51 protein-coding genes and 5 pseudogenes (1 of these 56 running past the window's edge) are annotated in these 56057 nt (G+C 69.5%); 27 read left to right on the top strand and 29 right to left on the bottom strand.

Annotation, left to right across the window (positions count from 1 at the left end):
• Positions 1-329: 329 nt before the first annotated feature.
• Both ACZ69M_RS32900 and ACZ69M_RS32905 read right to left on the bottom strand, forming a co-directional pair.
• A pseudogene (locus ACZ69M_RS32900) lies at positions 330-569 on the bottom strand (IS701 family transposase); the annotation flags it as partial.
• A gap of 31 nt (positions 570-600) precedes the next feature.
• Positions 601-1271, bottom strand: a pseudogene (locus ACZ69M_RS32905) (transposase); the annotation flags it as partial.
• Between the two features lie 71 nt (positions 1272-1342).
• Here ACZ69M_RS32905 and ACZ69M_RS32910 point away from each other — a divergent pair.
• Entirely contained in the window at positions 1343-1726 is a 384-nt protein-coding gene (locus ACZ69M_RS32910) for a hypothetical protein (protein WP_470055578.1), read from the top strand.
• A 97-nt stretch (positions 1727-1823) separates the two neighbouring features.
• Here the strand turns inward: ACZ69M_RS32910 and ACZ69M_RS32915 are convergent, their stop codons facing one another.
• Both ACZ69M_RS32915 and ACZ69M_RS32920 read right to left on the bottom strand, forming a co-directional pair.
• Entirely contained in the window at positions 1824-2594 is a 771-nt protein-coding gene (locus ACZ69M_RS32915; protein ID WP_470055580.1) for a transposase family protein, read from the bottom strand.
• Positions 2595-2857: 263 nt separating this feature from the next.
• Positions 2858-3073: a hypothetical protein gene (locus ACZ69M_RS32920; protein WP_470055582.1), complete on the bottom strand. Its 216-nt coding sequence runs from the start codon at positions 3071-3073 to the stop codon at positions 2858-2860.
• 363 nt (positions 3074-3436) lie between these two features.
• Here ACZ69M_RS32920 and cutA point away from each other — a divergent pair, with 363 nt between their 5' ends.
• Positions 3437-3751, top strand: coding sequence for a divalent-cation tolerance protein CutA (gene cutA, locus ACZ69M_RS32925; RefSeq protein WP_470055584.1), 315 nt, complete (start codon positions 3437-3439; stop codon positions 3749-3751).
• Here cutA and ACZ69M_RS32930 read toward each other — a convergent pair.
• From ACZ69M_RS32930 to ACZ69M_RS32950, 5 genes are all read right to left on the bottom strand, one after another.
• Positions 3748-4002 carry a hypothetical protein gene (locus tag ACZ69M_RS32930; protein WP_470055586.1) on the bottom strand — a complete coding sequence of 85 codons (255 nt, stop codon included), beginning with the start codon at positions 4000-4002 and terminating at the stop codon, positions 3748-3750. The genes cutA and ACZ69M_RS32930 overlap by 4 nt on opposite strands.
• A gap of 534 nt (positions 4003-4536) precedes the next feature.
• Positions 4537-4683, bottom strand: coding sequence for a hypothetical protein (locus tag ACZ69M_RS32935; protein WP_470055588.1), 147 nt, complete (start codon positions 4681-4683; stop codon positions 4537-4539).
• 243 nt (positions 4684-4926) lie between these two features.
• Entirely contained in the window at positions 4927-5787 is an 861-nt protein-coding gene (locus ACZ69M_RS32940) for a 3-hydroxybutyryl-CoA dehydrogenase (protein ID WP_470055590.1), read from the bottom strand.
• Positions 5788-5798: 11 nt separating this feature from the next.
• Entirely contained in the window at positions 5799-9029 is a 3231-nt protein-coding gene (gene icmF, locus ACZ69M_RS32945) for a fused isobutyryl-CoA mutase/GTPase IcmF (protein WP_470055592.1), read from the bottom strand.
• 104 nt (positions 9030-9133) lie between these two features.
• A complete protein-coding gene (locus tag ACZ69M_RS32950; RefSeq protein ID WP_470055594.1) occupies positions 9134-9769 on the bottom strand; it encodes a TetR/AcrR family transcriptional regulator in 636 nt (211 codons plus the stop codon).
• Between the two features lie 165 nt (positions 9770-9934).
• On the opposite strand from ACZ69M_RS32950, the gene ACZ69M_RS32955 reads away from it, so the two are divergent.
• The 5 genes from ACZ69M_RS32955 (at position 9935) to ACZ69M_RS32975 (ending at position 15850) form a co-directional block, all read left to right on the top strand.
• On the top strand, positions 9935-11527 hold the full coding sequence (locus ACZ69M_RS32955) for an MFS transporter (protein ID WP_470055595.1): 1593 nt from the start codon (positions 9935-9937) through the stop codon (positions 11525-11527).
• A gap of 347 nt (positions 11528-11874) precedes the next feature.
• A complete protein-coding gene (locus ACZ69M_RS32960; RefSeq protein ID WP_470055597.1) occupies positions 11875-12060 on the top strand; it encodes a hypothetical protein in 186 nt (61 codons plus the stop codon).
• An 86-nt stretch (positions 12061-12146) separates the two neighbouring features.
• Positions 12147-12716, top strand: a complete 570-nt coding sequence (locus ACZ69M_RS32965; protein ID WP_470055599.1) for a MarR family winged helix-turn-helix transcriptional regulator — start codon at positions 12147-12149, stop codon at positions 12714-12716.
• Positions 12717-13108: 392 nt separating this feature from the next.
• On the top strand, positions 13109-14614 hold the full coding sequence (locus tag ACZ69M_RS32970) for a streptophobe family protein (protein ID WP_470055601.1): 1506 nt from the start codon (positions 13109-13111) through the stop codon (positions 14612-14614).
• Between the two features lie 225 nt (positions 14615-14839).
• Positions 14840-15850, top strand: a complete 1011-nt coding sequence (locus ACZ69M_RS32975) for an SDR family NAD(P)-dependent oxidoreductase (protein WP_470055603.1) — start codon at positions 14840-14842, stop codon at positions 15848-15850.
• 54 nt (positions 15851-15904) lie between these two features.
• Here the strand turns inward: ACZ69M_RS32975 and ACZ69M_RS32980 are convergent, their stop codons facing one another.
• Positions 15905-17074, bottom strand: coding sequence for a thiolase family protein (locus ACZ69M_RS32980; RefSeq protein ID WP_470055605.1), 1170 nt, complete (start codon positions 17072-17074; stop codon positions 15905-15907).
• Positions 17075-17277: 203 nt separating this feature from the next.
• Between ACZ69M_RS32980 and ACZ69M_RS32985 the strand changes: the two genes are divergently transcribed.
• Entirely contained in the window at positions 17278-18105 is an 828-nt protein-coding gene (locus ACZ69M_RS32985; protein ID WP_470055607.1) for an IclR family transcriptional regulator, read from the top strand.
• Positions 18106-18200: 95 nt separating this feature from the next.
• Here the strand turns inward: ACZ69M_RS32985 and ACZ69M_RS32990 are convergent, their stop codons facing one another.
• Positions 18201-19838 carry a CocE/NonD family hydrolase gene (locus tag ACZ69M_RS32990; RefSeq protein ID WP_470055609.1) on the bottom strand — a complete coding sequence of 546 codons (1638 nt, stop codon included), beginning with the start codon at positions 19836-19838 and terminating at the stop codon, positions 18201-18203.
• Positions 19835-20434, bottom strand: coding sequence for a TetR/AcrR family transcriptional regulator (locus ACZ69M_RS32995; RefSeq protein ID WP_470055611.1), 600 nt, complete (start codon positions 20432-20434; stop codon positions 19835-19837). The genes ACZ69M_RS32990 and ACZ69M_RS32995 overlap by 4 nt, the downstream gene beginning before the upstream one ends.
• Positions 20435-20515: 81 nt before the next feature.
• Here ACZ69M_RS32995 and ACZ69M_RS33000 point away from each other — a divergent pair, with 81 nt between their 5' ends.
• On the top strand, positions 20516-22054 hold the full coding sequence (locus ACZ69M_RS33000; RefSeq protein ID WP_470055613.1) for a carboxylesterase/lipase family protein: 1539 nt from the start codon (positions 20516-20518) through the stop codon (positions 22052-22054).
• A gap of 35 nt (positions 22055-22089) precedes the next feature.
• On the opposite strand, the gene ACZ69M_RS33005 is transcribed toward ACZ69M_RS33000, so the two are convergent.
• The 3 genes and pseudogenes from ACZ69M_RS33005 to ACZ69M_RS33015 all read right to left on the bottom strand — a co-directional run bounded on the left by ACZ69M_RS33005 (position 22090) and on the right by ACZ69M_RS33015 (position 24138).
• Positions 22090-22332, bottom strand: a complete 243-nt coding sequence (locus tag ACZ69M_RS33005) for a hypothetical protein (RefSeq protein WP_470055615.1) — start codon at positions 22330-22332, stop codon at positions 22090-22092.
• Positions 22329-22799 (bottom strand): annotated as a pseudogene (locus tag ACZ69M_RS33010) (SDR family NAD(P)-dependent oxidoreductase); the annotation flags it as partial. The pseudogene ACZ69M_RS33010 and the gene ACZ69M_RS33005, both read right to left, overlap by 4 nt.
• 88 nt (positions 22800-22887) lie before the next feature.
• Positions 22888-24138 carry a cytochrome P450 gene (locus ACZ69M_RS33015; protein WP_470055617.1) on the bottom strand — a complete coding sequence of 417 codons (1251 nt, stop codon included), beginning with the start codon at positions 24136-24138 and terminating at the stop codon, positions 22888-22890.
• A gap of 796 nt (positions 24139-24934) precedes the next feature.
• Between ACZ69M_RS33015 and ACZ69M_RS33020 the strand changes: the two genes are divergently transcribed.
• The 5 genes and pseudogenes from ACZ69M_RS33020 (at position 24935) to ACZ69M_RS33040 (ending at position 28818) form a co-directional block, all read left to right on the top strand.
• Positions 24935-25564 (top strand): TetR/AcrR family transcriptional regulator, encoded by a 630-nt coding sequence (locus ACZ69M_RS33020; RefSeq protein WP_470055619.1) that lies wholly within the window; start codon positions 24935-24937, stop codon positions 25562-25564.
• Positions 25565-25808: 244 nt separating this feature from the next.
• Positions 25809-26201 (top strand): hypothetical protein, encoded by a 393-nt coding sequence (locus tag ACZ69M_RS33025; RefSeq protein WP_470055621.1) that lies wholly within the window; start codon positions 25809-25811, stop codon positions 26199-26201.
• Between the two features lie 66 nt (positions 26202-26267).
• Positions 26268-26864: pseudogene (locus ACZ69M_RS33030) on the top strand (carboxylesterase family protein); the annotation flags it as partial.
• Between the two features lie 82 nt (positions 26865-26946).
• Positions 26947-27717, top strand: coding sequence for a carboxylesterase family protein (locus ACZ69M_RS33035; RefSeq protein ID WP_470055623.1), 771 nt, complete (start codon positions 26947-26949; stop codon positions 27715-27717).
• A 66-nt stretch (positions 27718-27783) separates the two neighbouring features.
• Positions 27784-28818, top strand: a complete 1035-nt coding sequence (locus ACZ69M_RS33040; protein ID WP_470055625.1) for an extracellular catalytic domain type 1 short-chain-length polyhydroxyalkanoate depolymerase — start codon at positions 27784-27786, stop codon at positions 28816-28818.
• On the opposite strand, the gene ACZ69M_RS33045 is transcribed toward ACZ69M_RS33040, so the two are convergent.
• From ACZ69M_RS33045 to ACZ69M_RS33060, 4 genes and pseudogenes are all read right to left on the bottom strand, one after another.
• Complete coding sequence (locus ACZ69M_RS33045; protein ID WP_470055627.1) at positions 28788-29714, bottom strand: alpha/beta hydrolase; 927 nt, start codon at positions 29712-29714, stop codon at positions 28788-28790. The genes ACZ69M_RS33040 and ACZ69M_RS33045 overlap by 31 nt on opposite strands.
• 356 nt (positions 29715-30070) lie before the next feature.
• Entirely contained in the window at positions 30071-31834 is a 1764-nt protein-coding gene (locus tag ACZ69M_RS33050) for a sulfatase (RefSeq protein WP_470055629.1), read from the bottom strand.
• A complete protein-coding gene (locus tag ACZ69M_RS33055; RefSeq protein WP_470056188.1) occupies positions 31831-32832 on the bottom strand; it encodes a formylglycine-generating enzyme family protein in 1002 nt (333 codons plus the stop codon). The genes ACZ69M_RS33050 and ACZ69M_RS33055 overlap by 4 nt, the downstream gene beginning before the upstream one ends.
• A gap of 357 nt (positions 32833-33189) precedes the next feature.
• A pseudogene (locus ACZ69M_RS33060) lies at positions 33190-33333 on the bottom strand (transposase); the annotation flags it as partial.
• A 178-nt stretch (positions 33334-33511) separates the two neighbouring features.
• Between ACZ69M_RS33060 and ACZ69M_RS33065 the strand changes: the two are divergent.
• Positions 33512-33640, top strand: coding sequence for a hypothetical protein (locus tag ACZ69M_RS33065; RefSeq protein WP_470055631.1), 129 nt, complete (start codon positions 33512-33514; stop codon positions 33638-33640).
• A gap of 229 nt (positions 33641-33869) precedes the next feature.
• On the opposite strand, the gene ACZ69M_RS33070 is transcribed toward ACZ69M_RS33065, so the two are convergent.
• The 5 genes from ACZ69M_RS33070 to ACZ69M_RS33090 all read right to left on the bottom strand — a co-directional run bounded on the left by ACZ69M_RS33070 (position 33870) and on the right by ACZ69M_RS33090 (position 40907).
• Positions 33870-35609, bottom strand: a complete 1740-nt coding sequence (locus tag ACZ69M_RS33070) for a 3-ketosteroid-delta-1-dehydrogenase (protein WP_470055633.1) — start codon at positions 35607-35609, stop codon at positions 33870-33872.
• A 155-nt stretch (positions 35610-35764) separates the two neighbouring features.
• On the bottom strand, positions 35765-36775 hold the full coding sequence (locus tag ACZ69M_RS33075; RefSeq protein ID WP_470055635.1) for an alpha/beta hydrolase: 1011 nt from the start codon (positions 36773-36775) through the stop codon (positions 35765-35767).
• A gap of 95 nt (positions 36776-36870) precedes the next feature.
• Positions 36871-38457 (bottom strand): flavin-containing monooxygenase, encoded by a 1587-nt coding sequence (locus tag ACZ69M_RS33080; RefSeq protein WP_470055637.1) that lies wholly within the window; start codon positions 38455-38457, stop codon positions 36871-36873.
• A gap of 29 nt (positions 38458-38486) precedes the next feature.
• Entirely contained in the window at positions 38487-39455 is a 969-nt protein-coding gene (locus ACZ69M_RS33085; RefSeq protein WP_470055639.1) for an SDR family NAD(P)-dependent oxidoreductase, read from the bottom strand.
• A 513-nt stretch (positions 39456-39968) separates the two neighbouring features.
• Positions 39969-40907, bottom strand: coding sequence for a phytanoyl-CoA dioxygenase family protein (locus tag ACZ69M_RS33090; RefSeq protein WP_470055641.1), 939 nt, complete (start codon positions 40905-40907; stop codon positions 39969-39971).
• A gap of 309 nt (positions 40908-41216) precedes the next feature.
• On the opposite strand from ACZ69M_RS33090, the gene ACZ69M_RS33095 reads away from it, so the two are divergent.
• Positions 41217-42032 (top strand): SDR family NAD(P)-dependent oxidoreductase, encoded by an 816-nt coding sequence (locus ACZ69M_RS33095; protein WP_470055643.1) that lies wholly within the window; start codon positions 41217-41219, stop codon positions 42030-42032.
• A 395-nt stretch (positions 42033-42427) separates the two neighbouring features.
• On the opposite strand, the gene ACZ69M_RS33100 is transcribed toward ACZ69M_RS33095, so the two are convergent.
• The 4 genes from ACZ69M_RS33100 to ACZ69M_RS33115 all read right to left on the bottom strand — a co-directional run bounded on the left by ACZ69M_RS33100 (position 42428) and on the right by ACZ69M_RS33115 (position 45952).
• Positions 42428-43648, bottom strand: a complete 1221-nt coding sequence (locus ACZ69M_RS33100; RefSeq protein WP_470055645.1) for a cytochrome P450 — start codon at positions 43646-43648, stop codon at positions 42428-42430.
• 89 nt (positions 43649-43737) lie between these two features.
• Positions 43738-44157 (bottom strand): limonene-1,2-epoxide hydrolase family protein, encoded by a 420-nt coding sequence (locus ACZ69M_RS33105; RefSeq protein WP_470055647.1) that lies wholly within the window; start codon positions 44155-44157, stop codon positions 43738-43740.
• A 169-nt stretch (positions 44158-44326) separates the two neighbouring features.
• Positions 44327-45109 carry an SDR family NAD(P)-dependent oxidoreductase gene (locus tag ACZ69M_RS33110; RefSeq protein ID WP_470055649.1) on the bottom strand — a complete coding sequence of 261 codons (783 nt, stop codon included), beginning with the start codon at positions 45107-45109 and terminating at the stop codon, positions 44327-44329.
• 261 nt (positions 45110-45370) lie between these two features.
• Positions 45371-45952, bottom strand: coding sequence for a hypothetical protein (locus tag ACZ69M_RS33115; protein ID WP_470055651.1), 582 nt, complete (start codon positions 45950-45952; stop codon positions 45371-45373).
• 293 nt (positions 45953-46245) lie between these two features.
• Here ACZ69M_RS33115 and ACZ69M_RS33120 point away from each other — a divergent pair, with 293 nt between their 5' ends.
• Together ACZ69M_RS33120 and ACZ69M_RS33125 are read left to right on the top strand one after the other, a co-directional pair.
• Positions 46246-46752, top strand: coding sequence for a nuclear transport factor 2 family protein (locus ACZ69M_RS33120; protein ID WP_470055653.1), 507 nt, complete (start codon positions 46246-46248; stop codon positions 46750-46752).
• Between the two features lie 109 nt (positions 46753-46861).
• Positions 46862-47842 carry an NAD-dependent epimerase/dehydratase family protein gene (locus tag ACZ69M_RS33125; RefSeq protein ID WP_470055655.1) on the top strand — a complete coding sequence of 327 codons (981 nt, stop codon included), beginning with the start codon at positions 46862-46864 and terminating at the stop codon, positions 47840-47842.
• Positions 47843-47961: 119 nt separating this feature from the next.
• On the opposite strand, the gene ACZ69M_RS33130 is transcribed toward ACZ69M_RS33125, so the two are convergent.
• Positions 47962-49434 carry an aldehyde dehydrogenase family protein gene (locus tag ACZ69M_RS33130; protein WP_470055657.1) on the bottom strand — a complete coding sequence of 491 codons (1473 nt, stop codon included), beginning with the start codon at positions 49432-49434 and terminating at the stop codon, positions 47962-47964.
• Between the two features lie 311 nt (positions 49435-49745).
• Between ACZ69M_RS33130 and ACZ69M_RS33135 the strand changes: the two genes are divergently transcribed.
• From ACZ69M_RS33135 to ACZ69M_RS33175, 9 genes are all read left to right on the top strand, one after another.
• Entirely contained in the window at positions 49746-50594 is an 849-nt protein-coding gene (locus ACZ69M_RS33135; RefSeq protein ID WP_470056190.1) for a 3-carboxyethylcatechol 2,3-dioxygenase, read from the top strand.
• 67 nt (positions 50595-50661) lie between these two features.
• Positions 50662-51453 carry an enoyl-CoA hydratase/isomerase family protein gene (locus ACZ69M_RS33140; RefSeq protein WP_470055659.1) on the top strand — a complete coding sequence of 264 codons (792 nt, stop codon included), beginning with the start codon at positions 50662-50664 and terminating at the stop codon, positions 51451-51453.
• The gene (locus tag ACZ69M_RS33145; protein WP_470055661.1) at positions 51450-52595 is read left to right on the top strand and encodes an acetyl-CoA acetyltransferase; all 1146 of its coding nucleotides are present in this window, start codon (positions 51450-51452) and stop codon (positions 52593-52595) included. The genes ACZ69M_RS33140 and ACZ69M_RS33145 overlap by 4 nt, the downstream gene beginning before the upstream one ends.
• A 40-nt stretch (positions 52596-52635) precedes the next feature.
• Positions 52636-53556 (top strand): SDR family NAD(P)-dependent oxidoreductase, encoded by a 921-nt coding sequence (locus ACZ69M_RS33150; RefSeq protein WP_470055663.1) that lies wholly within the window; start codon positions 52636-52638, stop codon positions 53554-53556.
• Entirely contained in the window at positions 53553-53999 is a 447-nt protein-coding gene (locus ACZ69M_RS33155; RefSeq protein ID WP_470055665.1) for a Zn-ribbon domain-containing OB-fold protein, read from the top strand. Before ACZ69M_RS33150 ends, ACZ69M_RS33155 begins: the two co-directional genes overlap by 4 nt.
• Entirely contained in the window at positions 53996-54418 is a 423-nt protein-coding gene (locus ACZ69M_RS33160; protein WP_470055666.1) for an FAS1-like dehydratase domain-containing protein, read from the top strand. Before ACZ69M_RS33155 ends, ACZ69M_RS33160 begins: the two co-directional genes overlap by 4 nt.
• Complete coding sequence (locus ACZ69M_RS33165) at positions 54415-54882, top strand: MaoC/PaaZ C-terminal domain-containing protein (RefSeq protein ID WP_470055668.1); 468 nt, start codon at positions 54415-54417, stop codon at positions 54880-54882. The genes ACZ69M_RS33160 and ACZ69M_RS33165 overlap by 4 nt, the downstream gene beginning before the upstream one ends.
• Positions 54879-55748, top strand: a complete 870-nt coding sequence (locus tag ACZ69M_RS33170) for an alpha/beta fold hydrolase (protein ID WP_470055669.1) — start codon at positions 54879-54881, stop codon at positions 55746-55748. The genes ACZ69M_RS33165 and ACZ69M_RS33170 overlap by 4 nt, the downstream gene beginning before the upstream one ends.
• Positions 55738-56057 carry the start of a 2-keto-4-pentenoate hydratase gene (locus tag ACZ69M_RS33175; protein WP_470055671.1) on the top strand. It continues 484 nt past the right edge of the window, so only the first 320 of its 804 coding nucleotides appear in the window; it begins with the start codon at positions 55738-55740; the stop codon falls past the right edge of the window. Before ACZ69M_RS33170 ends, ACZ69M_RS33175 begins: the two co-directional genes overlap by 11 nt.

The raw sequence follows: 56057 nt of genomic DNA on the forward strand, positions 1-56057 counted from the left end.
GTCCGGCAAGACCGCCCCTGACGTACCATCAGCCAACTACACTCCGGACAACATCTCTGACCAGGCCAGATAGCGAACCGCTGCTGGAGTACTAGTACTCCAACAGCACTTTGACGTTTTCCCTGTTCAGGGGCGGTTTGGGTGAGTGTAGAGGGCTGTTGGGCGGCTCGTGTTCTCTTTCCCGGGCCGTCCCTCGACCGTGTGCAGCCGCCGCTGATAGTGGCAGCGGCGGGCGACGGCTTGGCGTCGTCTGCGCCAGTGCGACCATCTCAGCGCGCGCGTGCTGATGAGGCGCTGGTGAGCCCGTGCGGTGGGTGAGTTGACAGTTGTCAGGAGCCGCCGAATTTCTGCCACGGTGAGGGGCGCAAGGCAGGAACCGTTTCTGCTGCCCCTTTTGCCGCGGCGTCGGCGGCCATGACGGCCAGGAAGGCGTGCGCCAGTATGGCCAGGGTGATGTGCCGCATCCAGCCGGTACAGCGGCGGACTTCGTACTGGTCGAGGCCGCACTCGTTCTTCGCGGCCTGGAAGGATTCCTCGATGGCCCAACGCATCCCCGCGACACGGACCAGGTGCTCGACCGTGGTGCCCAGCGGCGCGTAGGCGAGTACGAACGAAGACGTGCTCGACGCGGGCCCGAACCTGCTTGTGAAACTTGTTGTGGTCCTCTTTCCAGGCCGGGAGCTCGGTCTGGCCGCGCTCGCGATGGTGCGGGATGACGAGTCCGGTGCCCTGGTAGCCACCGTCGGCGACAGTGAGGGTCTTGCCGACGGCGGCCTTGGCGCCGGATTCCGCCCATGCCTTGCAGTCGTTGCGGTTCCCGGCGAGCGGCCGGCCGGCCACGACGACCAGGCGGGTGTCGGCGTCGATGACGACCTGGTGGTTGGTGGAGTACCAGTAGTTCTTCGACCGCTCGGCGATGGTGTGGTCGCGGGTGGGGACCAGGGTGCCGTCCACCATGAGCACGGCGTCCTTTGCGAAGCGCTTGCGGGGCTGGAGCGCGAGCCTCGGCCCGAGGTGGTTGATGACGCGGTCCGCCGCCGACTTCGACACCCCGAACAGCGGCGCGAGCCGGCGCATGGTCAAGTTCGTGCGCCAGTACGCAGTGACCAGCAGTGCCCGGTCCTCCAGTGGAAGGCTCCACGGCCGGCCCTTGCGGATCGCGTCCGCGCCCTGCGGTGCGGCACCGTCACCAGCTTCCCGAAGGCGCGCGGGCTCAGCCCGGTGAACGGGGCTGTCCAGGATGGTTCTGACGCCGTGATCACACCAGTCACACCGAGATCATCCCGGTTGCCGAGGCTGCCCTGTGTCTTCGATCCTGTGTGCTCGGCAAGCAGGAGGACACATGGGACTGGTTCTTTTCCCGGGCGACGGAGACAACAGCAGTCGGGATGTCTCCTGGTCCTACAGCGGCTTCGCCGCGTTTCGGCGGTGTCTGGCCGAGGCCGAGGGGTTCGTCCTCTCCGAGATGTCGGGCTTCGGCGGCGAGCGCCCGTGGAGCGAGGTGTCCACCGTTCTGGAGCCACTCCTCGATCATCCGGACGTCGGCGGTGAGGACCTCTCGCCTGCCGATTGCGCGGTGATCCTGCCCCGGTTGGAGGCGATCACCGATCAGTGGGCCCTGGCGGGCGGCGGCCAACTCCTCCAGCAGCACATCGCGGACGCCCGCCGGCTGGCCGGCGTCCTGCGACTCTGCATCGAGAAGGAGGTCCCGCTGGCCTTTCTCTGAAGACCGCCCACCACGGATCCCACTTACGGGACAGCCCTTAAAGCGTGTTGCAGAAGGCCGTGATTTTGCAGGTCAGAGCCCAACCACGGCTGTCTGATCACGCGGTCAGGGCGAGGTTGTGCATGTGGGCGACAGCTTGGACGGCGTGGTGGAGGCCGTCGCCGTGCTGTCGGCAGTCTCGGAGGATCTTGTAGTTCTTCAGTCGGCCGATCGCATGCTCGACCCGCGCACGGACCCGGCGATGCTCGGCGTTGTCGGCTTCCTCGCCAGCCAAGAGGGGCCGGCCGGGCCGTTTGCGGTGCGGGACGACCAGGCCGGTGTTGATGTAGGCGCCGTCGCCGAGCACGGTGACGCCTTGGCAGTGCTGCGGCAGGCCGGAGTCGCGCCACACGTGGGCGTCGGCCTTGTTGCCCGGGGCCGGGCGGGCGGTGGCCACGACCAAGCGGGTGTCGGCGTCGATGATGACCTGCACGTTTGCGGAGAACCGGTAGTTACGGCTTGAGGCACCGACCTTGCGGTCACGGACCGGGACCAGCGTGCCGTCCACGATCCACAGCCGGTCCGCGGCATCGACGGGACGGGACGCCGGCTCGAGCGCAAGGAGGGGCCGCAACCGCTGAATGACCCTGCACACTGTCGCCGACGACACACCGAACAGTGGCGCGAGCTGCCGCATGGTCAGGTTCGTCCGGTAGTAGACAGCCACCACCAGCACCCGGTCGGCAAGTGGCAGACACCACGGGCGCCCGATTCGCGGCCCGTCGCCGCCCCGCTCCCGCACGACCTTCAGCAACCCCTCGAACTGCTTCATCCGCAGTCCCGTGAACGTCTCTACCCACAACGGATCAGCCCTCAACACCCCACGCATACACAGAAAATGCCCTGATCACAGCCTTCTGCAACACGCTTTAGCCGCACGCCCCGCCATGCCACCCCGAATTCCCTCGCCGCCCATTCAGGTGAAGTGCAGAGAAGTCACGCCACGTGCGAGCGCTACGGGGCCGGGGCGAATCCGCCGTGCCGGGACTGCTTCCCGAAGGTCGCAGCGACGTGGGGTCCCGGCGTGCGGCAGAGGGCTACAGCGTCTGAAGTGAGTCGTACCAACGGCCACTCGCCCGGACGGCGGGCAGGTCAGCGGTTGTAGTTGCAGTCCCAATAGCCCTCGTGCCAGCGGTGGTACCTGTCGTACCAGCCGCTGTGCCACGAGCAGCTCGTGGGAACCGAGGCGGTCGTCGGGGTGGAGGCGGCTGCTGCGGCCGTGCCCGCCACTCCGATGGCGGTGCCGCCGGCCAACAGGAAGCCGGCCACGACGCAGGCGAAGGCACGCTTGGCGCGATGTGCTCGCATGGCTCTGCTCTTTCTTCCACGTTCTCGCGCTGTCCCAGCACGAGGGGGATGGCCGCGGCCTCACGCCCAAGCATGGGGTCCGGCGATGGCTGGATGGTGCCGCTCGAAGACCGATGCGGCGCTGTCGTCGAGGTCGCCGCGTGAAAGCGAGGGACGCACGTCTCCCGGTTGCAGGCCCACCGTTGCGGGAGCGCGTCGCGGGACGTGTCCTGAATCGCGACCTCACCTGTTTCGAGGGTAGTGGCCTATCCGCTGACAGGCACCTCGAGCCCGCAGCGCCTATTTCTACGTCCGCAGGCCGATCATCACGCGGTGGACCGAGGCTGAACCTGCCCTGGCCAGGCTCTCCGCATCAGTGGGTATGTGCAGGTCTCGACCGCCACGGCGGCCCGTCAGGACGCCGTCGAACCCGTGAAGGGGGCTGTCCAAGGACGGCTTGCTGCCGGGTCGCAGATCATCGGCCCCGTGGGCTCCGTGTTCTGGCACCTCGGCGAGTTCGGCGAGGGCGAGGAGTGGCGACTCCTGTTGACGACCACCTCCGAGCAGTACCCGTGGTGGGAGAAGTACATTCTGGAGAACCATCCGTGGGACAACCCGGAGGTGATCGCGACTCAGATCGTGAGCGGGGCGGCGCAGTGCCTTCAGTGGATTGAGGGCTCTGTAGACCCGAAGGCCTAAGACGCTGCTTTCTCCAGGACGCCGCGAACGGCGGCCACGCTGCGGTGCTGGCTGAGTTGTGGCAGCACTGGGGCGATCCGCTGCCGAGGGCGCACGGAGGCGACACCGGTGGACAGATCAAGCGTCCGGCCGGTCGCCGCTGCTTCCTCGACCTCGCCGGCCGAGAGGTAGGCGTCGGCCAGCCACGACAGATACAAGGCCTTGTACCGGGCGTGCGTGTCGTCGAAGCGGGACAGCGCGGACTCCAGCACGGAGACGGCCCGCAGGGGACGGCCCAGCAGCGGCCGGGCATGATGTCCCGCTCGTTCGCATCTACCCAGGCTGCCCAGTCCGGTTGGGGCTCGCCGGGGTCCCGCTTGTTCAGGGCACTTCGTGCTTCGTCCAGTGCGCGCTCCGCTGCTGTCGGCTGATCGGCGAGGGCGCAGGCCTCCGCCATCCGCTCGTGGAGCAGCGCCCGCACACCCGACGGTGTGCTGGGGGTGATTGCCGCGCAGGAGCGCGCGGCGATCACGAAGGCTTCAATCGGGTCTGCCGTCTGGTGGGCGAGGAACGCAAAGTTGTTGCCCAGGAGATCGCTGTCGCCGGCCTCTCTGGCGATGGTCCTGCTCTCCTCGTACAGACTTTTGGCTCCTGTCAGGCGGCCCCCATCGACGGCGGCCCAGCCGGCTTGCTGGGCCTGCTCGGTCACCAGGAACATCAGGCGTTGGTGTGAGCTTTCGGTGAGACTCGTCGTACGAAGGAGACTCTTCGCGGACTGGTGCTCGCTGAGGTAGACCCGGAAGGTGTCACCGCCAGCGCAGACGGGCCGTCCGTTCGCTGAGCCGGCTGTCGTAGTCGTTGGTGATGCGCTTGGGCGCCGGGAGGGCTTGGAGGCCGGGCAGGGTGGCAGCGAGGCCCCCTGTGACGGCTTGGAGGACTGTACGGCGACGCAAGCTGGCAGTCCGTTCTCTGTGCTGGGCACTGGAACAGGAAGGCCGTCCGTCTCCCACGGGCGCGGGGCCAAGCCGACCATGTGTCCTGGGACGCGGAGGGCATCCGCGATCTGCACGATCTTGTCGAACGACATGATCCAGCCCCGGCCCTTCGCCGGCGTTCCCACTCGCTCCGGCTTGATGTCGCACTCGGCGGCGATCTGGGGGTAGCTGATCCCAGCTCTGGTACGCGCGAGTCGAAACTCAGGCGTCGTAGGTGTAGAAGCCGCGTCCGCTCTTGCGGCCGAGGTGGCCGGCGGCGACCATGCGGCGCAGCAGGGTGGGCGGGGCGTACAGCGGTTCCTTGAACTCCTCGTACATGGACTCTGCGACCGCCTGGGCGGTGTCGAGGCCGATGAGGTCGAGCAGGCGCAGGGGGCCCATGGGGTGGGCGCAGCCGAGTTCCATGCCGCGGTCGATGTCGTCGGGCCGGGCGCCGCCCGACTCCACCATCCGTACCGCGCTGAGCAGGTAGGGCACGAGGAGCGCGTTGACCACGAAGCCGGAGCGGTCGGGCGCCTGGATGGCCTGTTTGCCCAGCTGAAGCGTGAAGTCGCGGGTGCGCTGCACGGTCTCCGGGCTGCTGGTGAGGGCGGGGATGAGTTCGACCAACTGCTGCACGGGCACGGGGTTGAAGAAATGCATGCCGATGACCTGGCCGGGCCGCTCGGTGACGACGGCCAGGTCGACGATGGGGATCGAGGAGGTGTTGGTGGCCAGGATCGCCGCGGGGTCTTCGACCGTCTTGTCCAGGGCGCGCAGGACGTCGGTCTTGATGTCGCGGTTCTCGGCGACGGCCTCGACGACGAACTGACGGTCGGCCAGGTCACCGAGGTCGTGGGTGAAGGAGAGCCGGGCGAGGGCCTGGTCCCGCTGTTCCTCGGTGAGCTTGCCGCGCTTGACGCCTCGGTCGAGGGAGGCGGTGACCCGGCGACGGCCGGACTCGGCCGCATCGGGGGTGGCTTCGGCGACGCGGACGTCGATGCCGGTGCGGGCTGCGACTTCGGCGATGCCGGAGCCCATGAGGCCGCAGCCGACGACGCCGAGACGGGTGACGGAATCCATGGGAAGACCTTTCAGACGTTGCGGCGGTACTGGCCGCCGACCTCGAAGAAAGCGTCGGTGATTTGTTGCAGGGAGCAGACGCGGGCGGCGTCCATGAGGACGGTGAAGACGTTGTCGCCGCCCGCCGCCGCGTCCTTGAGGGCGGTCAGGGCGGCGTGGGCCGGCTCCTGGTGGCGGCCCTGGAAGTCCTGTACACGCACCAGCTGGGAGTGCTTCTCCTCTTCGGTGGCGCGGGCCAGCTCGATGGTGCCGGGCTCGGTGGTGTCGGCGTGGGGGTTGCGGAAGGTGTTGACGCCGATGATGGGCAGGGTGCCGTCGTGCTTGCGCTGCTCGTAGAGCATCGACTCGTCCTGGATGCGGCCGCGCTGGTAGCCGGTCTCCATGGCGCCGAGCACACCGCCGCGCTCGCTGATCCGCTCGAACTCCTGGAGTACCGCTTCTTCGACCAGGTCGGTGAGTTCGTCGATGATGAACGAGCCCTGGAGGGGGTTCTCGTTCATGGCCAGGCCCCATTCCCGGTTGATGATCAGCTGGATGGCCAGGGCGCGGCGGACGGATTCCTCGGTGGGGGTGGTGACCGCTTCGTCGTAGGCGTTCGTGTGCAGGCTGTTGCAGTTGTCGTAGATGGCGATGAGCGCCTGGAGCGTGGTGCGGATGTCGTTGAAGTCCATCTCCTGGGCGTGCAGGGAGCGGCCGGAGGTCTGGACGTGGTACTTCAGCTTCTGGGACCGCTCGCCTGCGCCGTACTTCTCCTTCATCGCGACGGCCCAGATCCGGCGGGCGACCCGGCCCAGCACCGAGTACTCGGGGTCCATGCCGTTGGAGAAGAAGAAGGACAGGTTGGGTGCGAAGTCGTCGATGTGCATGCCCCGGGCGAGGTAGGCCTCGACGTAGGTGAAGCCGTTGGCGAGGGTGAAGGCGAGCTGGCTGATGGGGTTCGCGCCGGCTTCGGCGATGTGGTAACCGGAGATGGACACCGAGTAGAAGTTGCGGACCCTGTGCGCGATGAACCATTCCTGGATGTCGGCCATCATCCGCAGACTGAACTCGGTGGAGAACAGGCAGGTGTTCTGCCCCTGGTCCTCCTTGAGGATGTCGGCCTGCACCGTGCCGCGCACGTTCGCCAGCGCGTGCGCTCGCAGTTCGGCAGCCTCCTCGGGCGAGGGGTCGCGGCCCTCGGCGGCCCGGAACCTCTCGATCTGCTGATCCACGGCGGTGTTGAGGAAGAACGCCAGGATGGTCGGCGCGGGTCCGTTGATCGTCATGGAGACCGAAGTCGTCGGCGCGACCAGGTCGAAGCCCTCGTAGAGCGCCTTCATGTCCTCCAGCGTGGCCACCGAGACACCGGAGGTGCCGACCTTGCCGTAGATGTCGGGACGTACGTCCGGGTCTCGGCCGTAGAGGGTGACGGAGTCGAAGGCGGTGGACAGCCGCGTGGCCGGCTGCCCCTCGGACAGCAGCTTGAAGCGCCGGTTGGTGCGGAACGGGTCGCCCTCGCCGGCGAACATCCGGGCCGGGTCCTCGCCGTCGCGTTTGAAGGGGAACACCCCGGCGGCGAAGGGGAAGTAGCCGGGCAGGTTCTCCCGACGCCAGAACCGCACCAGTTCCCCGTGGTCGGTGAACCGGGGCAGTGCGACGCGGGGGATCTTGTTGCCCGAGAGGGACTCGCGGTTCAGCTTGGTGCGGATCTCCTTGTCCCGGACCTTCACTACCTGCTCGTCGCCGGAGTAGGAGGCGATGACGGCGGGCCAGTTCTCGATCTGCTGGGTGATCTCGTACGGCAGCTGTCGGCGGGCGGCCTCGAGCAGTGACCGTACGTTCTCGGCGTCGGAACCGGCCTCGACGAGCTCCCCCTCGACGGCCTCCAGACGCTGCACCCGTCGTGCCGCTTCGGCCAGCTGGCCGGTGGCGGCGTGGTAGGAGCGGAGGGTGTCGGTGATCTCGGCGAGATAGCGCACCCGGTCCGCGGGAACCACCTGCCGGATGCCGGAGGAGTGCCGTACGCCGACCGGAGCCAGAGTGCCCTCCGACAGCACCAGCCCCTTCTCGGCCAGGACGGTCTTCAGGTGCTGGTGGAGCGCGGTGACGCCGTCGTCGTTGAAAGTGGCCGCGGAGGTGCCGTACACCGGCATGTCCTCGGGCCGCTTGCCGAACGCCTCGCGGTTGCGCACCAGTTGGCGGCCGACGTCGCGCAGCGCGTCCTTGGCGCCGCGCCGCTCGAACTTGTTGATCGCCACGACATCGGCGAAGTCGAGCATGTCGATCTTCTCTAGCTGCGAGGCGGCACCGAACTCCGGCGTCATCACGTACAGGGAGGTGTCGACGAACGGCACGATCGCCGCGTCGCCCTGGCCGATGCCCGGTGTCTCCACGACCACCAGGTCGAATCCAGCGGCCTTCACGACGTCGATCACGTCCGACAGGTGCTCGGGCAGCTCACGGCTGCCGCGAGTGGCCAGGGACCGGAAGAACACCCGGTTCCCGTCCAGAGAGTTCATACGGATCCGGTCGCCGAGCAGCGCGCCGCCACCGCGGCGACGGGTCGGGTCGACCGCGATCACCGCGATCCGCAGCTTGTCCTGCTGGTCGACACGGAACCGGCGCACCAACTCGTCGGTGAGCGACGACTTCCCGGAACCGCCGGTGCCGGTGATGCCCAGCACCGGCACCACCCGTCCCGTAGCCGCGGCACGCACCTGCTCCAAAAACTCCGGGGGCAGCTTGCCCAGTTCGGCGCCGGTGATGGCGCGGGCGATCGCGAACCGATCGCCCGCCAACACGGCGGCGACATCGGACGGCTTGCCGTCCCACAGGTCGAAGTCGCAGTCCCGCACCACCGAGTTGACCATCCCGGCCAGGCCCATCCGCTGCCCGTCCTGCGGGGAGAAGATCGTCACCCCGCTCGCGCGCAGCCGGGCGATCTCCTCGGGCACGATGACGCCGCCTCCACCGCCCACCACATGGACGTGCTCGGCTCCCTGCGCGCGCAGCGACTGGACCAGGTACTCGAAGTACTCGACATGCCCGCCCTGATAGGAGGAGACCGCGACGCCGTGCGCGTCCTCCTCCAGCGCCGCCTCCACGACCTCCCGCACCGAGCGGTTGTGCCCGAGATGGATCACCTCGGCGCCCTGCGACTGGAAGATCCGCCGCATGATGTTGATCGAGGCATCATGCCCGTCGAAGAGCGCCGAAGCGGTGACCAGACGGACAGGATGCACAGGTCGGTGCAGATCGCTCACGGCGGGCCTTCCCCGGACAGGTATGGGCTCTGACGAGAGTAATAGTAGGACGTCCTAGTAAATGGCAGAAGGTGATCTCTGTGTGACCAGAAGCACAGAGGGTGTCAGGTGGCCCGGCCGTCGTTCTCCAATGCGGGGGCGAGGAGGTGGCAGAGGCAGTCGGCCAGCAGGTGAAGGGGGTCGGCGGTGTCCAGCGGCCAACCCACGGCGATCCAGGCGGAGAAGAACGACTCGGTCTGGAGTACGGCCATCAGTGCCCGTTGGCGAGCCTCCGCGGGGTCGACGCCCCGCCAGCGCGTGGGATGCCCGACCAGCAGGCCGACGTAACGCTGGTGTGCCTCGACGTACTGTGCCCGGCCGTCGCCGACGCTGCGCAGGGCGGCCGGAGACGCCACGTTGGCGACGCGGCGGATGGGTGCCATCTCCCGCCAGTGCGCCTCGGCGCCGTCGAGCCACTTCCGAATGTCGGCGTGGGACCAGCGGTCGAGCGCGGCCAGTTCCGCATACGCCTCTTCCATCAGGCCGTACACACGCTCCACCAGGGCGTCCACGATCTCCGCCTTGCCGGGGAAGTGGGCGTAGACCGTGGCCCGCGTCACCCCGGCCGCCTGGGCGATGTCCTCCATGCGCGCATCCAGGAAGGACTTCGCGGCGAACACCGTGACAGCGGCGTCGAGCAGTCGGCGATGGGTGAGGTTCTTCTGCTCTTCGCGCAGGTTCTTGCGGGGCGTGGGCTCCATCCGCCCAGTCTCTCCTGCCGTCCTCGCGTTCCGAGCGCGGGGCGCGCGCCGGCCGGCGGTCTTCCGTGCCGCTGGGTGGCGCGTGCACTGACTATACGGCGTGTATGGTGAAGTGATTTCGCTATACGTCGTGTATAGCGAAGATTCCGGCTTGGAGCCTGCTTGATGAGCACCGCAGCGAATGCCGCGAGTCCTGCGGACACACCTCTCACATCCCGCCGGCAGGTGCTGAAGGCGCTCAGCGGCCTGCTGCTCGCCCTGTTCGTCTCGACCCTCAGCAGCACGGTGGTGTCGAGCGCCCTGCCCAGGATCATCGGAGCGGTACACGGGTCCCAGACGCAGTACACCTGGGTGGTCACCGCGACCCTCCTCACCACGACGGCCACGACTCCGATCTGGGGCAAGCTGGCCGACCTCTTCAGCAAGAAGACCCTGGTCCAGGCCGCGATCGTCTTCTACGTGCTCGGTGCCCTGGCCTCGGGGGTGAGCCAGACCGGCGGCCAGCTGATCGCGGCGCGCGCCCTGCAGGGCATAGGTGTCGGTGGTGTCCAGGCCCTGGTCCAGATCGTGCTCGCGGCCATGATCCCGCCCCGCGAGCGGGGTCGTTACAGCGGCTATCTGAGCAGCGTCACGGCGACGTCCACGATCGGCGGCCCGCTGCTCGGAGGTGTCGTCGTCGACACCTCGTGGCTGGGCTGGCGATGGTGCTTCTTCATCGGGATTCCGGTCGCCGTCGTCTCGTTCCTGCTGCTCCAGCGGACGCTGAACCTGCCCGTCGTACGCCGTGTCAACGTGAAGATCGACTACGCGGGTGCCACGCTGATCGCGGCGGGTGTCAGTGTGCTGCTCGTGTGGGTGTCGTTCGTCGACAACTCGTTTGCCTGGGCTTCCTGGCAGACCGTCGTCCTGGTGTCCGTCGGCCTGGCTCTGCTCGCCGTCGCCATGTGGGTGGAGACGCGGGCCGCCGAGCCCGTCGTGCCTCTCGCCATCGTCAGGCAGCGCACGACCGGACTGGTGATTCTCGCCAGCCTTTCCGTCGGCACGGCCTTGTTCGGCGTCACGGTCTTCCTCAGCCAGTACTTCCAGCTCAGCCGGGGGTACAGCCCGACCGGGGCGGGGCTGCTGACGATCCCGATGATGGCCGGCATCCTGATCGCCTCCACGATCGCCGGCCGCCTGATTACCCGCACCGGGAAGATCAAACCGTTCATCGTCACCGGCACCGCGCTTCTCGCGATCGGGCTCGCCGGCCTCAGCACCATCGACTACCAGACGCCCATGGTCCTGCTGAGCGTCTCGATGCTGTCTGTCGGCATGGGCGTCGGGCTGACGATGCAGAACCTCGTGCTCACCGTGCAGAACACCGTGCCGCTGAAGGACGTCGGCGCGGCCAGCTCCACGGTGTCCTTCTTCCGTTCCCTCGGGGGCACGATCGGCGTCTCGGTCCTCGGTGCCGTGCTGGCCCGGCACGTCCAGAGCCAGGTCTCGCAAGGTCTGGCCGCCGCCGGGGTGTCCGGCGGCGGCACCGCGGACACCGCTGCGCGGTCGTCCGTCGTACGGGAGATCACCCGCATCGCCTACGGTGACGCCACGGGCCGCGTCTTCCTGATCTCGGCCGGCGCGGCCCTTCTCGCCCTTGTCGCCACCGTCCTGCTGAAGCCGGTCAACCTGCGCAGCAGCCTTGACCTGCCGGCGGCCGAACCCGACCGGGGTGAGCGGACGTCGTCGGACGAGGAGGCGGCGAAGACGGGCGGATAGCACAATACGTTGACGTCAAGTAATCGGTATTCCTATAGTCGGCCCGTCTGGAGCTGAGCAAACGGGTCCGGCGCCGGGCGAGACGACCCCCGGCGTGTCGACTCCGTCACCGGCGCCGAACATGAAGGGCCTCGGTGACCGGACTCGGGGCGCTCGCAGTCCGATCGCCGACGGCGTCGTGAAGTTCACAGGGCGCGGAGGTGCGGAGCGCGGTGGCGGCCCGGCAGGCGGTTTTCCCTGATCGTCGACGACGGTGTGGCGCGTCTCGACATGATGAAGACCGCCGTGGAGGAAGGCACGCGATCTTCTTTCTGCGGGCGAACCCGGTGAGTTGGACGACCGCGGCGATGTTCGAAGCCGTTCGTGCGTGCGGCGACTGGGACGGTGTCGGCGTGGTCGTCGCCGCCGAGGGGCGGCCGGAGACCTTGCCGGTGCTGATCGCCGACTTCCCGGCATTGCGCGTGGTGTCGCCTCGTACCCACCCGTGCGCGGTTGTCGCGGCCCTCATCGACGTCAGGTGGAGCAGCACGTGATCGTCGTGAAGGGGGTCGGGGATCTTGCACGTGGACGCTAGGATGACGAAGTATTCAAGGCGTGAACGTCGGAGGGAAGAGACTCGATGGCTGGCGTCGGCAACCACGGCACCCGGACCGGCGCTCGTGGCTCGGACGCTGTCAGCGCGGGCCGCTCGGCCACAAGTGTGCGGCTCGCCGACTCGCTCGGCCAGACGTACGACCTCGACTCGGCCGGCACGGAGCGGCTGCTGGTCGCGGGGCTGATCCTGCGGGTGCGTGATCTGCTCCTGCGTGAACTCGACGGCGTCCTGAGCGAACTCGGCACCTCGCACGCCAAGTACCAGGTGCTGTCGATCGTCTGCTCGGAGCCCGAGGGCGTCCAGCTGTCCGAGATCGCGGCACGGGCCTCGGTCCACTCGACCACGATGACCGCCACGATCGACCGCCTTGTGCGGGGCGGCCTGATCGAACGGCGTGCGGACCCGGGCGACCGGCGCCGCATCCTCGCCGTCGCCACACGCGAAGGGCACAACCTGTACCGACGGGCCCACGCCGAACTCGCGGCGCTCGAGTATGGGTTGTCGGACGTCGATTCCGACACCGTCAAGACCCTTCTCGAGGGCCTGGACAATGTCGCCTTCGTCTTCGAGCGCGGAGCCGGCGACCCCGAATAGCGGACGAGGAACCGACGGGGACGGCGTGGGAACACCGCGGCGCCGTCCGCCCAAGTGCGGGCGTACACCTGGTCGTTGAACCCGGTCGACGGAGTCGGCCGCCGCCGACGGCTGTGTCAGCGCGCACTCCGGGGCTCCGCCGGCTCACCGATGGGCGCGCCCCCGCCGACTCGACTCGGCGCCGAGGGCAGTCCCGCCTATCGGGACGGTGTAGAGGCCATGTACTGGAGAAGGTGCACCCTGCTGACCAAATAAAGGTCACCCGACTATTGGCCGGCGTACTTGTCGCCGACCCCGTTCGCACGTCCAGTTGCTCCCTGCAGGGCAAGCGGCCGCGGCAGCGGTCCCGCTTCCCCGATCTCGTCCCCGAGTGAAAACGGAGCGTCACCCTCATGTCCGCATCCCCGTCCTCCGTCTCCCCGCCCCCTCCCCGCCCCTTGCGCAACGCCCTGGAAGGCGCCCTGGCCGCTCTGTGCGCGGTCGTCGCCATGGCGGCGCTCGCCGTCGTCGGCCTGGCCGTCTTCGAGCCGGCCTCGACCGACTCGCTCTGGGCCCTGACCATGGGAGTGATCGCCATGGCCGTCGGCGGCTCGGCCACCGTCGGCCCCGACACCATGTCCATGCCGGCTGCGTCATCGACCGGCACCGCCCAGCCCGCCGGCAGCGCGGCGAACCTGACGATGAGCGGTACGGCCCATGTGTTCCCGCTCGCGATAACGCTCTTCGGCGCGGTGGTTCTCTGGCTGGCGTTCTCCTGGGGACTGCGGCGACGGCCCTTCCAGGCGCGTGACTTGGCGGCGCGCGCGGTCGGCGCGGTCGGCGCCTCCGTACTCGCTCTGTGGGGCGCCGCGGCCCTCGCGCACGGCATGTTCACCATGCCCACGATTGGTGGAAAGGGCGGCGCCAGTCTCGGCGGTCCCCTCGGCGACCTCGTCGAGAAGCTCTTCGGCTCTGCCGCCCTCGCCGCCGCTGCCGGCTCGGCCGCGCAGCCGCCGATGTCGTACCAGGTGGGGATCGGCGCGACGGTGATCGGCGCGCTGGTGTGGGCGGTCCTCGTGCTCGTGGTCGGTCTGCTGATCAGCCGCCGGCTGCCCGCCGGGTTCTCCGCGCGTGGGCTGCGGGCCGCGTGGGCGCCGAGCCTTTCGGCCCTCGTACGGACGCTGCTCGTCGTGGCGGCGGTGCTGACGCTTGTCGGTGCGCTGTCCGCCGGTGACCGCAAGACGGCGGGCGGCGCGCTGCTGACGGCACCGTTCGCTCAGGCGTCGTTCCTGAGCGTGGGCCTGGGCTCCACCTGGACGTCGGCGATGCACATGGTGCAGAGCCCGGCCGCTGCGGCGGCCGCCGCCGGTCAGGCAGGCCAGACGGCCGCCGGTCAGGCGGGCCGGCAGGCAGCCGTCCCGCCGGCCGATCACACGCAGCGCCTGGGCGATCTGACGTCCGCCGGCATGCCGGTGTGGCTCATGTCCATCGTGCTGACCGGTCTGGTTCTGCTGGCCTGCGCGTATGCGGCCGCCCGTGCGACGGACCCCGCGAACGCGCGTCCACTGCACCCCTACAAGGGCCCGATGGGCCGGCACCTCGGCCTCGCCGAGCGCTTCGGCATCGTCACGGCGCTCGTCCTGGGCGGGGCTGCCGCGCTCGCCGAGCCCTCCCTCGACACCCATGTGACCATGGCCGGCCACCTCGTCAGCGGGACCGATATGGGCCTCGACGGCGGTGTGCTGTGGACGTTCGTCGCCGGCCTGCTGGCCGGTGCGGTCGCCGGGTTCGCCGGAAGCCTGCTGCGTGGGGAGCGGGCGAGTTCCCCCGGCTTCCGTTTCCTCCCGCGCAAGGAACCGATGGCCACCACGACCGGTTCGGGCGCGGTCGTTCGCACCACCGTGGAGCCTGGGGCCTGACGAGGCCCAGGCAGACATCGGGCGACCGGTGGTGACCGTTCCCGCCGGGGCTGAGTCCCCGGCGGGAACGTACACACGTGGCGCGCCGATCTTGCACAGAGTCGTGAAAAGGTTCTGTGACAGATAGTCGGCCAACCTTGTACTCGCCTCTGGCGCCAGATACTTTGACGCCGTCACAACCTCATCACGCGGCGGCCAGGAGGCGTTCGGACGGAAGTTCGAACTGTGACATCCCATCAACTACATGGAACGGTCACCGGGGGCGCCAGTGGCATCGGACACGCGCTGGCCCATGCCTATGGGCGGCGTGGAGCGGCGGTGCTGATCGCCGACCGCAACGAGCCTGCCCTGCGGACGGCGCTCGCCGGCCTGACCGACGCCGGCATCGAGGCCCACACGCACCTGGTCGACCTCCGCGACCCGGACGCCGTCGACGCGCTGGCGGAGCGGGCCGTGTCCATCGAGCCGATCGGCTCCTTGTGCCTCAACGCGGGAGTGTCCGGCGGCGGGCGCGTGTGGGAGATACCCCGCGAGTCCTACGACTTCAGCCTGGACGTCAACCTGCGGACCCCGCTCAACTCGGTGAGATCACTGGTGCCGGTGCTCATCGAGCAGAACCGCCCCGTCGATGTGGTGCTGACCACCTCCCTCGCCGGGTTGATCTCCCTTCCCGCCAGCGGTCCTTACTCGGTCAGCAAGGCGGCCGCGCTGGCCCTGGCGAGGGTCCTCCGCGTCGAACTGGCCCAGGCCCTGCTCGACAAGCAGGTGCTGACCGAACTGATCGCGGTGCTGTCGGCGGCCGTGGACAGAGGCGATCACGTGCAGATCGTCTCGTGCTACGCGGAGGATTCGTACGACGACCACGGCGGCTTCAAGGGAACCGGCCGCGAGTTCGCCGACTTCATCTGCGCCCCGGGGAGGTTCCCGCCGGGGCTGTCGATGCACCGTCTGCTCGGCCAGTCGGTCTTCGAACTCCAGGGGGACGAGGCCTACGGAGAGACCGCCTTCGTCGTCCATTCGGGCTTCGAGGGGACCACCGAGCCCGCGTTCGGCCGGTACAGCGACTGCTTCCGGCGCTTCGACTCGGGCTGGAAGTTCGCCTACCGCCGGGTCGTACCGGACCACACCTTCGCAGCCGACGACATCACGCGCTACTGGCGCGGCAGCCGCGACCGTCACGATCCACGCTACGACCGGCTCCGCAAGCCGCCGGGCGAAGGCCGTCCGGAGGCCTGAGGAGCCGTCGGACCGGTTCCCGCCCGCAGCGGGGCACCCCGACCGTGCCGTGGATCAGAGCAGTTCGACGATGGTGGCGTTCGCCGTCCCGCCGCCCTCGCACATGGTCTGGAGGCCGTAACGGATGCCCTTGTCCCTCATGTGGTGCAGCATCCGGGTCATGAGGATCGTGCCGGAGGCGCCGAGCGGGTGGCCGACGGCGATCGCGCCGCCGAGCGGGTTGAGGACCTCGTCGCTGGCGCCGAGCTCGGCCTGCCAGGCCAGCGGGACTGGGGCGAAGGCCTCGTTGACCTCGAAGACCCCGATGTCCGAGATCGCCAGGCCGGACTTCTTCAGCACTTTCTGGGTGGCGGGGATCGGGGCGGTCAGCATCATCAGGGGATCGGCGCCGGCGACGGCACCGGAGTGGTAGCGGGCGATGGGGGTGAGCCCGAGTTCCTTCGCCCGCTCCGGGGTGGTGATCAGCACGGCCGAGGCGCCGTCGGAGATCTGGGAGGCGTTGCCCGCGTGGATCATCCCGTCCGCCTGGAAGGAGGGCTTGAGCGTGGCCAGCTTCTCCACGGTCGAGCCCCGGCGGACGCCCTCGTCCGCGGTGAAGTCGGGCTTGCCGGGCACGACCGCGAGCTGGCCGTCGAAGGCGCCGGCGTCGATCGCGACGGCCGCGAGTTCATGCGAGCGCACGGCGTACTCGTCGAGCTGCCGCCGGGTCAGGCCCCACCTGCCGGCGATCAGTTCCGCCCCGATGCCCTGGTCGAAGTCCTGGTTCGGGAACCGGCCGCTGGTCAGCTCGGTGCGGTAGCGGTCGCGGACCAGCGGGCCGTACGGCCGGCCGAGTTCCTGGGCGGAGCCGTAGGGAACCCTGGTCATCGTCTCCACGCCGCCGGCCACGACGAGGTCGTACTGCCCGGCCATGACCATCCCGGCGGCGAAGTCGAACGCCGACTGGCTTGACCCGCACGCCCGGTTGATCGTCACGCCCGGCACGGATTCGGGCCAGCCCGCCGCGAGCACCGCGTACCGGCCGATCTGGGCCCCGCCCTGTTCGCCGACCTGGCTGACGCAGCCCCAGAGGACGTCGTCGACCAGCTCGGGATCGATGCCGGTGCGCTGCTGCAACGCCCGCAGCGCGTACCCGGACAGGTCGGCGGCATGGACATCGGCGAGCGTGCCGTTGCGCTTGCCGATGGGGGTGCGGACGGCCTCCACGATGACGGCTTCGGGCATGGGTCAACTCCGTGTGAGGACCATGACTATTTTATGGATGACAGACAGTAGCTATACAGATAGTTGGCTGTCAATGTATTTTTTATCTGGTAATCGAATACAATATTTTTTATTACAAGGTGCTTGGTCAGTGTCCGGCGGCGCGAGTACCTTGAGGCCGCCGAACCAGCATTGATGTCGGTTTGAGCAGAGAGGCACCGACGATGACGTCTGCCCTTCGCCTGAACTCGCGGTCCTCGGAGTTCGGCGGCTGTGTGCTGCCCCCGTCGATGATGGAGCGCGTGACGCTGATCATCGACCTCTTCGAGCGTCCGCAGACCCATCTGACGCTCGACGAGATCGTCCGCCGGACGCGGCTGCCGCGTTCGACCACGCACCGGATCCTCGACCAACTGGTCAGGCTGAACTGGCTGGGGCATGCGGCGGCGGGATACATGCTGGGCGCGCGGGCGCTCGGCCTCGGCGGCCGGGAGATCGACCACAGCGCCCTTCGCGCGGCGGCGGCACCGCATCTTCTGAGGCTGGCCCTGCACAGCAAAATGGTCGTGCACCTCGCCGTACTGGACGGACCAGAGATCTACTGCCTCGACAAGGTGGGGGGATGGGCGGCGCAGGACATCCCTTCCCGGGTCGGCGGGCGGGAGCTCGCGCACTGCACCAGCCTCGGCAAGGCGATGCTGGCCTGGCTGAGCCCCGAGGAGATCGACGCGCGGTACGGGCAGGTGCTGGAGCGGCGCACGCGGCACAGCATCGGCCGAGTCGGCCTGCTGCACCGCGAACTGGCCGCCGTCCGCCAGCGCAACGGGCTGGCGTTCAATCGTGACGAGTGCTTCGTCGGGCTCGGCTGCGTGGGTCTCGCCCTGCGCGGCCCTGACGGACCGGTCGCCGCGGTCTCGGTGGTGGGGGCCGCCCGTTCCCCGCTGGAACGGGCGGCCCCGCTGGTCGTCAGCGCCGTGCGGGCGGTGAGCGAGGAGCTCTTCGCTCCTGTGCGCCCCTACCCGGGCGCGTTCCCGGAGCCCGGGCCCCTCTGAGCGGGGAACGCGAACGGCGTCGAGCGGGCCGTGGCTCCGGCGATCGTGGCCGCGCCCGCGCCCGCCGTTCGGCGCGGCGCGCGACGGCCGTCGGGTCACGTGCCCCGGGCCCCGGGAACCTGGCGCACCGGCAGCACGATGGCCGAGGGATGGTCCGGGTCATGGAACACCTGCTGTTCGGCGCCGCGCAGGCCGGTCGCCGTGGCGCGCGGTTCGCCGGTGCCGGGGTTGCGGTTGTAGCGCGGGAAGGCGCCGCTGGAGATCTGGACCCGGATACGGTGGCCGGCTTTGAACCGGTAGGCGGTCGGCCACAGCTGGACGCTCGCCCTGGTGGTCCGGTCGGCGTCCGTGAGACTCGTGAGGCCGTCGCAGACGTTGGTCGAGCGGCCCTCGGCGTCGACGTCGCACAGCCGCACGAAGACATCGGCGTACGGCAGGCTGGAGCGGAAGAAGATCTCCGCGCTGACGTCGCCGATCACTTCTACGTCCTCGTCCAGCAGAGCAGTCGTGTAGGTCAGGACGTCCCGACGGGCCTCTAGATCCTTGTTGTCGACGCGGCCGTTCTTGACGCCGAAGGCCATGCGGACGCCACCGACGGCCGGGGTGGGGTCGGCGGGGTCGTAGCGGTACCGGTCCGGGGGTGCCGCCTCGGGGGCCGTGGGGGAGAGGGTGCCGCGCGGCTGGAGGTGGAAGCGGCGGGGCTCGTACCCGGGCGGCGGCCAGGAGGAGAAGTCGCGCCACTTCTCCTCGCCCATGACGAACAGCCGTACCGGCGCGCGTTCGGCCGGTTGCTCGCCCCGGGCCAGCGCGAGGCCGAAGCCGACGGCCTCGGCGAAGGCCACCCCTCCCACCCCCAGGGAGGTGTGAGCCCAAGGACCGACGGTGAGCCGGGCCGTCCGACCGGCCTCCTGCAGTACGCGGAAGTCGCGGAGCTGGCCGGGCAGGAAGATGTCGTGCCAGCCCGCGACCGAGCTCACCGGCACCTCGACGTCGGCGACACGGTCGCGGTGGTCGAGGGCCTTCCAGAACGGCGCCTCGGAGTCGTGATCGAGGATGTTCTGGATGTAGTCGTCGCGATGACCGATCGCGGCCAGGTCGGCCTGGTTCAACGGCAGTGTGTGCAGCGCCCGCTGGACCTTCTTCGCGCCGAGTATCGCGCGCGGCATCGCGAACGGACGCTCCTGTCCGGCGACCTGGACGGCCCAGCCGAACGGCGTCTCCAGGGAGAAGGCGTCCGCGCGCAGGAAGTCCAGGGTGAGGGCCGATTCCGTGACCACCGGGATCATGGCCTTGACCTGGGGCGGCAGCGAGTCGGCGATAGCCCACTGCACGAAGCCCAGATAGCTGGCGCCCCACAGGATCATCGACTCGCCGAACCAGGGCTGCTTGAGCACCCATTCGACGGTGTCGAGACCGTCCTCACGCTCGCGGCGCAGCGGGTCGAAGGGGCCGTCCGAGCCGAAGGTGCCGCGGGTGCTCTGGATGAGCACCTGGAAGCCACGCTCCGCCAGCGGGCGGGCCATCGGTCCCGCGGTCGCGCCCGCCCGGCCGTAGGGCACGCGGATCAGGGCGGTCGGCAGGCCGGTGCCGCCCGACTTCGGCGCCCAGCGGTCGGCGAGCAGCACGGCACCGTCGCGCATCGGGACGCGCAGGTCGTGTGTGATGCTCAGGTCTCTGGTGAGAGGCGGGCCGAGGCGCAGCATGCGCTGGACGAGGTGGCTGCTGAGGTTCATCGAGGGTGGCCTCCGGATGCGGGAGTGGGGGCGGAGTGGCGGACGGTGAACGCCGTCGCGAGGTGCAGCAGGCGGTCAGCCAGCTCCTCGGCGTCGAGGGGGTCGGCCGCGTCGATCAGCCAGTCGTTGACGATGGCGCCGGTCCCGCCGCTGATCATCACTTTGAGGTCCTCGGTCGTCGTCTCGTCGAGGTCGCCGAACACCTCCCGCAGCCCCGCGGGAGTGATGAGTGAGCCGAACAGCCTGTTCAGAGCCCGGGTCATGGGGAAGGCGCAGGAGCCGGTGAGCATGGCCCGGTAGAAGGGCCGGTGCCCGGCGAAGTGCCGGGCCATCGCCAGCAGACGCCGGTGATGTGCTACGTCGTCGTTGGCCACCTCCGGCATGAGTTCGCGCTCGACCAGTTCGGTCGCGGCTGCCACAAGGAGTCCGTCGCGGTCGCCGAACTGGATGTACACCAGCTGCCGGCTGACGTTCGCGGCCTCGGAGAGGTCGATGACGGGCAGAGCGGTGGTGCCTCGTTCGGAGACCAGGCGTACGGCGGCGCTCATGAGGGCGGCGCGGTTACGGAGCACTTGGCGGCTTTGTCGGTCCTGCATGCCCGAAAGACTAGACAGATGTCAAAGGATGGGCAACTGTTAAATCGTGCGATTCAATTACGACCATGAGGAGCCCGCCGCATGCCCGCCGCCGAATTCCATGACCCCGAGGTCCGCACCACCGTCGGCGTGGTCCGCGGCCGTACCGAGGGCGGCCTGGCTGTCTTCCGTGGCATCCCGTACGCCGAGCCTCCGCTGGGCAAGGCGCGTTTCCAGGCGCCGCGGCCCGTGCGCGGCTGGGACGGCGTACGGGAGGCGTACGAGTTCGGCCCGCCCGCCCCTCAGGATGCGAACATGGGCGGCCGCGGCGACAACGGCCGCTTCAGCGGTACCGGCGATGATTGGCTGACGGTCAACGTCTGGACGCCCGCCCCGGACCCCGCTGCCCGCCGACCGGTGATGGTGTGGATCCACGGCGGCGCCTACAAGCACGGCTTCTCCGGCAGCCCCGGCTACGATGCCCGGCACATCGCGCGCGAGGGTGATGTGGTGTTCGTGTCGCTGAACTACCGTCTCGGCGTCGAGGGCTTCGCCCGCATCGAGGGCGCGCCCGCCAACCGCGGCTTCCTGGATCAGCTCGCTGCTCTGGAATGGGTCCAGGAGAACATCACGGCGTTCGGCGGCGACCCCGACCAGGTGACCATCCTCGGAGACTCGGCCGGTGCCGGTTCCATCGCCTCGCTCATGGTCATGCCGAGCGCGACGGGGCTGTTCAATCGGGCCATCGGGCAGAGCCTGCCGGGGACCTTCTTCTCCGACGCCCTGGCCCGTGACGTCGCCGCGGCCATCGCCGCCGAGGCGGGTCTGCGTCCGAACGCCAAGGCGCTGTCGGGTGTGGACGCGCGGGAGCTCCCGGCCATCGGGCACACGGTGGAGTCGAAGATGCGTCAGCACGCGGCCCGTTGGGGCAGCTTCGCGCATACGCTCACCCTCTTCTCCCCGGTCGTCGACGGTGAGGTGCTGCCGGTCACGCCCTGGCAGGGGCTCGCGCGCGGCGCGGGACGGGACGTGGAGCTGATCATCGGTCACAACCGGGACGAGTGGCGCACCTTCTTCCTCTTCGGAAACCTCTTCGGCAAGGTCACCGAGGAGCAGGCCGGGGACGCGCTGCGGCACTTCGGTCCTGGCGAAGAAGAGGAAGGGGAGCGGGCCTACCGCGAGGCGTTCCCGAACATGTCCGCGGAGGACCTGTTCGAGGTCGTGCAGAGCGACTGGCTGTTCCGCATGCCCGCGCTGAAGCTCGCCGAGGCACAGGCCGCCGGCGGCGGCAAGGCGTACCTGTACGAGCTGGCCTGGCAGTCCCCGGGACACGGCGGGGTGCTGCGCGCCTGCCACGGACTGGACGGCCCGCTCCTGTTCGGAACCTACGACGCCCACCTGGGTCCGGTGGCCATCGGACCCGACCACGGGGCCGAGGCCGAGGTGCTGACGTCCCAGATCCGCTCGGCCTGGACCTCGTTCGCCGCCACCGGTGACCCGGGCTGGCCCGCCTTCGACGCCGAACGGCGCCTGACCCGGATCTTCGACACGGAGCCATCGGTGACGGCCTACCCGGAGGAGGTCTCGCGGCGGCTCTGGCAGCCGTACGCCTTCGAAGCGATGCCGCTGCTGACCTCCTGACGGGTCACTGGCGCACGGGCACCGCCGGTGGCGCGTCACAGGGTGGTATCGGTCAGTCGTTTCCAGTGGTCGTACTCCCGCTGCTGCGCGGCGATTCTGCGGCGCAGGAGGAAGAGCCCGTGCCCGAGGGGGAGCCGTAGGGACGGCTTGTCGGTGGCGGCGATCGAGACAACCGCGTCGGCGGCGGCGTCCAGGTCGCAGGCCTTGTGCTTCTGGCTGTGCAGCAGGGCTTCGGCGGGGCCGTACACCTCGGGCATGGGATGCGCCGGTCCGCTCATGCCTGCCCCGAACTCCGTTCTGTAGGCGGCCGGTTGGACGATGTGACCTTGATGCCCAGGTGTCGAACGTCCTGGGCGAGTGATGCGCTGAGACCTTCGAGGGCGAACTTGGAGCTGCAGTAGGCGGCCATGACCGGTACGGCCGCGGTGCCGGCGACGGTGGAGAAGTTGATGATGTGTCCGGCGCCGCGCTCGCGCGTCTGCGGCAGGACGGCCCGGGTCAGCTCCAGCGGCCCGAACACGTTGGTTTCGAACTGCGCGCGGATCTGGTCGACGGTCGTCTCCTCCAGCGTGCCCCGCTGGGCGTAACCGGCGACGTTGGCGAGGACGTCGAGTGGGCCGAACCGATCGTGGACCGTCCCGAGCGCGGCCACGACCGACTCGGATTCGGTCACGTCGAGCCGGACAACCTCGACGGACGGGAGGTCCGCGAAGTCGGCCGGGGCCTTCTCCGGGGTCCGCATGGTCGCGGCGACGTCCCGCCCGCCCGGGCGAAGGCCCGGGTCAGGGCGGCTCCGAAGCCGGTGGAGGCTCCCGTGACGAGGACGGTCCTGGTCACCAGGTGACCGGCAGCTCGTAGAGGCCGTAGACGACCCCGTCGTGCTTGAAGGGGAGCTTCTCCACGTCGGTGGCCAGGCGCAGTGTGGGGATGCGGCGGAAGAGGGTGCCGAAGACGACCTCCAGTTCCAGGCGGGCCACAGGCTGGCCCAGGCACTGGTGGATGCCGTAGCCGAAGGCCTGGTGGCGGCGGGCGTCGCGGTGCAGGTCGAGCCGGCCGGGGTCGGGGAAGTGGCCCTCTTCCCAGTTGGCGGTGACGCTGGGCAGGATGATGCCCTCTCCGGCGCGGATGGTCTGGCCGCCGATCTCGATGTCCTCCAGGGCGATGCGACGATTGCCGATGTGGATGATCGTCAGGTAGCGCAGGAGCTCGTCGACGGCGCGGGCGAGGACCTGCGGATCGTTGGCGTCGCGGATGATCGCCAGCTGTTCCGGGTGTTCCAGCAGGACCGCCGTGCCCAGCGCGATCATGTTGGCGGCCGTCTCGTGGCCGGCGCCGAGCAGCAGCAGACCCATGGAAGCGGCCTGGCGCCGGGTGAGCTCACCGTCCTTGTAGCGCGCCGCCAGGACGGAGAGCAGGTCGTCGGTGGGCTGGGTCACCCGGTCCTGGATCTGCCGGTCGAGATAGTCAAGCAGCTCGTAGTGTGCGGCCGCGGTCTCCGCCATGTCGGCGTCGTGGCGCAGGCCGATCTCGCTCTTGGTCTGGAAGAACTCGTGGTCCTCGTAGGCGATGCCCAGCAGTTCGCAGACGACCAGGGACGGCAGCGGCAGGGCCAAGGCGCGCACGAGGTCGGCGGGCTTGGGCCCGGCCAGCATCGTGTCGATGAAGTCGTCCGTCATGCGCTGGACGGCGGGCCGCATGGCCTGGACCCGCTTGATGGTGAAGGCGCCGGAGATCATCCGGCGGACCCGTGCGTGATCGGGGTCGTCCATGTTGAGGAAGGCGGGCTCACTGCCGCGCTGGGCGACCTCGCGGAAGCCGGGGGCCATGTAGGGGAAGCCGGGGCGCCTCAGGTCGACGCTGCAGCGCGGGTCGGAGAGCAGGGTGCGCTGGTCGTCGTAGCGAGTGATGATCCAAGGGGTGGTGCCGTCCCAGATCCGGACCTTGGTGATCGGCTGGTCGGCACGCAGCTGCTCGGCGTGCAGCTCCCGCAGCTTCGGCGGCGGGGCGAACGGGCAACCGCTGTCGCGCGGCATCGGGAAGTCGGGGATCGGCTGGTCGGCGGTGGGGGCAAGAGCGTCGGTCATGTCGTTCCTGAGGTGGGGGGTGAGCAGAGGAGCAGCGGACGGACAACGGACAGCGCCGTCCAGAGCGTTGACAAGTGGTCGATGGGCCGAGTGATGGTGGCCTACCAGGTCACCGGTATCTCGTAGACGCCGTAGACGTTCCCGTGGGCCTTGAAGGGCGGTTCCCCGACCCGCCGGGCCAGTCGTGACCCGGGCGACCGGCGCACCACCGTGTCGAAGACGATGCGCGGTTCGACGCGGGCCGGGTTCTGGCCGGGCCGCTGGTGGACGCCGTATCCGAAGCCGTGCCCTCGCCCGCGCCCATGGTCACGCCGCCGATCGCCACGTCCTCGTCGGAGGCCCGCACGAGGGAGTACTCGGCGACGGCGCAGTACCGCATCAGATCCTCTAGCGGGCCTGGTGTCCTCGCCGGATCCGCGTGGATTGTCGCGAGGACACCGGGATGTTCCAGCAGCGTCATCGTGCCGAGGAAGGTGACGTTCGAGGCGGTCTCCTGCCCCGCGATCAGCAGCGGAAGCCCGGGGCCGACGGTCCTGGCCCGGTCTCCGGTCTTCGCCGGCTGTCTGCTCGACGGGTCGTCGCCGGACTCCCGTCGCTCTGTACGACGAGCTACCAGGGACCGTACGGGTGGGTGTGCATGTGGGGTGGGGGTGGCGGACATGGTGGGGGAGCCTCCGAGTGCACTCGGCATATCGGATGGATTTCTTCCGCTTCTGGTCTCGATGCTAGCGAAGTGGAGGAATTTCGTCCACCTAGCTGGGGTCGGGCACGCCACCCCACTGGGAGAATCAGGCGTATGACCGCTGATCCGCACACCCCGATGAGAGCCGACGCGCGGCGCAACCGCGACCAGATCCTGACGGCGGCGAAAGTCGTCTTCCAGGCTCAGGGGCCCGATGTGCCGATGGAGGAGATCGCCCGCAGCGCCGGAGTCGGCGTCGGTACTCTCTACCGGCGGTTTCCCGATCGGGACTCGCTCATCCGGGCTGTGGCGCAGGACAGCTTCAGCCGTGTGCTGGAGGAGCTACGAGCGGTGGCCCGGGAGGAGCCGACCGCCTGGGACACGATCACCCGCCTCCTCGCGCACTCCCGCGAGTTGCGGGTGACGGCGCAGCTGGGGCTGCTGTCGGAGCGGGCGCACGCGATCGTCACCCGGGACCCGGAGATCCGGGGCGTCCGGGACGAGATCATGGGCCTGCTCGACGACCTGGTCACGGCCGCTCAGAGGGAAGGCAGCCTCCGCGCGGACATCGGCGCGGGCGACCTCGGTGTGCTGCTGTCGCTGCTGGTACGGCACTATCCGGTCGCGGAGGCCGAGATGGCGGACATGATGCTGCACCGGGCGACGGCCCTCATCCTCGACGGCCTGAGGGCCCCGGGCACGCCGCTTCCGGGCCGACGCCTGCTCCCGCGTGACCTGGGCTGAGCAGGGTGCCCGGCGGGGCTCGGAGTTCTGGGAGCTTTCCGAGAAGTCGGCTCGCCCGTCCCGGGGGCCGCGGGGCTGACCTGCGGTCGGCCACCGAGCGTTGTCAGGAAACTCCCGGGACCTCTGCGGAACGTGGCACTCCCGGCCGACAGGCTGTGCCGGTCCTCAAGGACGCGGCCCCGTCGGCCGAATCCCTTCGTACGGCGCCGAGTTGAGTCGTCCGACCGAGGCGGAGCGACCCGATATGCCCGTCATCAACTCGAAGCCCCTGGCCGAGCGCCGGCCGCCCGAAGGTCTATTGAGGAACGCCCTGGACGGGGCGAGAGCCACGCTGTACGCCCTGGCCGCCATGATGGTCGCCTCGGCGCCGGCCCTGTGGCTGCTGGACGCCGGGTCGGCCGGGTCGCTGTGGCGGCTGTCGCTCACACTGACGGCCATGGCCGTCGGCGGCTCGGTGAGCGCGGGCTCGGACACCTCGGCCCCATCCGGGGGCTCCGGGATCGGAGACCTGCTCGGCGGCCTGTTCGGTGGCGGCGGGGGCATGGCCCCGTCGATGAGCGGGGCGATCGAGGCGGTGCCCCTCGGTGTGACGCTGATCGGCTCCCTCGTGCTGTGGCCCGCCATCTCCCGTCGGTAGCCGTGAAATTCTTTGAATGTTAGATTTTCGCTGCCGGCAGCCGACGCTCGATGAGGAGCAGATCCGATGAACAGCGCTTCTCCCCTGGTCGCCACTGCCTCGGGCCCGGTCCGCGGTGAGGGCCGAGCGGACGGCAGCCTGCGCTTCGTCGGCATCCCGTACGCCCAACCACCCGTCGGTGCATTGCGGTTCGCCGCACCCGTGCCGCCTCAGCCGTGGACCGAACCGCTGGACGCCACCGCGTACGGGCCGACGGCGCAACGCCACGCCGTCACCGAGGTCGCCACCATCCCGGAGCCCACCATCGCGGGCGAGGGGATCCTCAACCTCAACGTCTTCACCCCCGGCACTGCCCCCGAGGATCCGCTGCCGGTCCTGGTCTGGATCCACGGCGGCGGTTTCGTCGCCGGATCGGCGGCCAGCCCCTGGTACGACGGCTCCGCCTTCAACCGGGACGGGGTGGTCCTCGTCTCCGTCGGCTACCGGCTCGGCATCGAGGGGTTCCTGCACCTCGATGGCGCTCCGGACAACCGCGGTGTGCTGGACTGGATCGCCGCGCTGGAGTGGGTCCGCGACAACATCGCCGCGTTCGGCGGCGACCCGGTCAAGGTCACCATCGCGGGCCAGTCCGCGGGCGGCGGCGCCGTGTTGTCGCTGCTCGCCGTGCCCGCCGCCCGGGGACTCTTCCGCGGGGCGATCTCCGCATCCGGCGTCGTCTCGCTCCCGGACGGTCCCGAGGTCGGCCGTGCCGCCGCGCGCCTGTTCACCGCCCGCACCGGCACGGCTGGCCACCGTCGAGGCACTGCGCGGGCTCGGCCACGACGAGATGTTCGAGCTCCGGACTCGGCTCCTCGAACCCGGGGCGGATCGCGAGGGGTTGCCGCCGATGCGTACCCTCGCGCCGTTCGCCGACGGGGAGTTGATCCCGCAGGCCGTCCAGGCGGCCCTGACCGAGGGCGACGCGGGAGCCGACGTACCGCTGCTGATCGGCTGCACCGCGCACGAGTTCAACGTGCTGCCGGAGATGCCTCGGACGCCGCCGTTGCCGGAGGCCCTCGGGTTCCTCGGCCTGGACCCCGCCCGGGCGGACGTCTTCAGGGACGCGTACAAGGATCTGCACCCGGACGCCCACTTAGCTCAGGCCCTGACCGACGCCACCTTCCGCTACCCGGCCGTGGCAGTCGCCGACGCCCGCGCCGCCCGTCAACGCCCTACCTGGCTCTACGAGTTCGAGTGGACCTCACCTGTGAACGGCGCGGCCATCCACTGCCTCGACGTGCCGTTCGTCTTTGACCTGCTCGACGCGGAGGGCGTCACGGCCGTGGCGGGGACGGCGCCGCCGCAGGCGCTGGCGGACGCCGTGCACCGGGCATGGGTGGCCTTCGTACGGGATCAGGATCCGGGCAAGGAGTGGCCGCGGTACGCGGAGGACGGGCGTACGGCAATGGTGTGGTCCGCCGATTCCCGGGTCGAGGAGGACCCGCTGGGCCGGGTTCGCACGGTCTGGTCCCCCTGATCCCGACTTCCCGGAGGCCCCCGGCCCGTTCGCCCTCCGGCGCTCTCCCTCAGGAAGGAAAACCTGGTGCTCGTACGTCTCAGGCATGTCCTGCTCGCCGCCGCGGCCGCCTTCGCGCTCCCCGTCGCCGCACCCGCGGGCGCACAGGAACTGTCGGCCCCGGCCGGAACCCGGTGCGCACCCGCTGAACCCGGACTCACCACCGTCTCCGTCACCTCGGCCGGCACCACCTACCCGGTGTCGCTCTACGTCCCCCGCGGCTACACCGGCCACCACCCGGTCCCGCTCGTCCTCAACCTGCACGGCAGCAGCTCCAACGGGCGCAACCAGCTCATCGTCACCGACATGGAGAAGACCGCCGACGAACACGGGTTCCTGGTGGCCGTGCCCAACGGCGGCGCCCCCGCGCCGAATGCGGAGGACGGCTACACCTGGGTCATCCCCGGCGTGCCGAACACCTCCGGTCAGCTTCCCTCACCGGACGACCGCGACGACGTGCGGTTCCTGTCCGACACCATCACCGCCGTGTCCCAGGACTTCTGCGTCGACTCCGACCGGGTGTACGCCACCGGCTTCTCGGGCGGAGCCAGGATGGCCTCGCTGCTCGCCTGCCGCCTCTCCGACCGGATCGCCGCCATCGCCCCGGTCTCGGGCCTGCGCGCGGGCAACCCCGACGCCTCCGACCCGACCCGCCCGGACCCGGCGACCTGCACTCCCTCCCGTCCGGTTCCCGTCCTCGCCTTCCACGGCCAGGAGGACCCGGTCAACCCCTACGACGGCGCCGGCCCCGGGTACTGGCAGTACTCCGTGCCCACCGCGTTCGAGCGCTGGTCGGAGCTGAACGGCTGCCGCGTCGGCCCGGTCGAGGCCAAACTGACCGAGCACGTCACGTTCAGGACCTACGGCGCCTGCCGTCAGGGGGCCGACGTGAGCATGTACGTGATCGCTGACGGCGGGCACACCTGGCCCGGCTCGCCCTACCCGGACGGGTTCCCGGGGATGGGCAAGGTGTCCACCGAGATCGACGCGAACGACGCCATGTGGAGCTTCTTCGAGCGGCACCCGCTGCGTCACCGGGAAACGGCGGAAGCCCTGCGCTGATCACCGTCCGCCTGCCCGAGCACCGCGCACTCCTCCAGGAAGGACAGGATGTGCAGGTGATATGCCCGGGCGGTCAGACCGAGGCTGAGGTTGTGACCGGCCTCGGTCTGCTCGTGGGTCTGCACCCGCGGTGACGCCGTGAACAGAGCGGCGACCACGGCGAGTGCCTCCGGGCCCGATCGCCACACGGTCTCGTGGTCGCCCAGGGTCAGGTGCACCGGCACCCGCACCCGGGCGGCCAGTTCGGGGAGCCCGTTCACCCAGTGACGTACATGGATTTCGTACCGGGGTGAGCGGGCGGCGATCGAGGGGTCGGAGTACACGTCCGGGGCGTACAGTCGGCGCGGGCCCCACAGCATGGCCCGCAGCCCGCGCGGGAGTCTGCGTCCGGTGGCCGCGTCCCGCTCCATGGAGTCGAGGACGGTGCCCACCGTCCACTGGTGGTGCAGCCCGGTGCCGGCGATCTCCAGGCCGATGAAATCGCGGCCGCGCTCGTCCGCCGCCATCCGCGTGGCCAGTTCGCAGCCCGCGGAGTGGGCGAGCAGGAACACGCCCGCGCCGAGCGGCCGGTTCGCGAGCAGTGCGTCGACGGCCGCGAAGGCGAGGTCGATCTGGCGCGAGGTATCGGCGACCTTCTCGGCGTGCCGTTCGGAAGCGCCGTAGCCGGGCCGGTCGAGGGCGATGGCGGTGTAGCCAAGGGCCGCGGCGGTCCGCAGCAGGGACAGGTCGGGATGGCCCGGGCAGTCGTAGTACCTGGAGGTGGTGCCGCCGCCGTGCAGGGCGAGCAGGACGGCGCGTGGTCGTTCCACCTCGCAGATCAGCGTCGACATGGGTACGCCGTCGACGTCGATGACGCCCGCGTGCGGAGGCCGGGCGTCGGTGTCGCTGTGGGGCATGAGACCGTCCTTGTCAGGAGTGTGCCGGTGCCGGCCGGCTGCCCACCACGACGGTGACCCGACAGGACCGCTCAGGTGGGTCAACGCCTCGACGAACAGCGGGAGTCGGGCGCCGACCGACCATGTGCTGGGTCTCCGGTGTGCGGAACAGGGCGGAGAGCCGTCCCTGACGGGACGGACGCCGGGCGGGGGGTGGTGCGGTGCCGCCGCCTGATGCGGAGGGCGGGTCTCCCCAGGCCCGGCTCCTGTGCGCGGAGGCGATGGGTCGCGTTCGTCGGCACCCGGATGTGACGCCGGGTGCCGAATCTCGAACCGTATCCACGTTGCGCGGCCGGATCAGTACCGCGAGGTGACGCTCAGAGGGACGCGAGCTCCTGGGCGAGCACGCGCAGGGTGTCCTTCGGGAAGTCACCCGACATCGCCGCGAGGGAGATGAGGGACGTCGATCCGATCATCTGGAGGAGTTCGGTGTCGACGAGAGTCGGCGCGTGCGTGCGCAGCACCTCGACGGCCATGGGGTCGGACACCAGCGCCGAGAGAGGGGTGCGCAGCGAGAAGCGGCCGGCCGGGAAGTCCTCCGGCTTCGGCAGCGGTTCGGCGGCCTTCTCGGCCTGCCCGCGCTGGGCACGCACCAGGAGGTGCTCGACCGTCACCTCACCGGTCGCCGGCAGGCCCAGCCGTTCGTACTGGCTCGGCGGCGCGTCGCTCGCGCGCATCAGGTCGACGAGCAGGTTCGCCATGCGCTGCTCGACCTCGTCGTCGACGATCGGGGTGCGCTGCTCCGGGTCGTTCTCCAGGTCGTAGAGGAGGGTGCCGAAGCGGTACGGGTTGAAGTAGGTACCGCCGGCCGTCCGGACCGTGCGGACGCCCTTGGTGAAGGTGAAGGGCTCGGCGAGTTCGAGACCGGTCAACTCCTCGACGGAGAAGCGACCCTTCATGTGGGTGGGCATCAACGTGTGCTCGAACAGAGGGGCATTGTCCGCTGAGACGGGGGCGCGCATGTAGACGTAGCGGCCGTCGGTGATGTTCACGTGTCCGCCGTGGATGCCGAACAGGCCGGCCTCGCGCACCGGTTCGTCGGTGGCGACCGGGAGCGGGACGCCCTGCATGTCGGCCGGGATCCCGACGCCGAAGAAGTCGAGCAGGGTCGGGGCCAGGTCGATCGTCTGCACGAGTGCCGAGCGGCGTTCTCCCGCGACGCCCGCCCGGGGGTCCCAGACGAACAGCGGCAGATGGACCAGTTCGTTGTACCAGGGTTGGACCGACTTACCCCACCAGTTCTTCTCGCCCAGCAGCAGGCCGTGGTCGGTGTTGACGATCAGCAGGGTGTCCTGCCACATGTCGCGCTCGTCCATCATGTCGAGGACACGGCCGAGCGACTTGTCGCACATCGACAGCAGGGCGGCGTACTCAAGACGCGCGTGCTCGACCTGCTCGTCGGTCTCGGTGACGGGGCGGTAGTCGGGCCAGTCGAAGTTCGGGCCGTCGTAGTCGTGCGGGTAGAGGTCCTTGAACTGCTTGTGGCTGAAGAAGGGCTCGTGCGGGTCGAAGGTCTCGATCTGCAGGAACCAGCGGTCCTCGGAGTGGTTGGTGCGGATGAAGTCCAGGCCCGCGTCGAAGGTGAGGGTCTGGCAGTGCTGCTCCTCGGTCTGCATGTACAGCCGGTTCACCCAGTCCTGCCGGTAGCCCCCCAGGCGGAGCTCCTTGACCTCCTCCTCCGGCATGGGCGGGTCGGCGACATGGCCCTTCCAGGCGTCGCCCTCCTGGCCGCGGGAGAACTCCCAGGTGTTGTAACGGCCGTGGTAGGTGGCTCCGCCGTCCTCCCAGTAGTGGGGGTGGTCGCTGGCCAGGTGTGTGTACACGCCGGCGCGTTTGAGCAGCTCCGGCATCGAGTCGTCGAACGGCTCCAGCGGGCCCCAGCTACGGTGCAGGAAGTTGTGGCGCCCGGTGTGGATCTCGCGCCGGGCCGGCATACAGGGCATCGACCCGGCGTAGGCGTTGTCGAAGGTGACCGTCCGCTCGGCCAGGCGGCGGAAGTTGGGCGCGTGGGTCCAGTCGCAGCCGTACGGCGGCAGCATGTGCCGGTTGAGACTGTCGAACATCACCATGATGGCTTTCATACCGCGGTGCTCCTTGGTCGGCGGGTGCGGGCTGTGTCGTCGGGATCGGCGTTTCGGGCACAGCGGAACCCGGCGTGGCCACTGGCCGCGTCGGGGGTGTTGGCGGTGCGGGCGGCGACGCGGTAGGGGTTGCAGTACGAGACGTGGCACAGGTACGAGCCGCCGCGGATGACCTTGTCCGTACCCTGCTCCGGGCCTGCGGGGTCGATCCACGGGCGGTCGGAGCGCCCCTGATCGGTGCTCCACCAGTCCGCGCACCACTCCCAGACGTTGCCGGAGGTGTTGTAGAGGCCGTAGCCGTTGGGTTCGAAGGCGTCGACGGGGGCGGTGCCGCAGTAGCCGTCGGCGGCGGTGTTCTTGCTGGGGAAGCTGCCGCGCCAGATGTTGCAGACGTACCGTCCTTCCCGATTCAGTACGTCGCCCCACGGGTACCGCTTCTGGTCCCGGCCGCCGCGCGCCGCGTACTCCCACTCGGCCTCGGCAGGCAGGTGCTTGCCCGCCCAGGCGGCGTAGGCGGCGGCGTCGGTCCAGGAGATGTGCACGACGGGGTGGTCGCCGCGGCCGTCGAGCGTGCGGCAGGGGCCCTCGGGCTGGTCCCCGCGGGCGCCGGTGACGCCGCACCACCGGGGGGTGCGTGGCGGCCGGGGCGCTTCACGGCGCAGGCCCCCCGGCAGGAAGCCCGCGAACACGTACGACCAGCCGATGTGCTCGGCTTCGGTGACGTAGCCGGTGCCGTCGACGAACTCCGCGAACTTGTCGTTGCTGACCGCGTGCGCGTCGATGTGGAAGGCGCTCAGGCGCACGGTACGGACCGGGCCCTCCCCGTCGGACGGGAAGCCTTCCCGGTCCTGCGCACCCATGAGGAACTCGCCGCCGGGGATCAGGACCATGCCGTCCGGCGCGGCGGCGGGCCTCGTGACGGGCACGGGCAGTACACCGCCCTGCCGCCCGCCCGGTGGCGCGCAGCAGGCGGGACGGGAGGCCGAATCGTGCTCCATGGTGCTCCGAACTGCCGGTTCTCGTGCTGATACGTGAGCCGCCGGCTCGTGTGGCAGTACTCTAGCCTTTAATTTTTTTGAGAGATAGATTTTAGAGGCGTGAAAGGTGGCATTGATCGGTTCCTGGAGCGCTGCGGGTGGGGGCTTCGTCGACCATGCCCGCCAGTAGCGTTGCAGCATGGTCCAGGGCGTCAGCCAGCCACGGACGGCCTGTAGTGCTTGGGGCCAGCAGGCCGGTTGGGGCTGGTGGGACCGTGTGGTGCCCCCCTCTCTGGCCGGCCGGGTGCCGGCTCCTCCCCGTTCGTGGCGGGCGGGGGTGGGACGAACCAGGTGTTCCGGCAGAAGCTGAACACGCAGTTCAGTCTTCCCGACCGAGCCGAGATACTGCTTGCCCACGTGTGCGGTCGCCGTCCCGTCCTTGCGATCTCCGGAGTCATCCACCACCAAGACCCCGGCTGGGTGCGGGGCGGTGGCTGGGTCAGCCAGCAGCAGTTTCAGACGGCCCCGCCTTCCGCGCACCGCAGCACGATCCTCGCCCGCAGCGCCAGGAACTGCGCGCTCCCTGCTCGTCTGACAGCAGCCGCACCCGCTCTACCTGCTGCACCGGAGCCTGCCGCAGGACCGGCGCGGGGAACTGGCCGGCCGGTTCGCCGAACTCGTCGAGGAGACGGCCCGGTTCATGGCCTCCTTCGTCGCGGAACGCGACGGCATGGCCGCCGGATGGGAATCCGCCGACAGCGACTGCCCCGGCTTCCCGCGCGACGGCGGCCGGCAGGTCCAGCACGAGGGGTTCACCCTCCGGCTGTGACGATCCGGCCGACCCTCTCCGGCGCCCTGGCCGAGCCGCCTGGCGACACACTCACCCGCACCGCGACCATCGCGGTGCCGGTGAGTCCCCGCTGACCTGCCCGGCCAGAACCGTGCCCCCTGAAGGGGCGCGGGACTGTGTCTCTGTGCGGCTCCGCCGCGCGGGCGCGGCCGACCACGACGACGCCGCAGACGACCGACGGCACGGCACCGCACAGCCAGCGGAGCGCTTAGCCGGACGCCTCGGGCTGCTGGGTCCTTCCGGTGGACGAGCGGTCGTGCGAGGCGGCGTGCTGGGCCGCGATGTGGCCGTACACCAGCCCCTGGCCGATCGTCGCTCCAGGGCCGGGATAGCTCCGGCCGAACACGTTCGCGGAGGTGTTGCCGATGGCGTAGAGACCCTCGATCGTGGTGCCGTCCGTCCGTTGCACCTGAGCGTGTTCGTCGGTTCGCAGGCCGCCGCAGGTGCCCAGGTCGGTGAGGACGACCTCCACCGCGTACAGGGTCCCGCGCAGGGGGCGCAGGTTTGGGTTCGGCGTCACCGTCGGGTCGCCGTAGTAGCGGTCGTAGGCACTCTCGCCGCGGCCGAATTCCGGGTCGTGGCCGGACGCCGCGATCTCGTTGTACCGGCGGAAGGTGGCGACGAAGGTGTCCTCGGCGATTCCGGCCGCGCGCGCGAGTGTGGCCGGATCGTCCGCGGTGAAGGCGATTCCCGCGTCGAACCAGGCCTGTGGGAGCTTCTGGCGCGGGTACACGGAGCCCGCCATGAGGTAGCGGTTGCGGTGGGTCTGGTCGAACACCAGCCACACTCGCCCCAGCGGCTCGCCGGCCCGGTCGCGCTGCTGCCACACCTGCCCGACCGTCATGTAGTCGCTGCACTCGTTGACGAAGCGCTCACCGGCCGAGCCGACCATGAAGGATCCCGGCAGCGAGCGCTCGGCCAGCAGCACCGCGGGAGCTGTGGTGCTGTCGGCCGGACGGAACGCCGGGAACCACCAGGCCTCGTCCAGGAGATCGGTGGCGGCACCCAGCCCGGTCGCCAGTTGGATCCCGTCGCCGGTGTTGCCCGCGGCGCCCCAGCTCCAGTCCTCCGTACGGCCCGTCTGGTGTTGGGAGCGCAGCGGTATGTTGTGGTCGAAGCCGCCCGCCGCCAGGATCACCCCACGGCGCGCGGTCACCGTCACCCGCCGCCCGTCCTGCTCCAGCACCGCTCCCGTCACCCGGCCGTCCTCCGCGCGGAGGTCGACGAGCGCGGTCCGCGTCCACACAGGTATGCCCGCCTTGAGCAGCCCGGCGTAAAGTCCCGCCCCGAGCGCCTGGCCGGTCGCCTTGTACTCGCGGCCGATGAGCATCCCTCCGAGGCCGAGGAGGAGCCTCCTGGCGATGAGCGGCAGGGCCTTGGAGGGCTTGCGCATCACCAGGTTCATCCACTTGTAGTCGCCCGACGTCACCGGCATGACGGCGGGGGCGGCCATCACGTTGTTCGGGAGCAGCCGGGCGCGATCCCGGCCGAGCGAGGCGACGTCGAAGGGGCGGGACTCGCAGCCCCGGCCGATCGCCGACCCGCCGGGCGCCTCGGGGTGGTAGTCGGGGTATCCCTTGCCCCAGAAGAAGGTCAGGGGAGTGGTTCGGCGGAGCATCTCGACGGTCGCCGGGCCGTGTTCGATGAAGGCCAGCCGCTGCGCCCGCGGTGCGTCGTCACCGGCGAGTGCGTCGAGGTACTCCAACCCCCGCTCGGCGGTGTCGTCGCTCCCATCTTCCTTCAGGATGGGGTTCGCGGGTACCCAAAAGGCCCCGCCCGACAAGGACATCGAGCCGCCGACCCACTGCTGCTTCTCCGCCACCAACACGTTGAGGCCGCGTTCGTGGGCCGACAACGCCGCGGCCATGCCCGTCCCCGATCCGACGACGAGCAGGTCGACGGTCATGTCCTGCGCGTGTGGCCCAGCGGGAGGCTGCTTCGTCCTCATGATGGTTCACTCCCTGGTCTTCTTCGTCTTCTTTGACGGTCGAGCCCTCATGGCGCGAGCCACTCGCGTGCCGTGTCCGTGGCGGGATTCGATGTCGTCGCCCCTTCCTCCTGGAGACGCTGGCGTCGGGCATGAGGACGGTGACTTCCGTTTGTTCAAGGGATCCGCTCCGGATCGAGTCCCGGTTCCCCGCTCCTGGCATTGAGGGTGGGGGATGCCTGCCGGGTGACCCGCCGTAGGAAGTCCGTCATGTCGCGGCGACAGCGCTTGGCGACATCGGTCCGGGCGAAGCCGTCGAACCCGTGGGGTGCCCCCGCGTAGACGCCCAGATCCACCGGAACGCCCGCTTCCACGAGGCGCGTTGCGAAGGCCAGGTCCTCCTGGCAGAAGAGATCCGCCCCGCCCACGAAGATTCCGGTGGGCGGCAGACGCGAGAGGTCGTCCGCCAGCGCGGGTGAGGCGTACGCGGGCACCTCGGCCGCGGTCACGTCCTTGCCGAGGTAACAGGCCCAGCCCAGCCGGTTCGCGGCGGCTGGCCAGATCGGATCCTCGGCGGACGCACCGTGGCCGGTGCGGTGGTCGAGCATCGGATAGTGGAGGAGCTGGAACGCGGGGACGGTCGGTCCCCGGTCGCGCAGGCGGAGCGACAGAGCGGCGGCCAGACCGGCACCCGCGCTGCCGCCGCCCACCCCAAGACGCACCGGATCGATGCCGAGTTCGGCGGCGTGCCGGCAGGTCCACTCCCATGCGACCGCGCAGTCCTCCAGCGGGGCGGGGTACGGATGCTCGGGTGCCAGGCGGTAGTCGACGGAGACCACGACCAGGCCGAGTTCCACGACCCATTGATCGACCCGGGCGTCGGGAGCCAGCGCCGACCCGAGGATGAAGCCCCCGCCGTGGATCCACACCAGCCCCGGCGCCGGAGCAGGACCGCGCGGGCTCTCCGGGCGGTGGACGCGCACTCGTACGCGCCCCGCACCCGGCACATCGGCCGCGACGTCCTGCACCGCCATACCCGATGCCCCGGGGGGTGGCGGAGCCGATCGCGCCGTGACCGCGATCGCCTCGCGGATCCGGGGGACGTCGAACGGTGTCGCCGCCGCCCAGTCGACGCGACGCGTGGGAAACGCCTCGATCAGGTCGGCGAGTTCGGGGTCCACATCCATACGCTCTCCTCGACCGGCCGCGTTGCCGGGCATCGGGGGACGGTGCGCGACGGCGCGCGCGTCAGCCGCCGTGACGGCCGATCTGTGCGATCTGTTCAGCGCAGGTCGAATCCCGCGTAGTTCCCGGCGGCGGCCTCACGCATGCTCGCGACATGGCGCCGGATCCCACCGATGTAGGGGATGAACGTCCTGGAGCCGTCGTGGGACACGTGCACCATGTAGTTGTCGATACCGAGCCGCAGCAGGCCCTGCGCCATCCGAGCGACGTGAGCCGTCCACTCCGCCTCGCCGGCCTCGCTCGCCTCGATACTGGCGTACTTCTTCTCGTCGAGGTGGGCGATGCAGTCGGCGATCCAGTCGATCGAGTACTCGTTCTGCAGGAAGAGGTTGCCGAGCACCGAAGGGCTGCCCGGTCCTGTGGGCAGGAACAGGTTGGGGAAGTCCGAGGTCATCATGCCGAGCTGGGTGCGCGGGCCGGAGCGCCACCGGTCCGTGGGGGTGATCCCCTGCTCGTTGCGGATGTTGGCCCCGTCGATGGCCCCGGTGAACGCGTCGAACCCCAGGGCGAAGACGATGAGGTCGACCTCGTGGTGGTGGTCGCGGGTGCGGATGCCGGTCTCGGTGATCTCGACGATCGGATCGTCCCGCAGGTCGACCAGCGACACGTTGTCCTGGTTGAAGGCGTCGTAGTAGCCGATCTCCAGGCACAGCCGCCGGGTTCCGATGGGATACGTGGGACACAGGGCCTCGGCCACTGCGGGGTCGCGCACCATCCCACGGATACGGTCCCGCACGAAGTCCGCGACGATGTCGTTGACCTGCGGATCCCGCCCCTGGTCGAGGAAGATCGAGTTCATGCCCTGACCGCCGGTCTCCCACTGGCGTACGAGCATCGCGTCGCGTTCGGCCGTGGGGTAGTGGCTCATCGGGTGCTGCGGTTCGGGGATCCGGACCCCACCCGCGGTGTCGGTGAGCAGCTGCTCGCGCTCGACCGGGAGCCGGTCGCCGAGTTCCTTCTGGACCGTGCCGTCGAGCGGACGGTTCTGCGCCGGCACCGCGTAGTTGCCGGTGCGCTGGAACACATAGAGGTGCTCGGCCTCCGAGGCGAGCGTCGAGATCGTCTGGACCCCGGAGGAGCCCGTGCCGATGACGGCGATGCGCTTGCCCGCCGTCTCCACCTCGTCCTGCGGCCAGTGGCTGGTCATCACCCACCGTCCGCGGAACTTGTCCAGGCCCGGGAAGTCGGGCTTCCGGGCCGCCGAGAGCTGTCCGGTGGTGAGCACGAGGAAGCGGCACGACATCCGGCGGCCGTCGGCCGTGGTCAGGTCGTAGCGGCGTCGTGCCGGGTCCCAGGTCGCGCTGTTGAGCCAGGTCTCGAAGTGGAAGTGGCGCCGTACGTCGAGCCGGTCGGCCACGGAGTTGACGTAGCCGAGCAACTCGGGCTGGGAGGCGTAGCGTTCACGCCACTGCCAGGAGCGCCAGACGTCCTCGGAGAACGAGTAGCAGTAGTCCAGGCTGTCCAGGTCGACCCGGGCACCCGGGTAGCGGTTGTGGTACCAGACCCCGCCGACGTCGCTCGCGCCTTCGAGCCCGACAACCGACCATCCCTGAGTTGTGAACCGGTGCATGGCGTACACGCCGCCGAGGCCGGCGCCGATGACGGCGATGTCGTAGTCACCCATGCGGTCCCCGTCTTCTGTGTGCTGCCCGCTCAACGCTGCCTCGATCCTTCGGTTCCCACGGAGTTGTTGGCGTCCAGGTCCGCACTCCAGAGAGCCGAGGCGCCGTCGAGGTACTTCGCACGCAACAAGGGCGTGACCCCCAGGGGGACCAGGTTCTCGCCCAGCTCGCCCTCGAATGCCTCCGCGATGGCGTCGGCCGACCAGCCCGACTCGCGGCGCAGGATCGGCTCGCGAACGGCGGGATGCGCGATCAGCGAGAGCGCTGTTCCCTCGATGCGTACGATCTGGCCGGTGACCCGGTGCGAGCTCTCCGACAGCAGGTACACCGCCACAGGGGCGTTGGCGGCGGTGTCGGGCTTGTTGCCGGTGCCGAGCCCGCTCATACCCGCAAGCTGGTGGGTGTCGGCGAAGGCCGCCGAAGTGGTCGTCTGATGGGTGAGCGCCAGTGGGGAGATCGCGTTGACACGTACTCCGTGCGGGGCCATCTCCATCGCCCAGCAGTAGGTCATGGAGGCGACCGCCCCCTTGGTCGCGCCGTAGCCGACCATGTAGGGGATGCCCAGGTGCGCGCCCGAGGTGACGTTGACGATGGAGCCCGAGCCCGCCCGCATCATGTGCCGCATGGCGGGCAGCGTGCAGGCTGCCAGTCCGTTGACGTTGACACTCCACATCCGCGCCAGCTGGACCGCGGTGAGTTCACCGGGCATCGACATCTCGAAGATCCCGGCGTTGTTCACCAGACCATCCAGGGAACCGAACTCGCTCACGCACCGGTCCACGAGCTGCTCGGCCTGTGCCCAGTCGGTGATGTCCGCGGGTGCGCCCACCGCCGCACCGCCCTGCTCGCGGATCCGCGCGGCCACCTCCTCGGCGGCCGGGCCGTCGACGTCGTTGACGACGACCTGCCCTCCTGCCGCGGCGATCGCCTCGGCATACGCCGCGCCGATGCCCCGGCCGGCCCCTGTGACGATCACGGACTTCCCGTTCAAAACGCGCATCAACTGCTCCTCGGCCCTATGTCACGCCTGCTGCATCCGAGGCCGCTTCGAGCTCGCGCCCATCGGGGGGTGTCCGGCCCCGGAGCCGGCACCCACGGCACGCGGCTGCGTGCTGTATCCGGCGAGGCCGTCCCCGTCCGCTGTTTCGGGACGGTGGTCGTCTCCGGTGGATCCTGGCGGTCGTTCACGCGGGTCGGGCGTCCGGGCGAACGACCCACCTGTCCGGACAGCTCTGCGGACGCCTCGAACCGGGCTGTGCTGAGAGGTGTCCGCCAACCGCTGTGGACACCGAGGCGGCGGACCGGAGGCACGAGGCGCGCCCCCGGACGTCGCAAGCCGTGGGTGTCTCGGCCGTGACCTGGGCGGGGAAGTCGCGCAAGGCCTGCTGCGCCCTGTCCGCCCGCCGGCCGTACCGGTGGCACGGCCCGAGCCAGGTGGGCCGGGCCACTTGGGCCCATGGCGGTGCGCCGCCCCAGGCGCCCGGTGCCCAGGACCCACCTGGCTGCCGATGAATCAGGTTGCCGTTCGAACCAGCACGGCACGTGTGCGGTCGGCGTCGGTCGCCGCGAGGACACGGTCGCCCGTAGTGAAGTGCGCCCTGGCCGACCGGGACTGCACGGCGCCCAGTCCCCGGATGTAGGTGCTGTCGTCGATGGCCAGCGTCACGTCGGCGCCGTCCTCGTCGTGGATCGTGACACTGGAGTCGTCGATGTTCTCGACCGCACCGACGACCGGCTTCGGCGCCGCCGTGTTGAGCACCCGGATGTCGATCGACAGCCGGATGTGGTCCGAGGTGTTCGCGAGCCCCGAGTGCGGCGTGAACTTGTTGAAGATGAGGATGTCGCCCGGCAGGTAGTCGATGCGCCGCCAGGACTCCTCCGCCACCTTCTCCGCCGGGATCGCCTGGCTCTTCCCGTCGTGCAGGACACCGCCGTGGTGTGCCTCGGCGACGGCCAGGCCCCCGAGATCGGCGGGTATCGGCATGAGGGGGATCCAGCAGATCCTCAGGTCGAGTCCGGGGTTGTAGAAGCCGTCCTGGTGCCGGGCGATGAACAGGTCGTCAAGTGTGGTGTCACTCGGCAGGGCGGCCCGGTAGGAGACGATGGGCAGCCACGACGGCGACTCCCCGAGCACCGCGCGGAGCGTGCGCTCCGTGGCGGGGTCGTTCGCCAGGGCCTTCCATGCCTCACCGAGGTCCTCGTACTCGATGGCACGGCTGCTCTTGACCGGCTCGCCCGTCCACACGGACTCGCCGTCGACGGACGTGACCAGCGCCTGTTCGTGCAGCCGGTTCATGTACGCGAGACGGAGCTTCTCCACCGCGTCGGTGTCGAGGACGCCGCGCAGGAACAGGTACCCGTCCGCGTTCCAGCGGCGGTTCAGCTCTTCGTGGTCGTTGAGAACGTCGGCGGAGTCTCGCAGCGTTGCGATCTCCGCAATGGTGCTGCCCAAGGCGCGAATCCCTTCGTGTGGTCTACGAGATGCGAAGCGGTCGGGATCGAGGCCTGCGCTCGGCCGGCGAGCGGGCCTTGGCGGAGTGCGTGGCGGCACTGCCAACCTGAAAGCCACTGTACATAATATATTTATCGGGACGGGTGCGGTCAAGACTTCGATGGACGCCCACTGTGAGCCCCTCTCCGGACCCCGCTGCGGGAATCCACGGTCCTGCTCCAAATCCATGCCTCCGGGGCGGACGCACCTCCCAGTATTACATGTAATATATATTATAGATTTATCTCAGTGTCGAGCGAGAGGAAAGCCATGGAACTCACTGACAAGGTCGCCGTCGTCGTGGGAGGAGCCGGGTACATCGGCTCCGCGTGCTCACGCCGTCTGGCGGAGGCGGGCGCCACCGTCGTCGTCGCGGACCTGGCCGCAGCCAAGATCGACGAGACGGTCGCCGGCATCGAGGCAGCGGGTGGAAAGGCCATCGGGCAGGTCGTTGACGTCAGTGAGGAGGCGTCGGTCATCGACCTTGTCAAGACGACGCTCGGCGAGTACGGCCGGATAGACAGCCTCGCCAACGTCGCCGCCGCGTTGGACCTCGCGCCCATGGACGGTGACATCACCACCATGGAGGCGGAGTTCTGGGACCGGGTCATGGCGGTGAACCTTCGCGGTCCCATGCTGACCGCGAAGCACTTTCTTCCGACCATGATCACGCAGGGGTCGGGGACGATCGTGAACTTCACCTCGACCGCGGCGTTCGCCGGCGACCTGGGACTGATCGCCTACTCCTCCTCGAAGGCCGCGCAGATCGGCCTCACCCGGTCCATCGCCACCACCTACGGGCAGCAGGGCGTGCGGTGCAACGTCATCGCGCCCAGCGGAGTCTGGTCCCCCGAGTTGCTCTCGATCTGGCCGGACGAGATGAAGGAGAGGTTCCGGGACTGCATGCTGACCCCGCGACTCGGCCAGGCGGACGATGTCGCCCATCTGGTGGTCTACCTGTCCTCCGACAAGGCGTCCTACATCACCGGACAGACCTTCTTCGTCGACGGCGGAAGCCTTGTCCACCAGCCCTGGGTCCGCCGCGGAAGCTCGGCGGGCACCGACTTCTTCCACCAGGAGGACTGACACGGCGTGAGGTGACCGGCCTGCACCCGTCCCCGTCCTGCACGGGTTCGGGCCGGTCACGTCTGTCCGGACGTGCGCCCTTGGCGAGGTCGCCGGTGCGGTCGACCGCGACGTGACCGCCGGCCTCGTACCAAGCCGGGCGAAGGGCTTCGGCGAGCGTGAGGCGCTGACCGGAGACCGCGCAGGCGACCGGTGCGACCTCGCACCGCATGCTGTCCCCGTGGCCGGCCCGCGCCCGGTCCGGCCACCGGGAAACGCGACCGGGCCCCGCCTCGCCGTCCAGCGTTTTCCGGCCTCAACGGCCGGTCCGGCACTGGCGGTCCGAAGCGGGACCCGGTCTCTTGCGCCCGGCCATCACAGTCCCGGCCTGGCACAGGACCCCTCGGCGCCGCCCGCTACACGTCCCAGACGAGCGGGAGCGACTGCGGCTGGATCATTCCGCCGATGTCACTGACGATCTCGGCGTCCGAGGCGATGCGGAAGGGCGGGAGCATGTCGAACAGGGTGTTGATCGCGACGCGCAGTTCACGGCGGGCCAGGTGCATCCCCATGCAGAGGTGCCGCCCGTAACCGAAACTGACGTGCCGCGGTTTCCGGTCGAACTGGATGTCGTGCGGATTCGAGAACTCGGCGGGGTCACGACCAGCCACCGAGAACAACAGCAGGACCCGGTCGCCGGCCTTCACCGTCACGCCGCCGACGGTGGTGTCACCGACGCACTGACGCATCACGCTGGTGGCGCCGTAGGCCCGCATCAGCTCCTCGATGGCGTCGTCTATCTTGTCCCGGTTCGCACGCAGGTAGGCCTGGTCGTCCTGGTTCTCGGCGAGGTGGCGAACGAGGTGGCCGAGGTGGGCCGCGACGGTGTCCAGCCCACCGATGTACAGCGTGAAACAGATGCCGAGCAGCTCGTTGTCGTCGAGCTTGCGACCGTCGATGTCGGAGCGCAGGATGCGGCCGATGAAGTCGTCACCGGGTGCGTCCCGGCGCGCGTCGATCTCCGACCTCAGGTAGTCCACCACGGCCTGGGTATTGGTTTGTACCTGCTCCAGGGTGGGGGCGTAGATCATCCCGTGCTCCCAGGCGAGGAACTGTTCCGTCCGGTCGATGGGCAGGCCCATCAACTCGAGGAAGATCCGGACCGGGTACTCGAGGGCGAACTCCTTCATGAACTCGACATGTCCGCGGGCCCTGAAGGTGGCCACCGACTCACGCGCGTACTCGACGACCTTGGCCTCAAGGGCTTCGATCGCGGCCGGCGAGAGAAGGGGGTTGAGGATCTTCCGGTAGTCCAGGTGGCTCGGCGGGTCGATCTCCGCGGGGATCATGCGCCACTCGCCGCCGGTCAGCATCGAGAACGGGAACTGGTCCCGGCTGCTGAAGTGTTCGGCGTCCATGGCGATCTTGCGGCAGTGGTCGGCCCGCCAGAACACCCACGCGCCACCGCCCAGCGGCACCGTGGGCGCGTAGTAGACCTCGGGGCCCTTCTGGATCTGCGCCAGCACGTCGTGCGGCAGCTCGGTGGTCGTCGAACCGCGGGACACGGGGTGCTCCCGGACCAGTTCAGGTGGGATGTGGTCGGGAACGGTCTGCGTGAACGGGTCGGCCTGGGTCATCGTCATCTCCTCTGGAGGTTGTTCAACCGTCGCCGACGGTGGACGCGTCGCCGCGTCCACCGTCGGCGACCGGGTGCGCACATCGGCGCTCAGGACTCTCCGCACACGTAGTCGGTCCACTCCTGGATCCGGCCGTCCTTCAGGTAGAAGACGCCGACGAGGGGGAACGGCTGATCGGGCTTGTCCTCCGACTGCACGATGTCGGTCCGGATGTTGACGACGATGGGGCCCTCGGCGAAGGTGTCATGGATCTTGACATCGACCCGGTCCGTCGACTTCAGGTGCTGCAAGATCTGCTCCCTGCAGCCCTCCGGTCCGACCGTCGGCGGCAGGACGTGCGCGGTGCGGACCACGCCGTCAGGTGCGATGGAGGAGTACAGGACCTCCTCCGGGTTCCAGAACGACATCACGAAGCTGTTCACCAGCTCGACGTTGGCCTTCTCCTCGGCCGTGAGCTCCGTCTTCCGGCTATAGGTGAATGCCTGTCCCAAAGCGTTGTCTACCGCCACGGTTTCCCCTTCATCGCGGAACCTACGAATTCATGGAGTCCGAGCCTGGCCCGACGGGCGTAGGCCGGCCTTTTGCGCGAGGTCCTGCCACGCGGGCAGGCCTCGCTCCGCATCAGCAGTCCGCCTCGTGTCGACGGCCTGCTGCCTCTCCTCCACGTCACGATCGGACTCACATCACGGTGGAAGTCCAGCCGCCGTCGATCGTCAGGACGTCACCGGTGTGGTACGCGGCGGCATCGCTGGCGAGGTAGACGACCGCCCCGGCGATCTCGCCGGGCTGTCCGTAGCGAGGGACGGGCGCCCGCTGGGCCAGCAACTCGGCGAACGGGGCTCCGCCGGTCTCCGTCGCGATGAACCCCGGGTTGATCACGTTCACGCGCACGCCGTGCCGTCCGAACTCGACGGCCGCGCTCTTGGCGAGACCGACGAGGGCGGCCTTGGCGGCTCCGTAGTGGCCGAGCCCCGGCGCCCCGTGCTTTGCTGCCAGACTGCCGGTCAGGATGATCGACCCGCCCGGATCACCGGCCTCGGCCCGGGCCACCATGTGCCGGGCCGCCGCGGCCACGGTGTGCCATGTTCCGTCCAGGACCGTCCCGAACTGCTGCGCGCGGGCCTCGTCGCCGGTGTCGAGGAAACCGGCGCTCGGCACGAGATCGCCGGCGTTGGCGAAGGCGATGTCGAGCCGGCCGAGTGTCTTGATCACGTCTCCGGCACCGGCACGGACGGCCTCCGGGTCGGAGATGTCGACGGACGCCGCGTACACCGTGGCGCCGATCGCGCGCAATTCCTCGGCGACCGCCTCGTTGCGCTCCTTGCGCCGGCCCCAGATCGCGACCGAGGCCCCGGCACGCGCCAATGCGGTCGCGGCGGCGCGCCCGATCCCGCTGTTGCCACCGGTCACCAGGGCGACCTTCCCGGTCAGGTCCAGCGGGTGTCCAAGCTCGGTTGACATAGTGCTCCGTCCTTCTCGTCATGGAGACTGGTACGGCCTGCGGTCACGACGCGACGTGAGCCGGCGGCAGGCATTGCGGATGCGGGGTGGGTGGCTCGAATCGGATGCCGCGGCGTATGTGCTGGTGCGTCAGTCCCTGTCGAGTGCAGCCGGAATCTCTTGAATGAGCTTGGTCGCCCGACGGCGGTTGTGAGCGCGGCGGACGAAGGCCGTGGACCTCGGGGAGGCCGGCCGGACCGCCGGTGACGACCGAGTGGAGTGTCAGCCCTGCGGCAGCGGACGCTGGCCCTGCAGCTCGATCAGCTGGCCGAACGGGTACAGGCCGCCACCGATCACGTCCGTGTGCACGAAGGCCTGGTTCACCTCGCGGCCGGTCCGGTCCAGCGCGAGCGGACCGGTCGGCAGCACCGTGACCCGTCCCTTCAGCTCCTCCGGCAGCTCGTTCGTGAGCCGGTCGGTCACCTCGGCCAGCTCCTCGAAGGTCTCGTACCGCAGGCCGAAGTGCGTCACGTCACCCGGCCGCCTCCGGATCTGGTCGTAGGCGCGGAGCGCTTCGCCCAGCTCGTCCTCCCCGGCGGCGAGCGCGCTGAGATGCCGGTCGAGCTGGGCGTCAGGCTCCACCAGTTCGCTGAGGTAGAGGACGTTGTTGAGCACGTCGCTGCGGTCGGCCTTGCCCGAGAAGATGCCTGTGATGGTCCAGGGGGCGTTGAAGTCCTCGGTGAGGTCTTGTGCGACGCACCCGAGGGTCTCGAAGAAGGCGATCGCGAGGTCCTGCTCACCCGGTCGGTACATCAACTCGACGTGGCTGATGAAGAAGTCGTCGTACTTGGTCGAGTTCGTCATGGGGGCTGGTCCTTTCGGCTGGCCGGACTGGAACGGGTGCGGGGGACAGCCGGCTGGTCGAGCGGAGGCGGATCGCCTCCCTCGCTTCGCTGAGGCGTAGGAGCTGTCGGGTTCTGCGGCGCCCCACTCAATGTAATATATTATGTTCTAGCAGTGCGTCAATCGTCGCGGCGGCAGAGGAGGAGGCACAAAGGCCGAGGGGCGGAGCGGCTCGCTCCGGCCGGGCGCCGATGTCGCGGAAACCTCCCCACGCACCGAAGCCGTACATGGCTGGTCGAACAGGAAGAGAAGGAATGGGCATCCCCTCCGACGACTACCAGGACCTGGTGTCGCTCAAGGCGCGGTACTTCCTCTACCTCGATACGAAGCAGTGGCCTCAGCTGGCCGACTTGTTCGCGCCCGATGCGACGATCGGGGCGTTCGGGGACTCCAGCCCGACCGCGTTCGTGGAGTTGCTGGCCGAACGCCTGGCCGGGATCACCTGCGTGCACCAGGGATTCACGCCCCGCTTCGAGCAGGTGAGTGACGTCGAGGTGCACGGCGTCTGGGCGATGCAGGAGGTCCTGTACTGGGATCCCGCCACCCACAGCCACTCGCCGTCCGACCTGCCCGGCCAGTTCGGCGTGCGGGGATACGGGCACTATCACGACACCTACCGCAGAACGGCTGACGGCTGGCGGATCAAGAGCCAGAGCCTGAAGCGGCTCGTCGACGAGCCGCTCATCGCCGGCGGCGCGTTCGGCCCCGCGTCGTTACGGATCGCGGGCGCCGCACCCGAGCCGGGCCAGGCGAAGGTCTGATGCACCCTCAGGCGAGGGCCGTCCGCGATCCATGGAGGAGGAGAGCAGTGTTCATGAGGCCTGTCCGTCGCATGTCCACACCCGCGCAGAACTGCCTCGGGGGTCGCTGGTGACTCTGCTGATCACCGGCGGCACCGGCTTTCTCGGCTCCTATCTCACCCGCTACGCGCTCCTCGAACAGGGGGAGGAGCGGGTGGTGACCCTGGACAAATTCGTGGACAGAGGGCGCATAGACGACGTGCTCGACCGCGTCACCGTCCTCGAAGGCGACGTGACCGACTTCAACTCGGTACGGGGCGTGATCGAGGACCACGGGATCGATCGCATCGCACACTTCGCCTTTCTCCTGGGCGCGCCGACCCAGGACAGCGTGCTCCCGTACGTTCAGGTGCAGACGCTCGGAACGGCGCACGTGTTCGAGGCGGCGCGACAGACCGGCGTGGACCGTGTCCTCTTCGCGAGCTCCGTCGCGGTCTTCGGTCCGCAGGCGGAGACCTCACTGGACGAGGACCTTCCCATCAAACCCACTGATCCCTACGCGTCGTCGAAGGCATGGGGCGAGGAACTGGGCCGGTACTACACACAGGCCCTGGGGCTCGACGTGGTGAGTCTGCGCTTCAGCTCGGTCTACGGGTTCGGCCGCGCGGTGCGCGGCTCGTACAGCTCGGGGCTGCTGGCCGCGCCGCGTGCCGTCCACTACATGGCACGCGTCGAGGACGCGGTACGCGGCAAGCCGATCGTGATGCCGGGCGGCGACACTGTCACCGACTTCACCTACGCCGCCGACGCGGCACAAGCCTCATGGCTCGCGCTGACGGCGCCCTCCTTGTCCCACCGTCTCTACAACGTGAGCTCCGAGCGGCGACGCGTCCACGAGTTCTCCCAAGCGGTGAAGGAAGTGCTTCCGGACGCCGACGTCACGATTTCCGAGGCCGACCACCCAGGACACCCCCACCCACCGATGGACAACAGCCGGATCAGTGAGCTCGGCTTCGTGCCTCAGTACACGATGGCAGCCGGTCTCGAAGACTACGTCCGGCGTGTGACCGCCTACGACGCCTACTGGGCCACGCGCGCGACAGCGTTCTGATCCACGTCGGCGCGGGGGCGGCCGTCCGGGACACACCTCCCCGGCCCGGACGGCCGCCTGCGCGCCGACCTCGCACATGAAAGCGAAGTCACGGTGCGGGGAGTCGGCCCTGCGAGGCCTCAGCGGGCGAGCTCGCCGATGACCATGTGCTTGACCTCCTGGAAGGCGCGTATTCCCTCGGCCCCGCGCTCACGCCCGAGCCCGCTCTGCTTGTAGCCGCCGTTGGGCGCGTAGGCGCTGAGCAGGCCGGTGTTGACGTTGACGGTCCCGCTGCGGATCCGGCGAGCCAGGCCCGTCGCCGCCGCCGTGTCGGCCGAGTGGACCTGTGCGGAGAGGCCGTAGGGACTGTCGTTGGCGATCCGTACCGCATCGTCGAGGTCGCGGTAGCCGATCACCGTGAGCACCGGTCCGAAGATCTCCTCCTGGGCGGCGGGGTTGCCGTTGTCCGGCACGTCGAGGACGGTCGGCTCCACGTAGTATCCGCGCTCCAGTCCGGCGGGCCGTCCACCGCCCGTCACCACCCTGCCGCCGTGCCGCAGGGCGAGCGCGACGAACTCCTCGCAGCGGGCCCGCTGCCCGTCGCTGATCACGGGCCCGAGCATCGTGCCGGGCGCGGTGGGTGGGCCGACGGTGAGCCCGGCGTAGACCGCCGACACGGTGGCCAGCACCTCCTCCTTCCGCTCCTCGGGCACCAGCATGCGGGTCGCCGCGGAGCACGCCTGACCGGAAGTCATCGCGACGACGGCCGCGGCCCCCGGGCCGACTCGGTGCAGTGCGTCCGGCAGGTAGATCTGCGCGGACTTCCCGCCGAGTTCCAGCGCGACCCGCTTCACCGTCGGGGCGGCCTGGGCGAGGATCCGGCGGCCGACCGCGGTCGAGCCGGTGAACGACACCAGGTCGACGCCCGGGTGGCTGGTGAGCAGTTCGGCGCCGGCCGGCCCGTCCTCGAGCACCACGCTGAGGACACCCGGTGGCAGTTCGGCGTCCTCGGCCGCGACGCCGAGGCTCAGCGAGGACAGCGGAGTGAGCGGGCTCGGCCGCAGGACCACCGAGTTGCCGGCGAGCAGCGCAGGGACGACCTTCTGCAGTGCCATCAGCAGCGCCGCGTTGTACGGAGTGATCGCGGTGACGACGCCGACCGGTTCGTGGCGGCGCACGCTCAGCGCCACGCGTCCGCGCACCAGCTCGCTGACCGGTACTCCGGTCGTCTCCTCCTCGGGGAGCGACAGGTACAGGTCGACCGTGTCGCGCGCCAGAGCGAGACCCGCGTCGACCTGGGTGGTCTCGGCGAACGGGACCGGCTGACCCGCCTCGGTGACAAGAGTGGCGACGAGTTCGTCGCGCATTGATTCGAGCCGGTCCAGGAACGCGCGTACGACCTGGGCGCGCTCCCGTGCCGGACGGTTTGTCCAGACACCGTCGTCGAAACTGCGCCGTGCTTCCGTGACGGCCCTTCGCACCTCGTGGAGGGGAGTGGCCGAGAGGACGCACACCTCGGTCTCGGACGCGGGATCGATGACCGGGAAGCGTTCCTCCCCCTCGACCCACCGGCCCGCGATGTAGGAGCACCTTGACGCGATGACATCGGACATGCGCCGCGTGACCTCCGCTCGTCATGAACGATCAGTGAGTATATATTATATTGATCCGTGTCGACGCTGGGTCGACCAGGGTTGCTTGACTTGGCAGGCCGGACAAATATAGTATATATGAACGACGGTGCGGGACGACAGTCGCCTCCGCGGCCGGGAATCGGGGAGCGGATCGTCTTGCTGTGGCGCTCCACCGTTCCGTTTCGAGTGATCGATTTCTCCATACGTATCTCTAGCGGTCGAACTGATGCGGGACCGGTGACGGTCCTGCCTCAACGGTCGACGGGGGAGAGCGGACTATGTCGAGCTACATGACGGTCTGTGCCAGCCATGCGCCGGGGTTGGACCGGGACGCAGCGGGCGTTCTCGGCCAAGACTTCCGGGCGGCGATGGCGCGAATGCGTCGCTCGGTCGCGGAGTTCGACCCGGAGCTCGTGGTCGTCTTCGGAGGGGACCACAGACGGGCGTTCGCCCACGTCGTGCCGACGTTCGGTGTCGTCCTGCACGGAACGCTGCGGGCGGAAGGCGGCGCGGCCGGCAGGCCGCTGCCCGTCCCCGAGCCGCTGGTGCGACGCCTCGCCGAGAGCATCATCGACCGTGGCTTCGACCTCGCGGTGGCGAGGGGCGTGGCACTGGACCATGCTTTCGGGCAGCCGCTGCGCCTGCTGCTTCCTGAGACGGCCGCGGTCCCGGTGGTCCCGATCGCGGTGAACTGCGCGAGCCCGCCTCTGCCGACCCCGGGGCGGGTCCACGAGTTCGGCCGTGTCGTCGGTGAGGTGCTCGATCCACTGGACCAGCGGATCCTGCTCATCGGCACCGGGGGCCTGTCGCACGCGCCGCCGAGCCTGCTCGACGAGCGTCACGACAAAACCGAGGAGGAGCGTCGGGCCCAGCTCGAAGCCGGCTTCGAGCTGGCGAGCCGCCTGGTCAAGCCGGACTGGGACATGACCTTCCTGAGGGCCATGGAGAAGTGGGAATTGGACACCCTGCTGGCGATGGCCGAGCGCGCGACGCAGGAGGCCGGGGTCGGGGCCAACGAGGTCCGGACCTGGATCGCGGCCGGTGCGGCAAGCGGCACCGACCCGTTCTCCACCGTCGGCTACGAGCCGGTGCCCGAGTGGATCACCGGTATGGGCATCACGGTGCGGGGTGGTCGGTGAAGGGGTGTCGAACCAATCGCCCACGGCGCTGGTATTTAATATGTTATATGTAATTCTGGAGGAATGCATGGTCGAGCGCCACTTGGGCGACGTGTCGGTCAGACTCGCCCACGGGGTCGCCGAGCTCACGCTCGCGCCGTCGGGGCCAGGCACCGTTGACCGGGTGACGGCGACCGAGCTGACGGCCTTCCTGCGAGGGGCCCAGGCCGAAGGTGTTCGGGCCATCCTGATCACAGGTAGCGGACGCCATTTCTGCGTGGGTGCCAACATGGCGCAGGAGTCGACACGCCAGACCGACTCGACGCTCGACTACCGGACGGTGTATGAGCCGTTCGCCGAGCTCTTCGAGGCCCTCTGGGCGATCGAGACCCCCGTCGTGACGGCGGTCAACGGCTCCGTCGGGGGCGTGGGGTGGCTGCTGGCCCTGCTGGGCGACATCGTGGTGGCCGACTCCGAAGCACGCTGGACGCATGTCTTCACCCGGGCCGGCATGGTGCCCCACGCGGGTGACCCGTACTTCCTGACCCGGCTCGTGCCCTACCGCCGACTGGCGGAGATCGCCCTGCTCTCGGACTCGATCACCTCCGCGACCCTGGAGAGCTGGAACGTCATCTCGCGGTCGGTACCGACGGAGGAACTGATGCCCACCGCGCGCGACTTCGCCGAGCGCCTCGCCGCCGGCCCGACCCGCTCCCTCGGCCTGGCCAAGCAGCTCTACCGCCGGGCCATGGACTCCTCGCTGGCGCACTCCGCCGCCGAGGAGCGCGCCAGCGTGGCCCTGAACTCGACCACTGAGGACCGTGCCGAGGGGCTGGCCAGCCTCCTCGAACGCCGCGCGCCGAAGTTTGTGGGCCGATGAACCGCCGCGTAGCGATCGCGGGAGTCGGGCTCTCCGAGAGCGGATCGGTGCCCCAGTTCTCGGCGTTCCAGCTCCTGGCCCGCGCGTCGCGCAGGGCTCTCGTGGAGACCGGCCTCAAGCCCGGGGACATCGACGGCTTCGGTTCCACTGGGCTCGGAGTGCTCCCGCCGATCGAGGTGGCCGAGCACCTGGGCCTGCGCCCCACCTGGCTGGAAGGGACGTCGGTGGGCGGCAGCACCTGGGAGGTCATGGCCGCGCACGCCGTGGACGCGATCGCGCAGGGGCATGCCGAGACGGTCCTGCTCGCCTACGGTTCGACGGCGCGGTCCGACGTCAAGCTGGGCCGTCGTTCGGCCAACATGTCGTTCGGCTCGGCGGGCCCCGCGCAGTTCGATACGCCGGCGGGCGCCAGCCTGGTGTCGAAGTACGCCATGGCCGCCCAGCGCCACATGCACGAGTACGGGACGACGATCGACCAGCTCGCGACCGTGGCCGTCGAGGCCCGCCGGTTCGCCGAGCTCAACCCGGCCGCCGAGCGACGTACCCCGATGTCGCTCGACGACGTCCACGGCGCGCGCATGATCGCCACCCCGTTCACCTCGCCGCACTGCTGCCTGCGCTCCGACGGCGCGGCCGCGGTGATCCTCACCAGCGACGAACGCGCGAGGGACCTGCCGCAGACACTCGTACGGGTGCTCGGCAGCGCCGAACACGCCTCGCACTCGACGATGAGCCAGTGGGAGGACTTCACGGTCTCCCCGGCGGCCGTCACCGGGCCCCTGGCCTTCAAACGGGCCGGTGTCACCCCCTCGGACATCGACGTGTGCCAGATCTACGACGCCTTCACCTACGGAGTCGTGGTCACCCTCGAAGACCTCGGGTTCTGCGCGAAGGGAGAGGGCGGCGCATTCGTCACCGAGACCGGGATCGGCCCTGGCGGCGGGCTCCCGGTGAACACCGACGGCGGAGGTCTGTCGGCCTGCCATCCGGGGATGCGGGGCCTGTTCCTGCTCGTCGAGGCCGCCCGGCAGCTCCGCGGTGAGGCGGAGGCCCGGCAGGTGCCGGACGCCGCCCTGGCCTGTGTGAGTGGGACCGGAGGCTGGTTCTCCTCCTCCGCCACCATGATCCTCGCGCGGGACTGACCGCCCCAGTTCGTGATTCCAGCCACGTGAAAGGACGTCAATGTCACACCTGTTGGAGGGAAAGGTCGCCCTCGTCACCGGCGCGGGTCACGGAATCGGGCGGGGACATGCCCTCGAACTCGCGCGCCACGGCGCCAAGGTCGTCGTCAACGACCTGGGCGGTTCCGTCTCCGGTGAGGGGTCGGGCAAGGACGCCGACGACGTCGTAGCACTCATCAAGGAGGCGGGCGGCGATGCGATGGCCGACTACGGCGACGTCAGCTCGGACGCCGACGTGGAGCTGATGATCGGCCGCGCCGTCGACGCCTACGGCAAACTCGACGTGGTCGTCAACAACGCGGGCATCGTGCGCGACAAGGTCGTGTGGAAGATGACCCCCGAGGACTTCGACAAGGTCATCGCCGTCCACCTGCGGGGCACCTGGCTGACCTCGCATTACACGGCCCGGCACTGGCGTGAGCGAGCCAAGGCCGGGGAGCGGCTGAACGCGCGGATCATCAACACGACCTCGGGCGCGGGACTGGTGGGCAACTTCGGCCAGTCCAACTACGCCGCGGCCAAGGCCGCCGTCGCCGGCCTCACGCTCACCCTGAGCCTCGAACTGGGCCGGATGGGCGTCACCGTGAACTGCATCGGCCCCGCCGCCAACACCCGGATCACCGCGTCGGTCGGCGAGTGGGACGTGCGGATCCGCGAGGCCGACGAGATCGCAGGCGACGAGTTCGACCCGATGGACCCGGCCGTCAGCTCACCGCTCGTGGCCTGGCTCGCCAGCGACGAGGCGGGCTACGTCAACGGACAGGTGCTGCGCGCGATCGGGGACAAGATCCACCTGATGCAGCCGTGGACCGAGGCCGCGTCGGTCTCCAACGGCGGCAAGCGCTGGGACGCCAAGGAGCTGGGCGGTTTGTTGGGCACCCGGCTGTTCCGGGTCCAGGCGCCGGGGCTGAGTATCGGATGAGCACCGTGACCGACTCGACCGCGCGCCCGGCCGGCCCCAGGTTCGACCTCCCGCAGACCGACGACCACACCGAGAAGTGGTGGCAGGCCCTCAACGAGGACCGGCTGCTCCTCGAACAGTGCGTCCCGTGCGGGCACCTCTACTTCTATCCCCGGGGCATGTGCCCCGCCTGCTGGAGCGAGGAGGTGGAGTGGGTGCAGGCCAGCGGCCGCGGCCGGGTCTACGCCTACTCCGTCGTCCACATGAACGACCTCCCGCCGTTCCGTGACCGGCTGCCGTACGTGGTGGCGATGGTCGACCTGGAAGAGGGGCCGCGGATCACGGCCAACCTCGACGGCGTCGACCCGACGGCCGTGGCGATCGGACTCCCGGTCAGCCTGCGCCCGCGCCGGCTGGACGAGCGGTACAGCGCCCCCGAGTTCGTCCCGGCGGTGACCGAATGAGCGGCGACGCGACCAGGGACGACGGGCGACCGGTGCGCTTCAAGGTCGAGGAGGGGGCGGTCCGTCAGTTCCGCCGTGCCGTCCAGTGGTCCGCAGGGGAGGACACTGACGCGGCACCCTGGACCTTCCCCATGACCGTGGACCAGTGGTTCGCTCCTGAGGACAAGGTCGTCACCGGGTTCGGCCGGGCGCGGCTGCTGCACGGCGGTCAGGAGTTCTTCTACCCGGACGGCCCGCTTGAGCCGGGTATGGAGCTCGTCGCGCAGGAACGCGTGGTCGACCGTTTCGAGAAGCGCGGCAGCCGGGGCGGTCTCATGAGGTTCGCGGTGGTGGAGACCACCTTCTGCGATGCCCGGAACGGAAAGGTAGCTGCCCGTATGCGCAGCACGCTCATCGAGCGCGGAGGAGCACCCTCGTGACGTGGAAACAGGTCGGCGGGGCGCTGCCGACGCGGGTCTTCGGGCCGGTCATCTCGGAAATGCTGGTCAAGTACTCGGGTGCCTCGGGGGACTTCAACCCGATCCACTACGACAAGGACTACGCCGTGGCCGCCGGCTACCGGGGCGTCTTCGCGCAGGGCATGTTCCAGGCCGCGCTGCTGTCCACCTACGTCGCCGACCTGTTCGGCGCCGACACCGTGCGCCGTTTCGCCGTCAAGTTCCGTGACCAGGTCTGGCTCGGCGCGGTCCTGACCTGTGCCGGGGAGGTCACCGAGGTGACCCCCGGCGAGGACGGCGTGCGGGTCGTGGTGGGGCTCTCGTTGACCTCGGACGAGGGCGTCGTGGTGGTCGTGGGCGACGCGGAGCTGGAGGTCGCGGCGCGGGTCTGGGACCACACACCGGCTGTGGACCAGGCGCTGACGTCACAGGGAGTGATTTCATGACCGAGAACAGCGTGTGGCAGTTGCTGTGCGAGGTCGCCTTCACACAGCGCTGGGTGGACGTCGACGGCGTGCGCACCCGGGTCGTCGAGGCCGGTCCCGCCGACGGGGTCCCCGTGGTCCTGCTGCACGGCACCGGGGGCCACTGGGAGACCTTCGCGACCGCGCTCGGTCCGCTGAGCGAGCGGTACCGGTGCGTGGCGTTCGACATGGTCGGCAACGGCTTCAGCGACAAGCCCGACCAGCCGTACGAAGTGCCGTTGTACGTCGATCACGTCCTGGGCGTCATGCGTGAACTCGGCGTGGACCGGGCGCACTTCATCGGCATGTCACTGGGCGCCTGGGTCGCGGCCCGGATCGCCGTGTCCCACCCCGAGCGGATGCGCCGCCTGGTGCTCATGTCGCCGGCCGGTCTCGTGGCCACCCAGTCCAACATGGAGCGCATCCGGGCCGAGCGCACCAAGGCGGTGGAGAACCCGGAGTGGGACTCGATCAAGGCCATGTTCGAGCACCTCATCGCGCGCGAGGAGCGGCGGCTGCCGGACCTGATCGCCCTGCGGCAGATGATCTACCGCAGGGACGACACCCGCACCACCATCGACCATCTCCTCGCCCTACAGGACCCGGAGATCCGGCCCCGCAACCTGCTCGACCTCGGTGAGTGGGAGTCGATCAAGGCACCGACGCTGGTCGTCGCCTCGGGCGCCGATCACGGCGAGTACCAGACCACCGCGCGCCGGGTGGCCTCCATGATCCCCGGGTCCGAGGTGCTGGAGATGCCGGGGGTGCGGCACTGGCCGCACTTCGAGGATCCCGAGACGTTCAATCCCGCCGCCCTCGCCTTCCTCGGACGCGACGATGCTGAGTGACGCCGAAGTCGAGAAGCTCGCGGCCGACCTCCACCGGGCCCGGGCCGAGGTGCACACGATCCCGCAGCCCGCGCTCCAGTACCCGGACATGGACATCGAGGACGCCTACGCGGTCCAGCGCCGTGGAGTCCGCATGGTGCTCGACCGCGGAGGCCGCGTCATCGGTCGCAAGGTCGGCCTGACCGCCATTCCGATGCAGCGGGCCATGGCGATCGAGGAACCCGACTACGGCGTGCTCTACGACGACATGCTCGTGCCCGACGGCGGGGAGACGAGCGCCGCGGCCTTCAACTACCCACGGGTCGAGAT

It is taken from the genome of Streptomyces sp. NPDC107454, from assembly GCF_055582885.1.

Bases quoted from the DNA above. Each gene is read 5' to 3' on its own strand.
- ACZ69M_RS32910 (WP_470055578.1), top strand. From the start codon at position 1,343: ATGGGACTGGTTCTTTTCCCGGGCGACGGAGACAACAGCAGTCGGGAT.
- ACZ69M_RS32915 (WP_470055580.1), bottom strand. From the start codon at position 2,594: ATGCGTGGGGTGTTGAGGGCTGATCCGTTGTGGGTAGAGACGTTCACG.
- ACZ69M_RS32920 (WP_470055582.1), bottom strand. From the start codon at position 3,073: ATGCGAGCACATCGCGCCAAGCGTGCCTTCGCCTGCGTCGTGGCCGGC.
- ACZ69M_RS32940 (WP_470055590.1), bottom strand. From the start codon at position 5,787: ATGGATTCCGTCACCCGTCTCGGCGTCGTCGGCTGCGGCCTCATGGGC.
- ACZ69M_RS32950 (WP_470055594.1), bottom strand. From the start codon at position 9,769: ATGGAGCCCACGCCCCGCAAGAACCTGCGCGAAGAGCAGAAGAACCTC.
- ACZ69M_RS32955 (WP_470055595.1), top strand. From the start codon at position 9,935: ATGAGCACCGCAGCGAATGCCGCGAGTCCTGCGGACACACCTCTCACA.
- ACZ69M_RS32960 (WP_470055597.1), top strand. From the start codon at position 11,875: ATGTTCGAAGCCGTTCGTGCGTGCGGCGACTGGGACGGTGTCGGCGTG.
- ACZ69M_RS32965 (WP_470055599.1), top strand. From the start codon at position 12,147: ATGGCTGGCGTCGGCAACCACGGCACCCGGACCGGCGCTCGTGGCTCG.
- ACZ69M_RS32970 (WP_470055601.1), top strand. From the start codon at position 13,109: ATGTCCGCATCCCCGTCCTCCGTCTCCCCGCCCCCTCCCCGCCCCTTG.
- ACZ69M_RS32980 (WP_470055605.1), bottom strand. From the start codon at position 17,074: ATGCCCGAAGCCGTCATCGTGGAGGCCGTCCGCACCCCCATCGGCAAG.
- ACZ69M_RS32985 (WP_470055607.1), top strand. From the start codon at position 17,278: ATGACGTCTGCCCTTCGCCTGAACTCGCGGTCCTCGGAGTTCGGCGGC.
- ACZ69M_RS32990 (WP_470055609.1), bottom strand. From the start codon at position 19,838: ATGAACCTCAGCAGCCACCTCGTCCAGCGCATGCTGCGCCTCGGCCCG.
- ACZ69M_RS32995 (WP_470055611.1), bottom strand. From the start codon at position 20,434: ATGCAGGACCGACAAAGCCGCCAAGTGCTCCGTAACCGCGCCGCCCTC.
- ACZ69M_RS33000 (WP_470055613.1), top strand. From the start codon at position 20,516: ATGCCCGCCGCCGAATTCCATGACCCCGAGGTCCGCACCACCGTCGGC.
- ACZ69M_RS33005 (WP_470055615.1), bottom strand. From the start codon at position 22,332: ATGAGCGGACCGGCGCATCCCATGCCCGAGGTGTACGGCCCCGCCGAA.
- ACZ69M_RS33015 (WP_470055617.1), bottom strand. From the start codon at position 24,138: ATGACCGACGCTCTTGCCCCCACCGCCGACCAGCCGATCCCCGACTTC.
- ACZ69M_RS33020 (WP_470055619.1), top strand. From the start codon at position 24,935: ATGACCGCTGATCCGCACACCCCGATGAGAGCCGACGCGCGGCGCAAC.
- ACZ69M_RS33025 (WP_470055621.1), top strand. From the start codon at position 25,809: ATGCCCGTCATCAACTCGAAGCCCCTGGCCGAGCGCCGGCCGCCCGAA.
- ACZ69M_RS33045 (WP_470055627.1), bottom strand. From the start codon at position 29,714: ATGCCCCACAGCGACACCGACGCCCGGCCTCCGCACGCGGGCGTCATC.
- ACZ69M_RS33050 (WP_470055629.1), bottom strand. From the start codon at position 31,834: ATGAAAGCCATCATGGTGATGTTCGACAGTCTCAACCGGCACATGCTG.
- ACZ69M_RS33055 (WP_470056188.1), bottom strand. From the start codon at position 32,832: ATGGAGCACGATTCGGCCTCCCGTCCCGCCTGCTGCGCGCCACCGGGC.
- ACZ69M_RS33065 (WP_470055631.1), top strand. From the start codon at position 33,512: ATGGCCTCCTTCGTCGCGGAACGCGACGGCATGGCCGCCGGATGGGAA.
- ACZ69M_RS33070 (WP_470055633.1), bottom strand. From the start codon at position 35,609: ATGAGGACGAAGCAGCCTCCCGCTGGGCCACACGCGCAGGACATGACC.
- ACZ69M_RS33075 (WP_470055635.1), bottom strand. From the start codon at position 36,775: ATGGATGTGGACCCCGAACTCGCCGACCTGATCGAGGCGTTTCCCACG.
- ACZ69M_RS33080 (WP_470055637.1), bottom strand. From the start codon at position 38,457: ATGGGTGACTACGACATCGCCGTCATCGGCGCCGGCCTCGGCGGCGTG.
- ACZ69M_RS33085 (WP_470055639.1), bottom strand. From the start codon at position 39,455: ATGCGCGTTTTGAACGGGAAGTCCGTGATCGTCACAGGGGCCGGCCGG.
- ACZ69M_RS33095 (WP_470055643.1), top strand. From the start codon at position 41,217: ATGGAACTCACTGACAAGGTCGCCGTCGTCGTGGGAGGAGCCGGGTAC.
- ACZ69M_RS33100 (WP_470055645.1), bottom strand. From the start codon at position 43,648: ATGACCCAGGCCGACCCGTTCACGCAGACCGTTCCCGACCACATCCCA.
- ACZ69M_RS33110 (WP_470055649.1), bottom strand. From the start codon at position 45,109: ATGTCAACCGAGCTTGGACACCCGCTGGACCTGACCGGGAAGGTCGCC.
- ACZ69M_RS33115 (WP_470055651.1), bottom strand. From the start codon at position 45,952: ATGACGAACTCGACCAAGTACGACGACTTCTTCATCAGCCACGTCGAG.
- ACZ69M_RS33120 (WP_470055653.1), top strand. From the start codon at position 46,246: ATGGGCATCCCCTCCGACGACTACCAGGACCTGGTGTCGCTCAAGGCG.
- ACZ69M_RS33130 (WP_470055657.1), bottom strand. From the start codon at position 49,434: ATGTCCGATGTCATCGCGTCAAGGTGCTCCTACATCGCGGGCCGGTGG.
- ACZ69M_RS33135 (WP_470056190.1), top strand. From the start codon at position 49,746: ATGACGGTCTGTGCCAGCCATGCGCCGGGGTTGGACCGGGACGCAGCG.
- ACZ69M_RS33140 (WP_470055659.1), top strand. From the start codon at position 50,662: ATGGTCGAGCGCCACTTGGGCGACGTGTCGGTCAGACTCGCCCACGGG.
- ACZ69M_RS33145 (WP_470055661.1), top strand. From the start codon at position 51,450: ATGAACCGCCGCGTAGCGATCGCGGGAGTCGGGCTCTCCGAGAGCGGA.
- ACZ69M_RS33150 (WP_470055663.1), top strand. From the start codon at position 52,636: ATGTCACACCTGTTGGAGGGAAAGGTCGCCCTCGTCACCGGCGCGGGT.
- ACZ69M_RS33155 (WP_470055665.1), top strand. From the start codon at position 53,553: ATGAGCACCGTGACCGACTCGACCGCGCGCCCGGCCGGCCCCAGGTTC.
- ACZ69M_RS33160 (WP_470055666.1), top strand. From the start codon at position 53,996: ATGAGCGGCGACGCGACCAGGGACGACGGGCGACCGGTGCGCTTCAAG.
- ACZ69M_RS33170 (WP_470055669.1), top strand. From the start codon at position 54,879: ATGACCGAGAACAGCGTGTGGCAGTTGCTGTGCGAGGTCGCCTTCACA.